Origin of the sequence: Haloarchaeobius litoreus (assembly GCF_024495425.1) — an archaeon.
In the GTDB taxonomy this organism is placed as follows: Archaea; Halobacteriota; Halobacteria; order Halobacteriales; family Natrialbaceae; genus Haloarchaeobius; species Haloarchaeobius litoreus.
On the sequence record NZ_JANHJR010000002.1, the window covers coordinates 661060 to 715768 of the forward strand.

The 54709-nt window shown below is 69.9% G+C and carries 60 protein-coding genes and 1 pseudogene (2 of these 61 running past the window's edge); 20 read left to right on the forward strand and 41 right to left on the reverse strand.

Annotation, left to right across the window (positions count from 1 at the left end; all coding sequences use genetic code 11):
- The 6 genes from NOW55_RS10110 to NOW55_RS10135 form a co-directional block, all read right to left on the reverse strand.
- Positions 1–568, reverse strand: the 5' portion of a protein-coding gene (locus tag NOW55_RS10110) for an aminotransferase class IV (protein WP_256399976.1). The gene continues 356 nt to the left of window position 1, outside the view; only the first 568 of its 924 coding nucleotides appear in the window; the start codon lies at positions 566–568; the stop codon falls past the left edge of the window.
- On the reverse strand, positions 553–1176 hold the full coding sequence (locus NOW55_RS10115) for an anthranilate synthase component II (RefSeq protein WP_256399977.1): 624 nt from the start codon (positions 1174–1176) through the stop codon (positions 553–555). The genes NOW55_RS10110 and NOW55_RS10115 overlap by 16 nt, the downstream gene beginning before the upstream one ends.
- Positions 1173–2711 carry an aminodeoxychorismate synthase, component I gene (gene pabB / locus NOW55_RS10120; protein ID WP_256399978.1) on the reverse strand — a complete coding sequence of 513 codons (1539 nt, stop codon included), beginning with the start codon at positions 2709–2711 and terminating at the stop codon, positions 1173–1175. Before pabB ends, NOW55_RS10115 begins: the two co-directional genes overlap by 4 nt.
- Positions 2712–2752: 41 nt before the next feature.
- Positions 2753–3214: a helix-hairpin-helix domain-containing protein gene (locus tag NOW55_RS10125; protein WP_256399979.1), complete on the reverse strand. Its 462-nt coding sequence runs from the start codon at positions 3212–3214 to the stop codon at positions 2753–2755.
- A gap of 26 nt (positions 3215–3240) precedes the next feature.
- Complete coding sequence (locus NOW55_RS10130) at positions 3241–4065, reverse strand: shikimate dehydrogenase (protein WP_256399980.1); 825 nt, start codon at positions 4063–4065, stop codon at positions 3241–3243.
- Between the two features lie 90 nt (positions 4066–4155).
- Positions 4156–4992, reverse strand: coding sequence for a universal stress protein (locus NOW55_RS10135; RefSeq protein WP_256399981.1), 837 nt, complete (start codon positions 4990–4992; stop codon positions 4156–4158).
- Between the two features lie 183 nt (positions 4993–5175).
- On the opposite strand from NOW55_RS10135, the gene NOW55_RS10140 reads away from it, so the two are divergent.
- The 5 genes from NOW55_RS10140 (at position 5176) to NOW55_RS10160 (ending at position 9882) form a co-directional block, all read left to right on the forward strand.
- The gene (locus tag NOW55_RS10140; protein WP_256399982.1) at positions 5176–6561 is read left to right on the forward strand and encodes a calcium:cation antiporter family protein; all 1386 of its coding nucleotides are present in this window, start codon (positions 5176–5178) and stop codon (positions 6559–6561) included.
- 44 nt (positions 6562–6605) lie between these two features.
- On the forward strand, positions 6606–7925 hold the full coding sequence (locus NOW55_RS10145; RefSeq protein WP_256399983.1) for a D-aminoacyl-tRNA deacylase: 1320 nt from the start codon (positions 6606–6608) through the stop codon (positions 7923–7925).
- 118 nt (positions 7926–8043) lie between these two features.
- Entirely contained in the window at positions 8044–9198 is a 1155-nt protein-coding gene (gene ftsZ, locus NOW55_RS10150; protein WP_256399984.1) for a cell division protein FtsZ, read from the forward strand.
- A 75-nt stretch (positions 9199–9273) separates the two neighbouring features.
- A complete protein-coding gene (locus tag NOW55_RS10155) occupies positions 9274–9441 on the forward strand; it encodes a protein translocase SEC61 complex subunit gamma (RefSeq protein ID WP_089731485.1) in 168 nt (55 codons plus the stop codon).
- A gap of 3 nt (positions 9442–9444) precedes the next feature.
- Positions 9445–9882: a transcription elongation factor Spt5 gene (locus NOW55_RS10160; protein WP_256298675.1), complete on the forward strand. Its 438-nt coding sequence runs from the start codon at positions 9445–9447 to the stop codon at positions 9880–9882.
- Between the two features lie 366 nt (positions 9883–10248).
- Here NOW55_RS10160 and NOW55_RS10165 read toward each other — a convergent pair whose 3' ends face one another.
- From NOW55_RS10165 to trpC, 8 genes are all read right to left on the reverse strand, one after another.
- Positions 10249–10551 carry a DUF7565 family protein gene (locus NOW55_RS10165; RefSeq protein ID WP_256399985.1) on the reverse strand — a complete coding sequence of 101 codons (303 nt, stop codon included), beginning with the start codon at positions 10549–10551 and terminating at the stop codon, positions 10249–10251.
- 31 nt (positions 10552–10582) lie between these two features.
- Positions 10583–11002 carry a 6,7-dimethyl-8-ribityllumazine synthase gene (gene ribH, locus NOW55_RS10170; RefSeq protein ID WP_256399986.1) on the reverse strand — a complete coding sequence of 140 codons (420 nt, stop codon included), beginning with the start codon at positions 11000–11002 and terminating at the stop codon, positions 10583–10585.
- Positions 11003–11080: 78 nt separating this feature from the next.
- Positions 11081–11584 (reverse strand): hypothetical protein, encoded by a 504-nt coding sequence (locus NOW55_RS10175; RefSeq protein ID WP_256399987.1) that lies wholly within the window; start codon positions 11582–11584, stop codon positions 11081–11083.
- Between the two features lie 40 nt (positions 11585–11624).
- Positions 11625–12194: a SprT family zinc-dependent metalloprotease gene (locus NOW55_RS10180; protein ID WP_256399988.1), complete on the reverse strand. Its 570-nt coding sequence runs from the start codon at positions 12192–12194 to the stop codon at positions 11625–11627.
- Positions 12195–12226: 32 nt separating this feature from the next.
- Positions 12227–13024, reverse strand: a complete 798-nt coding sequence (locus NOW55_RS10185) for a 2-amino-3,7-dideoxy-D-threo-hept-6-ulosonate synthase (RefSeq protein WP_256399989.1) — start codon at positions 13022–13024, stop codon at positions 12227–12229.
- A gap of 27 nt (positions 13025–13051) precedes the next feature.
- A complete protein-coding gene (gene trpA / locus NOW55_RS10190) occupies positions 13052–13876 on the reverse strand; it encodes a tryptophan synthase subunit alpha (RefSeq protein WP_256399990.1) in 825 nt (274 codons plus the stop codon).
- Positions 13873–15162, reverse strand: coding sequence for a tryptophan synthase subunit beta (trpB, locus tag NOW55_RS10195; protein WP_390292862.1), 1290 nt, complete (start codon positions 15160–15162; stop codon positions 13873–13875). Before trpB ends, trpA begins: the two co-directional genes overlap by 4 nt.
- A complete protein-coding gene (trpC, locus tag NOW55_RS10200; protein ID WP_256400406.1) occupies positions 15159–15911 on the reverse strand; it encodes an indole-3-glycerol phosphate synthase in 753 nt (250 codons plus the stop codon). The genes trpB and trpC overlap by 4 nt, the downstream gene beginning before the upstream one ends.
- 109 nt (positions 15912–16020) lie before the next feature.
- Here trpC and NOW55_RS10205 point away from each other — a divergent pair, with 109 nt between their 5' ends.
- Positions 16021–16500, forward strand: a complete 480-nt coding sequence (locus NOW55_RS10205) for an MGMT family protein (protein WP_256399991.1) — start codon at positions 16021–16023, stop codon at positions 16498–16500.
- 70 nt (positions 16501–16570) lie between these two features.
- Here NOW55_RS10205 and NOW55_RS10210 read toward each other — a convergent pair whose 3' ends face one another.
- Together NOW55_RS10210 and lonB are read right to left on the reverse strand one after the other, a co-directional pair.
- Positions 16571–17533, reverse strand: coding sequence for a CPBP family intramembrane glutamic endopeptidase (locus tag NOW55_RS10210; RefSeq protein ID WP_256399992.1), 963 nt, complete (start codon positions 17531–17533; stop codon positions 16571–16573).
- Positions 17534–17539: 6 nt separating this feature from the next.
- Positions 17540–19705 (reverse strand): ATP-dependent protease LonB, encoded by a 2166-nt coding sequence (lonB, locus tag NOW55_RS10215; RefSeq protein WP_256399993.1) that lies wholly within the window; start codon positions 19703–19705, stop codon positions 17540–17542.
- Positions 19706–19871: 166 nt separating this feature from the next.
- Here lonB and NOW55_RS10220 point away from each other — a divergent pair, with 166 nt between their 5' ends.
- The gene (locus NOW55_RS10220) at positions 19872–20390 is read left to right on the forward strand and encodes a nicotinamide-nucleotide adenylyltransferase (protein WP_256399994.1); all 519 of its coding nucleotides are present in this window, start codon (positions 19872–19874) and stop codon (positions 20388–20390) included.
- Positions 20391–20396: 6 nt separating this feature from the next.
- Here NOW55_RS10220 and NOW55_RS10225 read toward each other — a convergent pair whose 3' ends face one another.
- Positions 20397–20633, reverse strand: coding sequence for a hypothetical protein (locus NOW55_RS10225; RefSeq protein ID WP_256399995.1), 237 nt, complete (start codon positions 20631–20633; stop codon positions 20397–20399).
- A 63-nt stretch (positions 20634–20696) separates the two neighbouring features.
- Between NOW55_RS10225 and NOW55_RS10230 the strand changes: the two genes are divergently transcribed.
- Together NOW55_RS10230 and NOW55_RS10235 are read left to right on the forward strand one after the other, a co-directional pair.
- A complete protein-coding gene (locus NOW55_RS10230; protein WP_256399996.1) occupies positions 20697–21494 on the forward strand; it encodes an SAM hydrolase/SAM-dependent halogenase family protein in 798 nt (265 codons plus the stop codon).
- Entirely contained in the window at positions 21488–22099 is a 612-nt protein-coding gene (locus NOW55_RS10235; RefSeq protein WP_256399997.1) for a trimeric intracellular cation channel family protein, read from the forward strand. The genes NOW55_RS10230 and NOW55_RS10235 overlap by 7 nt, the downstream gene beginning before the upstream one ends.
- Before the next feature lie 78 nt (positions 22100–22177).
- Here NOW55_RS10235 and thsA read toward each other — a convergent pair whose 3' ends face one another.
- Positions 22178–23725, reverse strand: coding sequence for a thermosome subunit alpha (gene thsA, locus NOW55_RS10240; protein WP_368407762.1), 1548 nt, complete (start codon positions 23723–23725; stop codon positions 22178–22180).
- 427 nt (positions 23726–24152) lie between these two features.
- Between thsA and NOW55_RS10245 the strand changes: the two genes are divergently transcribed.
- A complete protein-coding gene (locus NOW55_RS10245) occupies positions 24153–24980 on the forward strand; it encodes an amidohydrolase family protein (RefSeq protein WP_256399998.1) in 828 nt (275 codons plus the stop codon).
- Positions 24981–24994: 14 nt separating this feature from the next.
- On the opposite strand, the gene NOW55_RS10250 is transcribed toward NOW55_RS10245, so the two are convergent.
- Positions 24995–25912 (reverse strand): glycosyltransferase family 2 protein, encoded by a 918-nt coding sequence (locus tag NOW55_RS10250; RefSeq protein WP_256399999.1) that lies wholly within the window; start codon positions 25910–25912, stop codon positions 24995–24997.
- A gap of 59 nt (positions 25913–25971) precedes the next feature.
- Positions 25972–26679, reverse strand: a complete 708-nt coding sequence (locus NOW55_RS10255) for a class I SAM-dependent methyltransferase (RefSeq protein WP_256400000.1) — start codon at positions 26677–26679, stop codon at positions 25972–25974.
- Positions 26680–26771: 92 nt separating this feature from the next.
- On the opposite strand from NOW55_RS10255, the gene NOW55_RS10260 reads away from it, so the two are divergent.
- On the forward strand, positions 26772–26915 hold the full coding sequence (locus tag NOW55_RS10260; protein ID WP_256400001.1) for a hypothetical protein: 144 nt from the start codon (positions 26772–26774) through the stop codon (positions 26913–26915).
- A gap of 37 nt (positions 26916–26952) precedes the next feature.
- On the opposite strand, the gene NOW55_RS10265 is transcribed toward NOW55_RS10260, so the two are convergent.
- The gene (locus tag NOW55_RS10265; protein WP_256400002.1) at positions 26953–27354 is read right to left on the reverse strand and encodes a PPOX class F420-dependent oxidoreductase; all 402 of its coding nucleotides are present in this window, start codon (positions 27352–27354) and stop codon (positions 26953–26955) included.
- Between the two features lie 135 nt (positions 27355–27489).
- Between NOW55_RS10265 and NOW55_RS10270 the strand changes: the two genes are divergently transcribed.
- Genes NOW55_RS10270 through NOW55_RS10285 form a run of 4 tightly spaced genes read left to right on the forward strand, consistent with a single transcriptional unit; the run spans position 27490 to position 29530 of the window.
- Positions 27490–27771, forward strand: coding sequence for a helix-turn-helix domain-containing protein (locus NOW55_RS10270; RefSeq protein WP_368407751.1), 282 nt, complete (start codon positions 27490–27492; stop codon positions 27769–27771).
- A gap of 40 nt (positions 27772–27811) precedes the next feature.
- Positions 27812–28594 (forward strand): MBL fold metallo-hydrolase, encoded by a 783-nt coding sequence (locus NOW55_RS10275; protein ID WP_368407752.1) that lies wholly within the window; start codon positions 27812–27814, stop codon positions 28592–28594.
- Between the two features lie 27 nt (positions 28595–28621).
- Positions 28622–28816, forward strand: coding sequence for a hypothetical protein (locus tag NOW55_RS10280; protein ID WP_256400003.1), 195 nt, complete (start codon positions 28622–28624; stop codon positions 28814–28816).
- Between the two features lie 51 nt (positions 28817–28867).
- Positions 28868–29530, forward strand: a complete 663-nt coding sequence (locus NOW55_RS10285; protein WP_256400004.1) for a YkgJ family cysteine cluster protein — start codon at positions 28868–28870, stop codon at positions 29528–29530.
- Here NOW55_RS10285 and NOW55_RS10290 read toward each other — a convergent pair.
- The 5 genes from NOW55_RS10290 to NOW55_RS10310 form a co-directional block, all read right to left on the reverse strand.
- The gene (locus NOW55_RS10290) at positions 29527–29928 is read right to left on the reverse strand and encodes a TRAM domain-containing protein (protein WP_256400005.1); all 402 of its coding nucleotides are present in this window, start codon (positions 29926–29928) and stop codon (positions 29527–29529) included. The genes NOW55_RS10285 and NOW55_RS10290 overlap by 4 nt on opposite strands.
- 111 nt (positions 29929–30039) lie before the next feature.
- Positions 30040–31761, reverse strand: a complete 1722-nt coding sequence (locus tag NOW55_RS10295; protein WP_256400006.1) for a radical SAM protein — start codon at positions 31759–31761, stop codon at positions 30040–30042.
- Positions 31762–31812: 51 nt separating this feature from the next.
- Positions 31813–32742, reverse strand: coding sequence for a DUF429 domain-containing protein (locus tag NOW55_RS10300; protein WP_256400007.1), 930 nt, complete (start codon positions 32740–32742; stop codon positions 31813–31815).
- Positions 32739–34775, reverse strand: a complete 2037-nt coding sequence (locus NOW55_RS10305; protein WP_256400008.1) for a hypothetical protein — start codon at positions 34773–34775, stop codon at positions 32739–32741. The genes NOW55_RS10300 and NOW55_RS10305 overlap by 4 nt, the downstream gene beginning before the upstream one ends.
- 81 nt (positions 34776–34856) lie before the next feature.
- Complete coding sequence (locus NOW55_RS10310) at positions 34857–36707, reverse strand: M61 metallopeptidase family protein (protein ID WP_256400009.1); 1851 nt, start codon at positions 36705–36707, stop codon at positions 34857–34859.
- Between the two features lie 79 nt (positions 36708–36786).
- Between NOW55_RS10310 and NOW55_RS10315 the strand changes: the two genes are divergently transcribed.
- The 4 genes from NOW55_RS10315 to NOW55_RS10330 are packed head-to-tail and all read left to right on the forward strand — an operon-like array spanning position 36787 to position 39312.
- A complete protein-coding gene (locus NOW55_RS10315) occupies positions 36787–36945 on the forward strand; it encodes a DUF7559 family protein (RefSeq protein ID WP_256400010.1) in 159 nt (52 codons plus the stop codon).
- Positions 36942–37454 carry an Hsp20/alpha crystallin family protein gene (locus NOW55_RS10320; RefSeq protein WP_256400011.1) on the forward strand — a complete coding sequence of 171 codons (513 nt, stop codon included), beginning with the start codon at positions 36942–36944 and terminating at the stop codon, positions 37452–37454. Before NOW55_RS10315 ends, NOW55_RS10320 begins: the two co-directional genes overlap by 4 nt.
- Positions 37455–37513: 59 nt before the next feature.
- The gene (locus tag NOW55_RS10325) at positions 37514–38380 is read left to right on the forward strand and encodes a hypothetical protein (protein ID WP_256400012.1); all 867 of its coding nucleotides are present in this window, start codon (positions 37514–37516) and stop codon (positions 38378–38380) included.
- A gap of 50 nt (positions 38381–38430) precedes the next feature.
- Positions 38431–39312, forward strand: coding sequence for a hypothetical protein (locus NOW55_RS10330; protein WP_256400013.1), 882 nt, complete (start codon positions 38431–38433; stop codon positions 39310–39312).
- Between the two features lie 8 nt (positions 39313–39320).
- On the opposite strand, the gene NOW55_RS10335 is transcribed toward NOW55_RS10330, so the two are convergent.
- From NOW55_RS10335 to NOW55_RS10375, 9 genes are all read right to left on the reverse strand, one after another.
- The gene (locus NOW55_RS10335; protein ID WP_256400014.1) at positions 39321–40487 is read right to left on the reverse strand and encodes an NAD(P)/FAD-dependent oxidoreductase; all 1167 of its coding nucleotides are present in this window, start codon (positions 40485–40487) and stop codon (positions 39321–39323) included.
- Positions 40484–41239, reverse strand: a complete 756-nt coding sequence (locus NOW55_RS10340; RefSeq protein ID WP_256400015.1) for a creatininase family protein — start codon at positions 41237–41239, stop codon at positions 40484–40486. The genes NOW55_RS10335 and NOW55_RS10340 overlap by 4 nt, the downstream gene beginning before the upstream one ends.
- A gap of 69 nt (positions 41240–41308) precedes the next feature.
- Positions 41309–41905 (reverse strand): RDD family protein, encoded by a 597-nt coding sequence (locus tag NOW55_RS10345; protein WP_256400016.1) that lies wholly within the window; start codon positions 41903–41905, stop codon positions 41309–41311.
- Between the two features lie 112 nt (positions 41906–42017).
- Complete coding sequence (locus NOW55_RS10350; protein WP_256400017.1) at positions 42018–42800, reverse strand: DUF7388 family protein; 783 nt, start codon at positions 42798–42800, stop codon at positions 42018–42020.
- A gap of 172 nt (positions 42801–42972) precedes the next feature.
- On the reverse strand, positions 42973–43143 hold the full coding sequence (locus tag NOW55_RS10355; RefSeq protein WP_256400018.1) for a hypothetical protein: 171 nt from the start codon (positions 43141–43143) through the stop codon (positions 42973–42975).
- 42 nt (positions 43144–43185) lie between these two features.
- Positions 43186–43761: an NUDIX hydrolase gene (locus NOW55_RS10360; RefSeq protein ID WP_256400019.1), complete on the reverse strand. Its 576-nt coding sequence runs from the start codon at positions 43759–43761 to the stop codon at positions 43186–43188.
- Positions 43762–43806: 45 nt separating this feature from the next.
- Complete coding sequence (locus NOW55_RS10365) at positions 43807–44268, reverse strand: DUF7109 family protein (RefSeq protein ID WP_256400020.1); 462 nt, start codon at positions 44266–44268, stop codon at positions 43807–43809.
- Between the two features lie 30 nt (positions 44269–44298).
- Entirely contained in the window at positions 44299–45396 is a 1098-nt protein-coding gene (locus tag NOW55_RS10370; protein WP_256400021.1) for a glycosyltransferase family protein, read from the reverse strand.
- Positions 45397–45497: 101 nt separating this feature from the next.
- On the reverse strand, positions 45498–46673 hold the full coding sequence (locus NOW55_RS10375) for an MFS transporter (RefSeq protein ID WP_256400410.1): 1176 nt from the start codon (positions 46671–46673) through the stop codon (positions 45498–45500).
- Positions 46674–46923: 250 nt separating this feature from the next.
- On the opposite strand from NOW55_RS10375, the gene NOW55_RS10380 reads away from it, so the two are divergent.
- The gene (locus NOW55_RS10380) at positions 46924–47091 is read left to right on the forward strand and encodes an HVO_0758 family zinc finger protein (protein WP_256298737.1); all 168 of its coding nucleotides are present in this window, start codon (positions 46924–46926) and stop codon (positions 47089–47091) included.
- Here the strand turns inward: NOW55_RS10380 and NOW55_RS10385 are convergent, their stop codons facing one another.
- The 6 genes and pseudogenes from NOW55_RS10385 to NOW55_RS10405 all read right to left on the reverse strand — a co-directional run.
- Positions 47092–48180, reverse strand: a complete 1089-nt coding sequence (locus NOW55_RS10385) for an aldo/keto reductase (RefSeq protein ID WP_256400022.1) — start codon at positions 48178–48180, stop codon at positions 47092–47094.
- 314 nt (positions 48181–48494) lie between these two features.
- Positions 48495–49661 carry a DHH family phosphoesterase gene (locus NOW55_RS10390; RefSeq protein ID WP_256400023.1) on the reverse strand — a complete coding sequence of 389 codons (1167 nt, stop codon included), beginning with the start codon at positions 49659–49661 and terminating at the stop codon, positions 48495–48497.
- A gap of 43 nt (positions 49662–49704) precedes the next feature.
- The gene (locus NOW55_RS10395; RefSeq protein WP_256400024.1) at positions 49705–50595 is read right to left on the reverse strand and encodes an SDR family oxidoreductase; all 891 of its coding nucleotides are present in this window, start codon (positions 50593–50595) and stop codon (positions 49705–49707) included.
- A gap of 69 nt (positions 50596–50664) precedes the next feature.
- Entirely contained in the window at positions 50665–51096 is a 432-nt protein-coding gene (locus tag NOW55_RS20780) for a DUF5791 family protein (RefSeq protein ID WP_368407763.1), read from the reverse strand.
- Between the two features lie 175 nt (positions 51097–51271).
- Positions 51272–54277, reverse strand: a pseudogene (locus tag NOW55_RS20950) (DUF7286 family protein); the annotation flags it as partial.
- Positions 54265–54709 carry the 3' end of a DUF7284 family protein gene (locus tag NOW55_RS10405; RefSeq protein ID WP_256400026.1) on the reverse strand. It continues 461 nt past the right edge of the window, so the window shows 445 of its 906 coding nt (coding positions 462–906); the start codon falls outside the window, past its right edge; its stop codon occupies positions 54265–54267. The pseudogene NOW55_RS20950 and the gene NOW55_RS10405, both read right to left, overlap by 13 nt.

Sequence of the window (54709 nt, forward strand, 5' to 3'; positions counted from 1 at the left end):
GGTTGCTCGCCGCTCCCTCCGCGACGAAGCCGTCGCCGTCCCGGAGCAGCGCCTCGTCCGACCCGTCGACGAGCTCGTTCCGGGCGAGGATGCCGTTGAGGTAGTTGTGGGTCTTCGCCCCCGGCGGGAGCGCGTTCGCCGCCGGTTTTCGCGTCTTCGTGGTCTGGACGACGGCGTGGTCGTCCCAGACAGGGGTGCTGCCGACACCGCCCCGCGGCAGTGGCTTCACGATGACGACCACCGTCGGGTCCACATCGGGTTGCGCCGTCAGGGTCCCGGGCTGGATGCCCCTGGTGATGGAGAGCTTGACGTAGGCGTCGGCGAGGTCGTTGGCGGCGTGCGTCTCGTCGATCCGCTCGCGGAGGTCGCCGTCGGCCAGCCCGTGGTCCAGCGAGAGCTCGTCGCAGGTCGCGGCCAGCCGGTCGAGGTGTGCGTCGAGCTCGAAGATGGAGCCACCGTAGGCCCGCATCGTCTCGAACGCGGCGTCGCCGTACTGGAAGCCGCGGTCGCGGACGTTCACGGTCGCCGATTCAGCCGGCACGAGGTCGCCGTCTACGTGGTACTGCATGTGTCGAGGAAGTTGGCAACGAGCTGTTTCCCGATCCGGAGCGAGAGCGCCTGCCCCGTCTCGCGTTCGGTCGCCTCGCCGGTGAGGATGCTCTCCGGGTGGAACTGCACGCCGATGTGGGGTCGCTCGCGGTGCCGGACCGCCATCAGCACGTCGCGTTCGTCGGCCGTGGCCGCCGTCTCGACCAGTGAGTCGGGCAGGTCGTCGCGCTCGACCGCGAGCGAGTGGTACCGCCCGACCCGGATGCGCTCCGGCAGGTCGGTGAAGATGCCGGCTCCGTCGTGCCGGACGATGGACGGCTTCCCGTGGACGACCTCGGGGGCGTTCACGACCGGTGCGCCGTTAGCGGAACAGAGCGCCTGATGGCCGAGACAGACGCCGAGCGTCGGATACGAGAGCTCCGCGAATATCGGGATGGAGACGCCCGCCTCGGCCGGCGTCCCCGGCCCCGGCGAGACGACGATACCGTCCGGGTCGAGGTCACGGATGTCGTGCACGTCGATGGCGTCGTTCCGGCGAACGACCACCTCGTCGGCGAGTTCGCCGACGTACTGGACGAGGTTGTACGCGAACGAGTCGTAGTTGTCGACGACGAGCACCGTCGTCATCGGTCCACCTCCTCGCCCATCGGCCGGCCCTCACTGTCCGATTGCTCCTCACCGGCGACGGCCATCGCGGCACGGTCGCCGAGCGCGTCGTCCACGGCGGTCACGAGCGCCCGTGCCTTGTCGAGCGTCTCGGCGTACTCGCGTTCCGGAACGGAGTCGTGGACGATGCCCGCGCCGACCCGCAGGTGGTACTCGTCGCCGTGGCGGACGAGCGTCCGGATGACGATGTTGAGCGTCGCGCGGCCGTCGAAGCCGAAGATGCCCATGCTGCCGGTGTACGGCCCGCGACGTGTCGACTCCAGTTCGTCGATGATGGCCATCGTCCGGGGCTTGGGCGCGCCAGTGATAGTGCCGCCGGGGAAGACCGCGGCGACGGTATCGGCGAGCGACGCGTCCGGTCGGAGTTCGCCGACGACGTTCGAGACGAGATGCATCACCTCGGCGTAGCGGTCGACGCGTCGGTACTCGGCCACGTCGACGCTGCCGTAGCGGCACACCTTCCCGAGGTCGTTCCGCTCGAGGTCGACCAGCATCGCGTGCTCGGCCCGCTCCTTCTCGTCGGCCGTGAGGTCGGCTTCGAGGTCCCCGTCCTCGTCGTCGGTCGCGCCGCGCGGTCTGGTGCCGGCGATGGGTTCCGTCCTGACGTCGTCGCCGTCGCGCTCCAGCAGTAGCTCCGGGCTCGCGCTGACGAGGTCGATGCCGGGGAACTCGATGAGTCCCGAGTACGGTGCCGGGTTCACCTCGCGGAGAGCGTCGTAGGCCGGGACCGGGTGGACCGCCGCTGGCGCGACGAGTCGCTGTGAGATGTTCGCCTGGAAGGTGTCGCCGTCGTGGACGTATCGCTGGACGGCCCTGACGCGGTCGGCGTAGACGTCCCGGCCGCAGTCGCTCTCGAAGGTCACGTCGTCCGCATCGACGGGCGGGTCCGGGAACGCGGGATCGCCGTCCGTCGCACGATGGGCGAGCTCGAGGGCTCGTTCGCGGCCGCACTCGAAGGCGTCGTCGGGGTCGTCGCCGACGCGGGGACACGCGGTGATTCGGAGTGTCGTCGCCGCGTCGTCGTCGAGTGGCTCGCGCCAGCTGGCCATCCGGTCGTAGACGCCGACCTGGAGCCGCGGGAGCCCCCGGTCGTCGGCTGCATCGCCGGGGAGTGACTCGAGTTCCCGGGCGATGTCGTATGAGAGCCAGCCGACGGCGCCACACGGGTACGGCACGTCGCAGCCGCCACGGACGAGTGACTCACCGTCGAGCAGGCCGTCGAGCGCGTCGAGCGACGGCGACGGGCCGTCGAGGGCGTGGGCGTCGGGGGCGGCGGTGAGCCGATCGACGGGGTCGACCGCGAAGTGGCCCCAGCCGGACTGGCCGCCGGTGGTCTCGAGGTAGGCGTCCCACTCGCCGATCCGTGCCCGCCGGTAGGCACCGAACGGATCCGCCACGGCGACGGTCACCTCGACGGGAACCCGCACGTCGGCGGGTGTGTCGGCGGCGGTCGCGACGAACGAATCACGGTTCGTCACGACGTGGGGTGTGGTCATGCGAGGAGGATAGCTGCGGGGGCCTAATCGTCTTCCGGTCCCTAGCTGCGGGCCTTCGCTCGCTTGACCCACTCCGTGACGCGGGTCTCCGAGATATCGGTCTCCGCGGCGACCGCTTCGGGGTCGGCCTCGGCGAGGTCTGCGATGGTCTCGATACCGACGGTTCCGAGTCGGTCGGCGTAGGCGGGACCGATGCCCTTGACCTCCTGCACGGGCTCGGACTCCTCCTCGTCGGCCGTTTCGGCTGTCTCGTCGGCAGCCTCGGCCGTCTGGTCAGTCGTCTCGGCCGTCTCGTCGGTTGTCTCGGCCGCCTCGTCGGTCGTCTCGGTCTCGTCGGTCGTGTGCTCCGTGGTCGAACCGCCGTCGTCACCCTCCGTCGCCGACCCGGCTGTGGCTCCGGCCCGCCGTTCCTTCTCGACCGTGACGCCGACGTCACGGGAGGACTCCGGCTGCGACCCGTCGTCGAGTCCGAAGAGCGACTTCAACTTCTTGAGCAGTGCCATTGGCGGTACGTAGCTGTCGGTGCCACTTAAACCCGATACCTGTCGTCTCGGAGGTGTGTCCGCAGCGCATCGTCCATGGCGGCAACGGGTGCCGGCCTCCCCGTCCACAGCTCGAACGCCTCCGCTCCCTGATACAGCAGCATCCACGCGCCGTCGACCGTCGTCGCGCCGGCTGCGGCGGCGTCGCGCAGGAGCCGTGTCTCGAGCGGTGCGTACACCGCGTCGAGGACGACGAGGTCGGCGTGGAGCGCGTCGCCGGGGACCGGCGTCTCGTCTTCCTCCATGCCGACGCTGGTCGCGTTCACGAGGACGGTCGCGTCGGCGAGGAGGCCGGGGAGGGCGTCGAGCCCGTGGCCCGTCGCGGCCGGGACGTCGCTCGCGAGGCCGACGGCCCGCTCCTCGGTCCGGTTCGCGATGGCGACGGTCGCGCCCGCGTCGGCGAGGCCGTGTGCGACGGCTCGGCCGGCACCACCAGCGCCGACGACGACGGCGTCGGCTCCGTCGAGGTCGGCGTCGCCCTCCGCTTCGAGTGCGCGGCGAGCCCCGGCCGCGTCGGTGTTGTGACCGGTCGGCCGGTCGCCGGTGAAGTCCACGGTGTTGACCGCACCGATGCGTCCGGCGAGGTCGTCGACCGCGACGAGTCCGTGGACGCGCTCCTTGTACGGGACGGTGACGTTCAGCCCGCTGACGCCGAGCGCCCGGGCACCCTCGACGGCAGCCGCGAGGTCGTCCGGCGCGGGCTCGAAGGTGACGTACCGGGCGTCGATGTCGTGGGCCGCGTACGCCGCCTCATGCATCGGTGGCGACAGCGAGTGGCCGACGGGGTTGCCGACGAGTCCGAACACCTGCATTGGTGTGTGCGAGGCGGTCGGCGGTGAAAAGTCGTCCGGGGACGGCAGCGTTCGCGTTCCGATGTCGCCGTGCACCGAACGCGGCCGGGGTCAGGGATGCACGACGAGCACGGGCTCGTCGATGGTCCGCAGGACGCGGTCGGTCGTACTCCCGAGCAGCTGACCGGCGAGGCTCGACTCGCCGCTGGAGCTCATGACGACGAGGTCGACGCCCTCGTCCTCGACGTACGCGACGATCGCCTCGCTCGGGGTGCCCGTCACGGCGGCGCGTTCGATGGCCAGGTCCTCCTCGGCGAGGTCGGCACAGTCGTCGGCGAGCGCGTCGACGCCCTCCCGCTCGGCATCGAGGAGGCGGTCGATGTACGCCTGGTCGACGCCGCCGGCGCTGAACGGGCCGGACTCGCGGACCACGTCGACGACCCCGAGGACGTGCAGCGTCGCACCGTACGTGCTCGCGAGGTCGGTCGCGGGTGCGCCGGCCGCGGCGGCGTCCTCGCTGCCGTCGGTCGGGAGGAGGACGTCGGTGTAGTCGTCGACCGGCCCGTCGCCGGACGGGACCGTCAGGACGTGCCGGTCGGTGCGGCGGAGCACGCGCTCGGTGGTGCCCCCGAGGAGTCGTTCGCGGAAGCCGGAGAGCCCGTGTCGACCCACCACGATGACGTCCGCGTCGACCTCGTCCGCGAAGGAGACGACCGACCGGGCGGGGCGGCCGGTCACGACGTGGGACTCGACCGTGACGCCGGCGTCCGCGCCGATGGCCTCGACGTCGGCGAGGACCTGCTCGGCATCGTCCTCGTCGAGTTCGTCGTGGGCCGCGACGACGGCGTCGACCGACGCCCCGTACGTCGCCGCCATCGCCACGCCCGCACGGGCCGCTCGTGTGGCACAGTCGCTTCCGTCGACCGCGATGAGAAGTCGCTCGAACATATCTCTGGCCGTGGATTCGAAGACTCGGTACAAAAGTGATGCGTCGCCGTCTCGCTGTTCGATGGTGCCGCCTCTCACTCGACACGAGACTCACGGTACGGGCCGCGATAACGGTTCTCGGGGGGCTGGCGGGGCGATGCGAAAGCACAACACTCACTTTCGGGGGACGGATACCCGCAGACGATGAGCAACAATCGCCTTCGCCACCCACTGACAGCCGTCGCCGGGGCACTCCTCATGACGGTCCCGTGGCTGCTACTCCACGGGTTCCGCATGAAGGGTGTCTTCAACCTCTGGCCGGGGCTGATACCGGGATTGAAAGCGACGGAGGAGACGGCGCTCGGCGAGCTGGGCCTGATAATCGTGGTGGCAGGAATCGCGATTCTCGGCGCCTCGTTCCTGCTCGCGTGGGCCGCGGAGACCGCAGAGGAGGACGTTCCGCGGGCGTTCGCGCTCGCCGTCCTCGCCATCCTGGCGGTCGCCCCCGAGTACGCTGTCGACGCGCTGTACGCGTGGGAGGCCGGTGCCAATCCAGGGTCCAACGCCGGGAATCTCGCGGTCGCGAACATGACCGGCGCGAACCGGATCCTCATCGGTCTCGGCTGGTCTGGTATCGCCCTCTTCACCGTCTACAAGGTCGCGAAGACGTCCGACCCCGCAGTCGAGGAGCACCGGGGCTTCCTCGCGGACCGCATCAGACTCGACCGCGACATCTCGACGGAGATCTTCTTCCTCTTCGTCGCGACCGTCTACGCCTTCTTCGTCCCGCTGAACGGCGGGATCGGTATCCTCGATACGATCTTCCTCGTCGGCCTGTACGTCGTCTACATCCTCTCGGCGCTGAACGCGCCACACACCGACGAGGAGCAGGTCGGTATCCCCGCCTACCTCCAGTCGTTCTCGAAGCTCCGGCGCGTCGCCACCGTCCTCGCCCTGTTCGTCTTCTCCGGCGTGGTCATCCTCGTCGCCGTCGAGCCGTTCGCGCACGGGCTGGAGTACTCGGGCACCAGCATCGGCATCTCCTCGTTCCTGATGATCCAGTGGGTCGCCCCGCTGGCGAGCGAGAGCCCGGAACTCATCGTCGTCGCCTACCTCGTCAACAAGGCGCGCTCGACGGCCGGGTTCAACGCGCTCATCTCCTCGAAGCTGAACCAGTGGACGCTGCTCATCGGGACGCTCGCCATCGTCTACAGCATCTCCTTCGGCTCCATCGCGACGCTCCAGTTCAACGCCGAACAGTCCGGCGAGATCTGGCTGACGGCCGCACAGAGCTACTTCGCGCTGACCATCCTGATGAGCTTCGACATCAGCATGCGCGAGGCTGTCGCGCTGCTCGTGCTGTTCGTCTCACAGGTCGTCATCGCGTTCGCCATCGACGCGGGCGTGCTCGGTCTCGACCTCCTGTTCACGCTACACGCCTTCACGGCACTCTACCTGGTCCTCGGGACCGCGCTCCTCATCTACCGGCGAGCGGCGCTGGTCGAACTCGTCGGCCTCACCCGTCAGCAGGTGTTCGGTGACGGCGTTCACGCCGAGCCCGACCCCGAGGTACAGCCGACCGAGGACTGAGCGGTTTCGACGCGTTTTAGCGGGCTTCGATGTGAGTACGAGTCGTGATAGCCATCGTCGTCAGCCGCGCGGACTCGGCCTCGGAGCACATCGGTGAGCACCTGCTCGACCTCGCCGACTGGGAGGCGACGGTCGACGACAGCCGCCCCGACGCCGACGGCGGTGGGACCGTCCACCGCACGGACGGGTTCGAGCGACGGACCTTCGACGAGCTGCACCTCCACCTGGACGGCGTCGCCGCGGCGTTCGACGACCCCGACCTGTTGCTGTTCGCGTCCCGACACTCGGGCGACACTGGGCCGCTGCTGACGGCGCATTTCACGGGGAACTTCGGCCCGGCGGAGTACGGTGGGGACGACGACGCGCTTGCGGCTGCGTGCCCGAACGCACAGGCCGACCTGCTGGCGGCGTTCGACCGGCACGCGCCCGACGGCTACGAGGTCGGCATGGAGTGCACGCACCACGGTCCGAGCGACGTCGGGGTCCCGTCGATGTTCGTCGAACTCGGTAGCAGCGAGGACGAGTGGGCCGACCCGGAGGGTGCCCGCGCCGTGGCACGGGCGATCCTCGACATCGAGGGCGTCTACCCGCACCGAGAGCGCACCGTCGTCGGCTTCGGCGGTGGCCACTACGTCCCGCGGTTCGAGCGCGTCGTCCGCGACACCGGCTGGGCGGTCGGGCACGTCGCCGGCGACTGGTCGCTCGACGCGATGGGCCACCCCGCGGAACATCGCGCCGTCATCGACCGCGCGTTCGCGGCAAGCGACGCGTCGCTCGCGCTCGTCGAGGGCGACCACCCCGCGCTCGTCGACACCATCGAGGAGCTGGGCTACCGCGTCGTGAGCGAGACCTGGCTCCGCGAGGTCGACGGGCGAGACCTGGACCGCGTCGCCGAACTGGAGGAGACCATCGCGAGCGTCGACGAGGGCCTCCGGTTCGGGGTCCACTTCGACGACGACGACTGGACGGTCCGCGACCTCCCTGTCGACCTCCTCGCGACGGCACAGGGCATCGACCGCGAGCGGACCTACGATGTCGTCGAAGCGCACGCGGTCGCCCTCGAGACGGAGAACGCCGGCAACCGGGTCGGCGACCGGGCGGCGTTCCCCCCGGGCGGGTTCGACGCACTCGTCGGCGAACTCTGTGACGTGCTGGCCGAGAAGTACGAGTCGGTCCGGTGTGAGGGCGACGTGGTCGTCGCCGTGGAGCGCGCCTTCGACCCTGCACTCGCCCACGAGGCGGGCGTTCCGGAGGGACCGAAGTTCGGCAAACTCGCCGGCGGGCACGCGGTCGAGGTCGAGGGCGAGACGGTCGACCCCGCGTCGGTCCGGACCGAGCGAACGGAGCGGTTCCACCTGGGATAATTTCACCGTGTGAGCTGGCCGGTTAATCGTTCGGTAGGTGGACCGCAACATTCGTCAGACGGTCGTCAGACACCAGGGGAAAGGTAATTAACCTGCATAATATAAAGGAGGGCTAAGGATGGATTCGATCGTTGAAGACGCTATCGACGAGGCCGAGGGGGAGGCCGAGACCCCCGACGAGGGTGGTCTCCCGGGAGCCACCCAGCAGGACGAACCGGCGCACCGAACGGGCAAGATGACCGACGACGAGCTGGAGGACGTACTCGAAGACCTCCAGACGAACATCACCGTCGTCGGCTGTGGCGGTGGCGGCGGCAACACCATCGACCGGATGCACGAGGAGGGCATCCACGGCGCGAAGCTCGTCGCCGCGAACACCGACGTCCAGCACCTCGTCGAGATCGAGTCCGACGAGAAGATACTGATGGGCGAGCAGAAGACCGGCGGGCGCGGCGCGGGCTCGCTCCCGCAGGTCGGCGAGGAGGCAGCCCTCGAATCCCAGGAGGAGATCTACGAGTCCATCGAGGGCTCGGACATGGTGTTCGTCACGGCCGGCCTCGGCGGCGGCACGGGCACCGGCTCCGCGCCGGTCGTCGCGAAGGCCGCCCGCGAGTCGGGCGCGCTCACCATCGCCATCGTCACGACGCCGTTCACCGCGGAGGGCGAGGTCCGCCGCACGAACGCGGAGGCCGGGCTCGAACGGCTCCGCGACGTGAGCGACACGGTCATCGTCGTCCCGAACGACCGGCTGCTCGACTCCGTCGGCAAGCTCCCCGTCCGGCAGGCGTTCAAGGTCTCCGACGAGGTGCTCATGCGTTCGGTGAAGGGCATCACCGAGCTCATCACGAAGCCCGGGCTCGTCAACCTCGACTTCGCCGACGTCCGCACCGTCATGGAGCGCGGTGGCGTCGCGATGATCGGTCTCGGCGAGTCCGACTCCGACGCCAAGTCCACCGACTCCGTGAAGGCCGCACTCCGGTCGCCGCTGCTCGACGTGGACATCTCCGGCGCGTCCTCCGCGCTGGTCAACGTCACCGGCGGCTCGGACATGAGCATCGAGGAGGCCGAGGGTGTCGTCGAGGAGATCTACGACCGCATCGACCCCGACGCCCGCATCATCTGGGGTACGTCCATCGACGAGACCCTCGACGGCAGCATGCGCACGATGATCGTCGTCACCGGCGTCGACTCCCCGCAGATCTACGGCCAGCCCGGCGACGACACCGCCGAGCCCGACCCCTCGACCCAGCAGGACATCGACTTCGTCGAGTAATCCCCCGTTCTCGCCGCTCACCGTCGGTTAGTTCGCATCAATAGATAGAAAAGCACGGATGCCGAAGCGACGGCCATGAACGTTCCAAAGGACCTCAACTCCTACGTGCGTGTGCTCAAGATGGCGAGCACACCCTCGCGCGAGGAGTTCTCACAGATCGCCAAAATCGCCGGTGCAGGGATTCTGCTCGTCGGCGTCATGGGTTTCATCATCGCACTCGTCATGGGGTTCCTCCCCGCCTGAACCATGCCCATCTACGCAGTCAAGACGACCGCGAGCCAGGAGCGAACGGTCGCCGATATGATCATGAACCGCGAGGAGGAGACCATCCACGCCGCGCTCGCGCCCGACTCACTGACGAGCTACGTGATGGTCGAGGCGGACGACTACAACATCATCGAGCGCGTGCTCGAGGACATCCCGCACGCCCGCAGCGTCATCCCCGGGGAGTCCGACATCACCGAGGTCGAGCACTTCCTCTCCCCGAAGCCTGACGTCGAGGGCATCGCGGAGGGCGACATCGTCGAGCTCATCGCCGGCCCGTTCAAGGGCGAGAAGGCGCAGGTCCAGCGCATCGACGAGGGGAAGGACCAGGTCACCGTCGAGCTGTACGAGGCGACGGTCCCGATCCCGGTCACGGTGCGCGGCGACCAGATCCGGGTGCTGGACAGCGAGGAGCGCTAGAGAGGCGTTCCTCGGGAAAGCTAACGGGGGATTGCGACCCGCGAGGACCGGTGACGCGGAGCGAACGCGCTCTTCGAGCCCCGGTTCGTTCGCCAGGAGCGCCCGCTGGCCGTCGGCAGAGAATGCGAGGTGGCCGTGCAGAAACCGGGAGGAGGGACAGCATGGTATCGTGGGAAGCACCGTTCCGGGTCGCTGGAAAGGGCACTGGAGTGTGGTAGCCCCCCTAAGTCGCGCCTCCCCCCAACCACGACTTAGGCATCAGAAGGGAACGGATGTGAGAACAAAGGCCGAACTCCCAACTGGTTAGGTATCGATGATGCGCCGACGGTGGTGCTGCTCGTCGGGGCGATCACGGAGAGGCCGTGGTCAGGACTGGACGGCCTCGCCGCCGAGGCGTTCGACGACCGTCTGGAGGTCCGCTTCCTCCTCGATGAGGTCCTTTATCTCCTCGCGTTCGCGCACCTCCTCGGAGCTGGCACCGTAGGCGCGGACGTACTCGGCTCGAGAGTGCTCGTTGAAGGCGTGGCGGATGGCGAGGTAGCCGTCGGGGACGACGACACCACAGACCTTGCACTCGCGGCGCTCGTGGTCGGTGCTCTGATGGACGACGAGGTCCTCGGGCGTGCCGAACCGCTCGCCGCAGCCGTCGATTCCGCATTCCCAGGGCATCGGTTGGCCGGACGTACGCGAGTCCGCTATTTTACTGTTGTCCCCTGGCCGGCAGCGCCTCCGTCAGGTCGACGGCGGCGTCGACTGCGCTCGCGCACTTCTCGATTCGGTCGCGGGCCTCCGGTGCGCTCATGTCGGGGCCGGCGACGCCGAAGGTGACGGGAGTGTCCCGACCGAGCCCCACGTCGGAGAGTCGGCGCGCGGCGGCGTGTGTCACGACCTGGTCGTGGTCCGTGTCGCCGGTGACGACGACACCGAGCACCGCAACAGCGTCGATTCGTTCCTGCCTGGCCAGCCGGTCGGCGGCGAGGGGCGCGTCGTAGACGCCGGGGACGTGGACCGTCTCGGCGACCTCTGCGTCGCGGTCCTCGATGAGTGTCCGCGCTTCGGCTTCTATCTCCGCCGCCAGCTCCTCGTAGAACTGCGCGACCACGAGTCCGAGTGCTGTCATTGCGTCTCGACGCTGCCGGCCGATACACAAGTTCGTTATCGTTCTCAGATTCGGCACGCAATCGTCGCCCGGGACGATTCAGGTGTCGTGGACGGTGGCGGAGACGTGGTCGGGCACTCCGGCACGCCGGTCGGTGATCCGCACCAACAGCGAGTGGATGGCGAGGTCGTCGCCGTACCCACCCGAGGGCTCCTCCACCCGCGCCACGATGTCGAGGCCGTCGTCGGTTCGTTCGATGCGGTCCAGTTCGAGCCACGTCGCGCTCTGTCTGCCGTACTGGACGACCACGAGGAACGACCTCTCGAAGTCGGTGTCGTCGAGGAGATCTGGCGGAAGATGACCCGAGGCGAGAGACCCCATTGCTTCGTCTCTCTCGGTGAACACTCGATGGGCCGTCTCCTTGTATCCGGGCGCTGCCCGGTCACGCGGTTCGAGCACGTCGTACACGACATGGGCTTCTCTCACCGACAGCTCCGCAGGAAGCGACGGCGAGTCGTCGAGGACCGTGCTGGCGCTGGAACAGCCGCCGAGGAGGGATGCGAGGCCGACACCGCCGCCCGCGAGGACCGTTCTGCGACGCATGTCCGGATGGTCGGGACCAGACACCTTGTCGCTTCTCCCGTCACCAGTCGTCGCCGAGTTCGGCCCGCACCTGCTCGTAGCCCGCGTCGTCCGCCCACGTTCGACCCGAGTCCGCGTGCTCGACGACGTACCGGTCGCCGCAGTCGCCACAGCGGTAGCGGCCGGGGTCGGTGACGGTCTTCGAGGCGCGGTAACGGCGGGCGCTCCAGTCGCAGTCGTCGTCCCGGCAGCGGAGCAGATAGCGCGGATCCGCGAACGGCTCGCAGTGACGGGGGGCGTCGACCGCGTCGGCCTGCTGCTTGAACCGGGGGCCGTGGCCCGACTCGCCGAAGCGCTGGAACTCCCAGGCGTGGACGAGTTCGTGGCGGACCGTGGCGGCGACCTCGGCCCAGCCGTGGGCCTGATAGGAGTGCCAGGAAAGGACGATGGTGACGCCGTGGTCGGGGTCGTACCGGCAGGCTCCGGCCCGGCGGCGGGCGTGCTTCGAGACGGTCCAGTCGACCGAATCGAGGTCCACGTCGATGTCGACCGTGCCGGCGTAGGTGCGTGCCCACGCGAGCAGGTCCTCGGGCGTGTCGGGGTCGGGCGCGCCGGTGCTGTCGCTGGCCACGGTGGACTCTCGAAGGACTGGTGCAAAAGCGTTCAGGCTTCGACGACGAAGCCACCGCGTTCGAGCGCCGCGTCGACGCTCGCGTCGTCGTGGACCACGGCGGAGACGGCGGCCGTGATGGCGGCGGGGTCCTCGTGCTGGAAGATGGAGCGACCCATGGAGACGCCGGCCGCGCCGCCGTCCATCGCGCCGCGGACCATCTCGACGGTCTCGCGGTCGCTGCCGCGGGCCCCGCCGGCGATGAGGACGGGGAGCCGGGTCGACTCGCAGACGTGCTCGAAGGACGCGCCGTCGCCGGAGTAGCCGGTCTTCACGAGGTCAGCGCCGAGCTCCTCGGCGAGGCGGACCGCGTGGCCGAGCGACTCGGGGTCGGTGCTGTCGACGCCGGGACCGCGGGCGTACGCCATCGCGAGAACGGGGATACCGAAGCGCGAGGCGGTGTCGGTGACACCCGCGAGGTCCTCGATCTGCTCGGGCTCGTGGTCGCTGCCGACGTTGATGTGGAAGGAGACGGCGTCGGCCCCGGCCCGGATGGCCTCCTCGACGGTGCCCGTGAGGCGCTTGTCGTTCGTGTCCGGGCCGATGGTCGTCGAGGCGTTGAGGTGGACGATGTAGCCCGCGTCGTTCCTGTGGTCGTGGACGCGCGGCGCGATGCCCTTCTGCGTGAGGACGGCGTCGGCACCGGCGCGCGTCACCGCGTCGATGGTCGATTCGATGTCCTTCAGTCCCTGTACCGCACCGAGTGTGATGCCGTGGTCCATCGGCACGACGAGGTGGTTCCCCCGTGTCCCGATGCGACCGAGGCGTGCGCGTGTTCCTGGTGTCGTCATTGGTTGTCAGTAGTTAGCATATCTCATTTATTGGCCTTCCGGTTTCGCCATATCTTCCGCGCCTGCCGTGACGCCCTCGCTGAGTTCGCGGGCCATCGCTTCGAGTCGATCCGGCACGTCGTCCCCGTCGGCGTCGCCGAACTCGGCGACGATGTCGACGAGCGCGCTCCCGACGATGACGCCGTCCGCACCGGCCTCGACGATGTGCCGCGCCTGGTCACCACTCGACACCCCGAAGCCGACCGCCTTAGGGATGTCGTACTGACTGACCTTCGCCAGCGACTCGGCGGTCTGGTCGCTCACGTCGGCCTTCGCCCCGGTGACGCCGAGGCGCGCCTGTACGTAGAGGTAGCCGGAGGACAGTTCGACCATGCGCTCGAGGCGCTCGCCCGCTGTCGTCGGCGCGACGATGAACACGAGGTCGAGCCCGTGCTCGTCGCAGGCCGCTCTGAGGGGGCCGGCCTCCTCGGCGGGCAGGTCCGGGATGACGAAGCCGGAGATGCCGACCTCGGCGGCGCGTGCGACGAACGACTCCGGTCCGTCGCTGTCGCCATACTGGTAGAGCAGGTTGTAGTAGGTCATGCAGACGACTGGCACGTCCACGTCGAGCGATTCCACGAAGTCGAGGTAGACCTCGGGCGTGACCCCCGCTTCCAGCGCGCGAACGACCGAGCCCTGGATGGTCGGTCCCTCCGCGATCGGCTCGGAGAACGGCAGCCCGAGTTCGAGCACGTCCGCGCCGCCGCGGACGAGCGCCTGCACGTACTCGCGGGTGCGCTCGACGCTCGGGTCGCCGACGCAGAGGTACGGCACGAACGCCGGCTCGTCGAAGGCGGCTTCGAGGTCGCTCATCGGCCCACCTCCGAGAACACGTCCATGCTCGGCGCGTTCGACAGCTCGCGCTTCTCCGTCTCCTCGATGACGGATTCGAGGTCCTTGTCGCCGCGCCCGGAGACGTTGACGACCGTCAGCTCGCCCAGCTGCTCGGGGTGCGCGTCGGCGAAGGCGACAGCGTGGGCCGACTCCAGCGCCGGGATGATGCCCTCCTCCTGGGAGAGCAGGTGGAACGCCTCCAGCGCCGCGTCGTCGTCGACGTTCACCGGGGTCACACGGTCGGTGTCGACGAGGTGGGCCAGCTCCGGTCCGACGCCGGCGTAGTCCAGCCCGGAGGAGACGCTGTGGCTCTCGACGACGTTGCCGTCCGAGTCCTGCAGCAGCTTCGTCCGCGCGCCGTGGAGAACACCGTCAGAACCGGTCGACAGGCTCGCCGAGTTCGGCGCGACGCCCGCGTCCTCGTCGACCGCGAGCGAGGAGCCGCCGGCTTCGACCGCGAAGAGGTCGACCGACTCGTCGCCGACGAACTCGTGGAACGCACCCATCGTGTTCGAGCCGCCGCCGGCGCAGGCGACGACCGAGTCCGGCAGTCGCCCGGCCTGCTCCTGCACCTGCTCGCGGGCCTCCTCGCTGATGACCGACTGGAAGGTGCGGACCATCTCGGGGAACGGATGCGGGCCGACGACGCTGCCGATGACGTAGTGGGTGTCCTCGACGTTCGTCGCCCAGTCGCGCATCGTCTCGTTGATGGCCTCCTTCAGCGTGCCGCGGCCGGCCGAGACGGGGTTCACCTCGCTGCCGTTCAGCCGCATCCGGAAGACGTTGGGGCGCTGGCGCTGGATGTCGCGGGTGCCCATGTACACCTCGCAGGGCACGTCGAGGTGTGCTGCCGCCATCGCCGTCGCGGTGCCGTGCTGTCCCGCGCCTGTCTCGGCGACGACCCGCTCCTTGCCCATGTACTTCGCGAGCAGCACCTGCCCGAGCGCGTTGTTCAGCTTGTGTGCGCCACCGTGGACCAGGTCCTCGCGCTTGAGGTACACCTCGGTTCCGAAGCGGTCGCTCAGGCGGTCTGCGCGCTGGAGCGGCGTCGGGCGACCCCCGAAGTCCCGGAGCCGCCGCCGGAACTCGTCCACGAAGCCGTCCTCGTTGCCCAGGACGTAGCGCTCGTAGGCGTCCTCCAGCTCCTGTACCGCGGGCATCAGCGCCTCGGGAACGTACTGGCCACCGTAGCGGCCGAACGTGCCGGGGCGGTCCTCGTCCGTCGTGTCGCCGTCCTCTCGTCGTGTCTCGTCGTTCAGGCTCACGCGTACACCAACTCCTCGGTCGACCTTCGGGGCTCGCCGGCCATAATCGCACTGCCGACCAGCAGGCCGTCGGCACCGGCCTCGCGCATCCGTCTGACGTCCGCGGGCGTCGAGATACCCGACTCCGCGACGAGCGTCACGTCATCTGGAGCCCGGGGCGCGACGCGCTCGAACGTCCCCAGGTCGACTGTCAGGCTGGCGAGGTCGCGGTTGTTCACGCCGACGAGGGTCGCGCCCGCGTCGAGTGCGGTCTCCAGTTCGGTCTCGCTGTGGACCTCGACGAGCGGCTCGAAGCCGCGCTCGCGTGCCGCTGTCACCATCTCGCCCACGTCGTCGACGAAGCGGGCGATGACCAGCGCGGCGTCGGCCTCGACGGCGTCGAGGTGGCCTGGCTCCAGCAGGAAGTCCTTGCGCAGCACCGGGACGTCGACGGCCTCGCGCACCCGTTCGAGGTTCTCGACGCTGCCGCCGAAGTGCTCGGGTTCGGTCAGCACCGAGAGCGCGGTCGCGCCGCCGTCGACCATCGCCCGCGCGAGGTCGACGGGGTCCTCGGTGTGCGTGCCCTCGGTCGTCGGGCTCGTCGGCTTCACCTCCGCGATGAGTGGTACCCGTCCATCCGCGTCGGCCGCCGCGAGCGCGTTCGAGAGTGACGCGCCGTCGACGCTGACCCGGTCGTCGGGCACCGGTCGTCGCGCCGCGGCGTCCAGAATGGAGCGGACGGCGGGCGCGAACTCCTCAGTGGCGTTCATCATCGTACATCAATGTGCTAATCTGTACATAAGACTTGCGTCATCGGTGGCCGCGACTCGATGGGTCCTCACGGGAAGCTTCAAGGCCATCACTGTCCTCGATTGCCCTATGGACGTTGCCGACGACGGCGTCGCCGGTATCTACGCGCGCCACTCGCCGTACCTCGAACGCGACGTACAGCTCGGAGTCGCGAGCGGGCGGGTGATCTCCGTCTCCTTCCCGCGGGAGGCGGACGCCGACGCCGGAGACGACCACCCCGTCCTCGACCGGGTCGGGGAGTACCTCGACGGGGTCAACCCCGTCGACTTCGACGACGTGGAGGTTGCGCTGACGCTGCCGACCGACCAGCGCGCCGTGCTGGAGACGCTCCGCGAGCAGGTGCCCTACGGCGAGGACGTCTCGGTCGCCCAGCTCGCCCGGTTGACGCCCAGCCTCGACGCCGAGGACGACGACGACCTCATCCTCGTGCGCACCGCGCTCGACGCGAACCCGGTGCCGCTCCTCGTTCCCGACCACCGCGTGCGCGACGGGCCGAGCGCCGCCGAACCGCACGTCGAGCAGAAGCTCCGGTCGATAGAGGGGCTCTAGTCGGCCGGAACGTCCGGCTTCCACAGCCCCGTTCGGTCACCCGGGAACCCCGCGGCGACGCAGTCGATTACTACCCCGCCCACTCAACGCCCAGTCCCTCGTGCACCCCGAACTCCAGCGCGTTCACGAGGTAGTGCGCGACGACGACCGTCACGAGACTCCCCGTCAGCACGAACGCGGCGGCCAGCACGAACCCCAGCGCGCCGGTGACGACGACGCCAGCCGGTCCCTGGAGGCCGTGGCCCGCCGCGAACAGCAGCGACGAACCAACCGCGAGCAGCCACGGCGAGACGCCGAAGCCGGCGGCGAGTACGCCGACCATCGCGGCGCGGAACAGCACCTCCTCGAACACCGCGACGAGCGGGAGGACGAGTCCGAGCAGGGCCGCCCACCCCGCCGCGCTCTCCGGTGCGAGGACCGACCGCAGCCGCTCGTCGTACTCGAAACCAGCGCCCTCGGCGACGGCCGCGCCGACCTCGTTGGCGACGTAGAGACCGACGCCGAGGCCGACGCCGGCGAGCACCGGGGCGGGACCGAACGCCGCTGGCGAGAGCCCCATCGCCGTCGCCGGGACCCCGGTTAGTACCGCGGCCCCGAGGATGGCGACGAGGAACAGGCCCTGCGTGATGGCGACGTTCGCGAGCAGCATCCCGGTCGTCATCGCCGCCAGCGGGTCCGTCTCGCGCTCGTCCAGCCACGGCGGGTAGTTCTCGGGCGGGCCGACGGCCGACAGGTCGTCGGTCGTCGACGAGTCGCCCTCGGCCGTCGGTTCGTCCCCGTCGAACTGGTCGGTGGCCGCTCCATCGTCGTCGACGCCGGTGTCATCGTCGGACTCGCCCGGCCGTTGGCGGTGCGGGGACGTCGCCGACGACCCGGTCACCGCCTGCGTCGTCGAGTACGAGAGCAGGAGCATCAGCCCGGTGACGAGCGCGAGCACGGCCGCGAAGGTGGTCGCGTCGAACGACGAGCCGACGGCTGTGGACTGGGAGAACGGGAGAAGGGGGCCGACGGCGAGTGCCGTCGGGCCGGACATCGGCAGTTACTGCGGGCTCGGGGAGCCGCCGGGGCCGATGTCGCGCTCCAGCGCGGAGCCCGTGATGGACTTCAGCCGGTCGACCAGCGAGTCCTTGTCGGGCTCGCCGGCCAGCGCCACGTCCAGCACCTCGCTGATGTGGCTGACCGGGATGATCTCGATCTGGTCCTTGTACTCGTCCTCGATCATCACGTCCTGCTCGTTCGCCTTCGGGATGATGACCCGGTCGAGCCCGGCCTTCGCAGCCGCCTCGATCTTGTGGGTCACGCCGCCGACGGGCAGCACGTCGCCCCGGACCGACAGCGAGCCGGTCATGGCGAGGTCCTGCGCGACGGGCATGTCCTCCAGCGCGCTGATGACGGCGGTCGCGACCGTGATGGACGCGGAGTCGCCGTCGACACCCTGCTGGCCCGCCTGCACGAACTGGATGTGGATGTCCTTCTCCGAGATGTCCTCGTCGGAGAACTTCTTGATGATGGCGGAGACGTTCTGCACCGCCTCCTCGGCCATCTCCTGGAGCTTCCCGGTGGCGATGACCTTCCCGGGCCCCTGCGAGGGGGCGACCTCGGCCATCACGGGGAGGACGATACCGGAGTCCTCGCCCATGACCGCGAGTCCGTTGACGCGGCCGATCACGTCGCCCTCGGAGACGGTCATCTCGTAGTCCTTGCGGCGCTCGATGTAGTTGTCCGCGAGCTGCTGTTCGATGCCACGCGAGCGGCGCTTCGCCTGGATGACGTCGTCGCGCGTGGTCTCGTCGCGGTCCTCGCCGCGGGCGATGTCGCCGGCGACGCGGACCAGTCCACCGAGGTTGCGGAGTTCGAGGGTGAGGTGGCCCTTCCGACCGGAGCGGCGCTTCGCCTCGAGGATGACCTCCTCGGCGGCGTCGCGGGTGAAGTGCGGGAGCCGCCCGTCGTTCTCGACCTCCTGGGCGATGAAGCGGGCGTACTTCCGGCGCATCTCCGGGGTGTCCTCGATGGTGTCGTCCATGTACACCTCGTAGCCGTAGCCCTTGATACGGCTGCGGAGCGCGGGGTGCATGTTCTCCATCGCGTCGAGGTTCCCGGCCGCGACCATGACGAAGTCACAGGGGACGGGCTCGGTCTGGACCATCGCGCCCGAGGAACGCTCGGACTGGCCGGTGATGCCGAACTCGCCCTCCTGGATGGCCGTCATCAGCTTCTGCTGGCTGCGGATGTCGAGCGTGTTGATCTCGTCGACGAACAGCACGCCCTTGTTGGCCTTGTGGATGGCACCGGGCTCGACACGGTCGTGGCTCGGCGTCTCCATGCCGCCGGACTGGAACGGGTCGTGGCGGACGTCGCCGAGCAGCGCGCCGGCGTGTGCGCCCGTCGCGTCCTCGAACGGCGCGGTCTGCTGTTCGGCGTTGTTCACGATGAGGTTCGGGATCATCGAGTCCGTCGAGCGACCGGAGTAGCGGAACGCGAGGTAGACGACACCGGCCGCGAGGATGCCGAGCAGGAGACTGCGGGTGACCACGGCGTAGACGAGGACGACGGCCATGATGATGAGCATCAGGAACGAGCGCATCTGGTTGCGCTTTCTGGCCTCGTCCTTGTACGCCTCGATGATCTGGTCGCCCTTGCCGGCGGGGACCGTGCGGACCTTCGGCTCGTTGCCGTCGTCCGGGTTGTGGTAGACGAGGATGTCCTGGAGGTCCTCCTTCGGGAGGAGCTGGGACATCGCCTTCGCGAGCATCGACTTCCCGGTCCCGGGCGAGCCGATCATCATCACGTGACGGCGCTGCTTGGCCGCCTTCTTGACGATGTCACGGGCGTCGTCCTGGCCGATGACCTGGTCGACGAGTCGGTCGGGGACCTCGATCTCGGACGTGGAGTCGACCTTCAGCCCGCCGAGGAGGTCGTCCTCGGTGATCTCCTCGTCGATCTCCGCTCCGAGGTCCACCTCGACGTCGCTGCCGAGACGGTCGATGTCGGGGCCCTCGTCGTCGATGGTGCCCTCGCCGGCGTCGCCCTCCTCGATGGTCGCGTCGTGGAGGCCGCCGTCGTCCGGGGACCCATCGTCCTCGGGGATCACCGGGTCGAACCCCTCGTCGGGGGCGGGGGTGTCGTCGCTTTCGGGCTCCCGCTCGTCGACAGTCTCCTCGACCGTCGGCGGGGGGCCGTCGTTGGGATCACTATCGTTACTCATGAAACGGGTTGCTACCTGAATTCTGGTGTTTTGTACTGATATACTTTCTCCCTTCTGAAGCCTGCGACGCACGACCGAAAACGGCAGACTCAGGTGTTGGAACGCCCTGATTCGCCGACGGAGGTGTCTCGCCATCCTTATAAACGAACGGGCCGACGGGTTCGCCATGACGCGGGGATTCTACATCGGCCGGTTCCAGCCGTACCACAACGGCCACCACAGCATGGTCGAGACCATCGCGGGGGAGGTCGACGAGCTCGTCCTCGGCATCGGGAGCGCGGGCGACTCCCACTCCGAGCACGACCCGTTCACCGCCGGCGAGCGCATCATGATGCTCACGAAGTCGCTCGTCGACTCCGACCTCGTCACCTACGCCGTCCCCATCGAGGACCTCGACCGGAACTCCGTCTGGGTGAGCCACGTCCAGAGCATGTGCCCCACCTTCGACGTGGCGTACTCGAACAACCCGCTCGTCATCCGACTGTTCGAGGAGGCCGGCATCGAGGTGCGCCAGTCCCCGATGTTCAACCGCGACGTGCTGGAGGGCACCGAGGTCCGCGACCGCATGGTCGACGGCGGCGACTGGGAGTCGCTGGTACCCGACCCCGCCGTGGAAGTCATCCGCGAGATCGACGGCGTCGAACGAATCCAGATGGTCGCGGATTCGGACACGAACGCGGAGTAGTCGCAGTCAGAGCAGGCCGAGCCGTTCGCTCGCGTCGCTGAAGTTGAGAACTCGTTCTTCGCTGGCCGTGTTCGAACCCTCCATTCGACAGCGTTCGTCGGTTCCCGGGTCGAACTCCCCGTCCCCGTCGACGTCGTCGTAGATTCCGGTTCGCACCCTGTGGGTGCCGTCGTACGTTCTGTCGAGTTCGAAGTCGACGTAGTCCGCGGCGATCCCGTGCGCCGCTGTCGACTCTGGTTGCACGGCGACCGGCGACCCGTCTCCGACACCACCACAGTTATTCTCCCGCGTCCGGCAGTACTGCCCATGATAACGCTCTCGTCGGACTTCGGCTCGCCGTACCCCGCGGCGATGCGCGGCGTCGTCCTCGACCGCTGCGACGCGCGGCTGGTCGACGTGAGCCACGAGTTCCCCCGGCACGACGTGCGGGCGACGGCGTTCTGGCTGTGCGAGACGCTGCCGTACTTCCCGCCGGCGGTCCACTGCGTCGTCGTCGACCCCGGCGTCGGCACCGACCGCGACGCCGTCGTCGTCCGGGTGGGCCGGCACGCGCTCGTCGCGCCGGACAACGGGGTCGTCCTCCCCGTGGCGCGGGCGCTCGCGGGCCTGGATCCCGGCGAACCGCTCGCCGACGCGACGCACCAGACGGTCGCGGCGTACGTCGTCGACGACGCCGACGCGGCCTCCAGCACGTTCCACGGCCGGGACGTGTTCGCGCCGACCGCGGCGCGGGTCCACGAGGTCGGCGTCGCCGCCGTCGGCGGGATGGAGGGCGTCGAGGCGACCGACGTGGCCGACCTCGTGGACTGCACGCTTCCTGCAGCGACCGTCGAGGGGGACCGTGCGGTCGGCGAGGTGCTCGTCGTCGACGACTTCGGCAACGCGGTGACGAACGTCCCCGGCGGCTTCCTCGCGGACGCCGACGCGGTGACGGTCAACGGCGAGCGCGTCCCCGTCGGCGAGACCTTCGCGGCGGTGCCCGAGGGCGAGCAGCTGGTCACGGTCGGGAGCCACGGCAACGTCGAGTGCGACGTGAACCGAGGCCGGGGCGACGAGGCGTTCGGGCTCGCGCCGGGCGACGGGGTGACCGTCGAGCGATGCTGACGCCCTTCGCGGCGATGAACGCCGTCGGCACGGTCGCGTTCGGCGTCGCCGGCGCGTCGAAGGGCGTCGACGCGGACCTCGACTACCTCGGCGTGACGGTGCTGGGCGTCGTGACCGCCCTCGGGGGCGGCATCACCCGCGACCTCCTCGTCGGGCGCGTCCCGTCGGCGCTGACGGCCGAGACGGACGTGCTCCTCGCGCTCGCTGGGGTCGGACTCGCCATCGCACTGGTCCGGGCCGAGCGCGGGCGCATCGCCGACTCGCCGCTGCTGACGATTCCGGACGCCGTCGGGCTGGCGGCGTTCACCGCCACCGGGGCCATCGTCGGCGTCGAGGCGGGCCTGTCGCCGTTCGGCGTCGTCGTCTGTGCGACCCTGACCGGGGTCGGCGGCGGGGCCATCCGGGACGTGCTCGCCCAGGAGGTGCCGTTCATCCTCCACGAGGACTTCTACGCGACGTGTGCCATCGCCGGCGGGACCGTGTTCTGGGCGCTCTGGACCGTGGACATCGCACCGCCGGGACCGACCGTCGCCTGCGTCGTCGTCGCGCTCGGGCTCCGGCTCGTCGGGATGCGCCGAGGCTGGTCGCTGCCGACGGTCAGGTGAGTCGGTCGGTAGAACTGTCGTCCGTCGGACGCGTACGGCTGTTCCGGACCGGCCTGCCGGGGCCGGTCGACCGCGTGGTCAGCTCGCGGCGATGACGTCGTCGATGCGGAGGATCATCGTCGCGGCCTCGGTTGCGGACTCGACGGCCTCGCGCTTCACGTCGGCGGGGTCGAGGATGCCGTAGGCGAGCGGGTCGTCCACGCGGCCGGTCTCACCTTCGCTGATGAGGCCGACGACGTCCCCGTCCTCGCGACGGGCGCGCAGCGAGACGAGCGCGTCGATGGGGTCCATGCCGGTGTTCTCGGCGAGCGTGCGCGGGATGATGTCGACCGCGTCGGCGAACGCCTCGACGGCGAGCTGCTTGCGGCCCTCGATGCCGGAGGCCGCGTCGCGGACTGCCGCCGCGATGGCGAGTTCGGTTGCCCCGGCACCGGGCAGCACCTCGCCGGACTCGACCGCGACGCTGACCACGTCGAGTGCGTCCTCGAGCGTGCGCTCCAGCTCGTCGACGACGTGCTCGGTGCCGCCGCGGACGAAGACGGTCACGGAGCTGGCGGCTGCACCGCCCTCGACGAAGGTGAGCTGGTCGTCGCCGACGCGGCGCACGTCGATGGCGTCGACGTGGCCGAAGTCGTCGGATTCGATGTCGTCCAGTGCGCCGACGCGGCGTGCGCCGGTCGCGGTGGCGATGGCGCGTGCGTCGCTGTTCGAGAGGCCTTCGAAGGCCAGCACGCCCTCCTCGGCGAGGAAGGATGCCACCCGGCCGTCGATGTCGTCGGTCGCGAAGACGACGTCGGCGTCGGCGTCGGCGATGGTCTTCGCGTACTTGCGGAGCTCGGACTCCTCGGCGTCCATCGCCGCGGTGAGCTGGTCGACGGACGTGACCTGGTACTCGGCGTCGATGTCGGCCGTGCGGACGTCGAGCTCGACGTCGAGGACGAGCACCGAGGCGTCGGTGACGTGCCTGGGCATCTCGTCGTGGACGGGCTCCTCGTCGACGATGATGCCCTCGACGAGCTCGGTCGCGTTCGAGGACGCGCCGACCTTCGTGAACACGCGCACGTCGTCGCGGTTCACGTGGCCGTCCTCGTCCTCGACGTGGCGGATCGCGGAGACAACGGTCTCGGCGAGCTGGTCGGCGGTCAGGCCGCCGGTCCCCTTGCCGGTCATGCTGGACTCGGCGACCTTGTGGAGGGTGTCGTCGTCGACCGTCGCGTCGAGCACCTGCTCGTCGATGGCCTCGCGGGCGATGCGTGCGGCCTCGTAGTAGCCCTCGACGATGGTCGTCGGGTGGACGTCGTTCTCAAGCAGGTCCTCCGCCTGCGCGAGGAGCTGGCCCGCGAGGACGGCTGCGGTCGTGGTCCCGTCGCCGACGGCCTCCTCCTGCGTCTCGGCGACCTCGACGAGCATCTGCGCGGCGGGGTGCTCGATGTCCATCTCGGTCAGGATGGTCGCGCCGTCGTTCGTGATGACCACGTCGCCCGTCGAGTCGACGAGCATCTTGTCCATACCGCGGGGTCCGAGCGTGGTCCGTACGGCCTCGGCGACCGCCTTGCCGGCGGTGATGTTCGAGGACTGGGCGTCCCGGCCGTGTGTGCGTTGTGAGTCCTCGGCCAGGATGAACATCGGTCGGTTGCCCATGCCTCGCTGTGCGAAATCTGCTGATGACATGCTCTGAAACCTCGGCATTAGATTGTTTCTTCTTCTATATAATATTTTTGTGTGGGCAGCACCGCTTGCTTGCGATTAGCACGAAGCTACCAGAACACGTACCCGAGTTCGGGTTGTGTGGGTACCCAGTCGGTACGCACCGTCCCTCCGGCGATGGGGTTTACGATTATTGTAAACTTTGGTGGCGATGCTGGCGGCGCAACCGGGTGGCGCGGAGCAACCGAGTGCCGCGCGGCTGGCGGGGCTGTGCGAGCACAGCGAGCACCGGAGGAGGCCCACGACCGTCGAACTGGCCGCGGCTGTAGCCGCATCAGCCATACCGTGCTAACGGCTCACACTCGGACCGGTATCAAGAAATACGAGGCGCTGTAACGGAGGGTAGATGCTGGAACTGGAGCATCGCTTTCGGGTGGTCGATGTCCACGTCCAGCTGCCAACAGACGAGTACGGCACGACGGGGGCTCACACGACGACGCCGGAGACGGTCGAGCGCGAGATGCGGCAGGCGGGCGTCGTGCGCGCGGTGACGTTCCCGGAGCCCCGGCCGGACGAGGGCTCGTACCTGACCGCGAACAACGCCGTGGCGCGCCACAGCGTCGACCGGCCGTTCCTCGCGTTCGCCCGGCTCGCGGGGCCGCGCGACCCTGGCGCGGGCGCGTCGAGCCGGCTGCGGAATCTGGCGGCGTCGCGCAAGGAGTACCACGCCACCCCGGAGGACGTCGAGCAGTACGCCTACGATGACCGGTTCCACGGGTTCGTGGTCGACCCGCTGCACGACGGGCTCCCGGACGACGCGGTCGTGGCGGAACTCGGCGAGGTCGGACTTCCGGTGCTGGTCCGGGCCGGGACCGCGTTCCCGCCGGATGCGGTCGAGCGGACGCTGCTCGGGCGCGGCTTCCCGGTCATCCTCGCGCACTTCGGCGGCTACCCGCTGGACCGCGAGGCGACCGAGCGGACGATCGAGCTGCTGGACAGCCACGACGACGTGTACGTCGACACGAGCTACGTGCGGTTCCGCGAGCCGATGGAGCGCGCGCTGCTGGAACATCCCGACAGGGTGCTGTTCGGGTCCGGTGCGCCCGCGGTCCACCCGAACGTGGGCGTGATGGAGCTGTTGACGCTCGACGTCTCGGAGGACAAGATGCGCCGTGCCTTCTCGAAGAACGCGGTCCGGGTGGTCGACGGGCTCGCGCCCGAGGCGATGGACTGAGGCGGGAGTCGTCGTCAGTCGGCCGTCCCGGCGATATCGTACCGACAGACAGCGCGGTCAGCGCGCGTGGAGACGCCGTTCGGATTTCTGCGGGGTGAACGGTCGGCCTTCCGCGCGGAGAGGCCGTCCTTCGCGCCGACGGCGAGGCCCTTCGCGACGGCGCGACCGCTCCCCAGCCACTCGGAGGGTGCCCGGTTCCCGGTGACGACGTCGCGCAGGGACGAGACGCCATCGCCGAGTGCGTCGGTGAGCGTTCGACGGGCCACTGTCGGGCGGACGCCGTAGTTCTTCACCATGCGGTAGGCGAGTGCCCGGTACTTCCACTCCCAGTCTTCCGGCTCGCGCCCGCCGTCGGTCTCGTACTCGCCGCGAACGCACATGTCGCTGCGCCAGTCCAGGTCGTAGCGCATGACCGCAATCCGGTGGGCGGCGTCGCGGGCACCGCCGGTCTGCAGGTACTCGTCGAAGCCGTCGAGTGCGGTGAGGGCACCGCGTCGGAACGCGGCGTTGTCGCCGTTGAAGTAGGCGACCGAGCGGCCGGCGATGGTTCGGCGCTCCTCGCTCTCGGTGGTCATGCCGGCGGGGACGGTCCGGTGGGTCGGGCCGGTGACGACGTCGGCACCCTCGTCCAGCGCCGCGACGAGCGCGTCGTGCCACGACTCCTCGACGGCGAGGTCGTAGCTGACGAACGCGACGACGTCACCGCTCGCCACCTCGAAGCCGGCGTTCCGGGCGACGTTGACGTTGCGTTCGCTGATCTCGACGAGGGTGTCGACGTCGTCCCGGGCCCTGACCATCCCGGTCGTCCCGTCGGAGGAGGGGCCGTTGACGACCACCACCTCGGCCGATGGGGCGACGCTCGAGAGCGCGTCGAGCGAGTTGTGGAGTCGGTCCCGACCGTTCAGGGTCGGAACGACCACCGAGAGGTCCATGTTCGACCCATACCGTAGCGATAGTTAAAAACAGGTATGACGGACCGTCAATCTGTCTTTCATTCTACCGTGGCGTTCCAGTACGAAACCGACGCGAGACGTTCGAGCCCCCGTACCCCGAGGATACTCGTGTCGGCGGAACGGAACGTCCGTGCGACGCTGCCGGGTATCTGCCGGTAGAAACCGTAGGGGAGCACGAAGTCGTGGTCCTCCTGGGCGAGTCCGAGGCCTGCGCTGTCGAGCAGCGACTCGACCTCGCCGCGGGAGTAGAGCCGCGACCCCATCGGCAGCGCCCAGTTGTAGATGCTCCGCGTCGAGAAGCGGTTGAACGTGTCGAAGAACACCTGGTCCTTCGAGACGCGCTGCATCTCGGCGAGGAACGACGCTGGGGTGTCGGCGAGATGGAAGAAGCGCATCGCCATCACGGCGTCGAAGTGGTCGTCGGGGAACGGGAGGCGCGCGGCGTCGCCACGCATGAACTCCAGGTGGTCCGCGACCCCGGCCGCGTGAGCCTTCTTCCGGCCCTGTTGTAGCATCTCGGCGGAGATGTCGAGGCCGACGATGTCGGCTCCACGTTCGGCCAGCATCACGGTGAACCGGCCGGTCCCGCAGGCGATCTCGAGCACGTCCTTCCCGTCGACCGGGCCGATGGCTTCGAGGACGGCGCGCTTCTCGCGGCGGTCGATGAGACGACCGCCGCCCGAGAACCGCTTCTCCTCGTACTCCTCGGCGACCTCGGCGGTCTGGTACCACTCCTGGCCCTTCACACTGTCCGTTGCTACTTCCTCGGTGGGATAAAACGATGTTGGAGTCGTCCGGCGACACAACTGTTTTGCGGAATGTGAACGTATCACAAGGCATGCCCACCTGTGCACACTGCGGCCAGTCGGTCCCGATCGACGAGCTCGTCAGGCACGAACACGAGACGCGCGTCGTCGTCCACTGCCCCGACTGCAACTGCGTGCTCGGCCAGTACCGCGACCCGAGCCTGCGCTCGCGGTGAGCGTCGAGCCGGCCGCGTCCGGGCTCGTCCGCCCGGCTCAGTTCGCGATGACCCGCTCCGGCCGGATGCGGATGACGACGCGCTCGCCCTGCTCCTCGCCGTGGTTCGGGTACTCGTCGAGGTCCATGTACCGCCCCGCGAGCTCGTCGGCGTGCTCGTTCGCACCCTCGGCCGACACCGATACCACCTCGCCCTGCACCGACAGATAGCGGTACGGGTCGTCGGGGTCGCTCATCTCGATGCCGACCCTCCGGTCCCTGCTCACGTTGCGCTCCTTCCGCCGGCCGCGAGCCGTGTTCACCAGCACGTGGTCCGACTCCGCGTCGTAGTCGACCCACACCGGCGTCACCTGCGGTGTACCGTCGGGCATCAGCGTCGCGAAGTGTGCGAACGTCTTCTTCTCGAACAGGTCCCGGTGGGAGGGCGGAATCTCGGCCATACCCCGGGTTCGCGTCCCCACCGGAAAAGCTGGGCTGGTATCGTCTGGCATGGTATATTAACACTTAATATTGTCTCAACAATACCAACCTACCTATAGCCAACCCTTAACACGTGGTTCCCGCTTTCCGTCTGTATGAGCATGAGTACCGCCGACGACCGTGCAGACGATGCCGAAGAACTCCTCTCCGACGCGGAGTACCGGGAGCGCCTCCGCGAGCTCCCCCCGAGCGCGAAGCTCGTCTCCAAGGTGCTGGAGACGGAGTCCCCGCTCTCGCAGGGGCAACTCGCCGAGGAGTCGCTCCTCCCCGACCGCACGGTCCGGTACGCGCTCAACCGGCTCGAGGAGGCCGGCCTCGTCAGCTCGCGCTACAGCTTCCAGGACGCCCGGAAGCAGGTCTACTTCCTCAACTGCTGAGTCGCGACCGCTTTTGTCGTTCGCGCCCGTTCAGCCACCCGTGAGCGACATCGCCACCATCCCGGTCGAGGTGCCGACACGTGCGCCCTCCGGCCGGACGAACACGTACCTCCTCGGCGACGACCCCGCCGTCCTCGTCGACCCCGCCGCCCGGAGCGACGAGCTCGACGCCGCCGTCGCCGAACGGTCTGTCGGTCACGTCGTCGTCACCCACACCCACCCGGACCACGTCGGCGCTGTGGGTGAGTACGCCGCCGAGACCGGCGCGACGGTGTGGGCACGCCACGGCCGCACGGAGCGCTTCGTCGAGGCGACCGGCGTCACGCCCGACGGGACGCTCCGCGACGGGGACACGCTCCCGAAGACCGACGTGACCGCCGTCGAGACGCCCGGCCACGCACCCGACCACCTCGCCTTCGAGACCGACGCGGGCCTCGTCTGTGGCGACCTCGCGGTCGCCGAGGGCAGCGTCGTCGTCGGGTGGCCCGAGGGCGACCTCCGCGCGTACCTCGGGAGCCTCCGCCGGGTGTACGCCCACGACCCCGACCAGCTCTTTCCGGGCCACGGGCCCGCCGTCGACGACCCGCGGGCGACCTGCGAGCGGCTCATCCGTCACCGGCTCGACCGCGAGGCGCGCGTGCTGGCGGCCGTCGAGAACGGAGCGACCCGTATCGGTGACGTCCTCGACGCCGCGTACGACAAGGACCTGACCGGCGTCCGCGACCTCGCGCTCCGGACCGTCGAGTGCCACCTCCGGAAGCTCGCCGTTGAGGGACGGATCCGGTGGGACGGGCGCAGGGTCGACAGCGGCGGCCCCGACTGATCTATCCCCGCCAGGAGTCCCAGGTTCGTGTCCGAACCGACGTTGCTCGCCACGGTCCTCTTCGTCGCCGCCGTTGCGGCGGGCGGGGGCTACTACGACGCGACGAAGAACAGCACCCACAGAGCCATCGTCTGGGCCGGTATCACCTTCCTGTCTGCCCCCATCGGAATCATCCGCTACAGGCGGAACGACATCCACAGCACCGACGCCGGCGGCTACTGACCGCCGAGCGCAAGCGTTTCCCGCGTGCGGTGCCCACCTCTCGACGACCGAATGGACTCCCTCGAATCGGAACTCGACCGCGCCCGCGACCTCGCCGTCGGCGACCTCGCCGACGCCATCGAGCGCATCGGCTTCGAGTGCACCCGCTGCGGGGCCTGCTGCACCGCCGAGGCCGACGACCCGCACACCGCGACGGTGTTCCCCGACGAGGTCCGCGACCTGCAGGACGCCACCGACTACGACTTCCGCGACGTGGCCCGACCGATGCCCTACGGCCTCACCGAGACAGACGATGGCGGCGTCGAGGGCGAGACGTTCGAGTGGGCCCTCCAGACCGACTCCTGTGGCGACTGCACGTTCTACGCCGAGGACGACGACGGCGTCGGGGCGTGTACGGTCCACGACGACCGGCCGCTCGTCTGTCAGACCTACCCGTTCAGCGTCGCGCTCGCCGGCACCAGCCAGCCCATGGGCGAGGCCGTCGACGAGCACGGGGTGGTGCGCGCCCACGAGTGCGAGGGGCTCGGACGGGACATCTCGCGCGAGGACGCGGAGGCGCTGGCGGCGACGCTCAAGGAACGGGCGGTTCGAGAGCTGGAGGAAGCTATCGGGGTCAGAGATGCGTACGAGCCCACCCGTCCCGAACCGGGCTCGGTGGTCGTCCACGACAGCGAGGGTGCGAAACGGCCGGACGGGTCGGCGTACGAGCGCTAGAAGGTGTCTTCGATTATCTCGCCGACGGCGAAGTTGGACTTGACCTCGGTGACCTCTATCTTCACGCGCTCGCCGACCTCCGCACCTGGGACGATGATGACGTAGCCACGCTCGACGCGGGCGATGCCGTCGCCCTGCTTGCCGATGTCCTCGATCTCGACGTAGCGCGTCTCGCCGATCTCGACCGGCGGCTGGGGCTCCGAGGGTGCCGTATCGCGGCTCTCGGTCTCCTCCGTGGTCTCCTCTCGTTCTCGCTCGATGAGCGCGACCCGGTACGTCTCGCCGGGTTCCACCGACCCGGTGTCCACCTCCTGTCTCGGTACCTCGACGACGTAGGAACCGTCCTCGACCTCGACCTCCGCGCTGAACAGACACAGTAGCTTATCAGATATCTCCACAGTGAACCTCCACCAGAGTACTGGAACGGGTGGGTATTAGAATTACCGTTGCGTCGTGGAATCAAACGGCACGCACCGGACCCGACCGGCGTCGGAGCCGACGGTCGGCCCTCAGTCCGCGCCGGACCCCGACGAACTGCCGGCGTACTTCCACAGGTCCACGTCGGCCGACACCTCTTCAGTGGAGGTGTACGGGCGGTTGACGACGATGTCGCCCGCCGTCCCCTTGCCGATGCCGGGGATGGCGGTCAGCTCCTTCATCGACGCCTCGTTGAAGTCCAGCGGGTACGGCACGCCGGTCACGGACCGGTAGCCGTGGCCCACGACGGCCACGTCGATGGTGCGGCCGAGTTCGCGCTCGCCCGGCAGCCCGACGAGCAGGGGGTAGGTACCGAGCTGCCGCCCGAACGTCGTGCCGTCCTCGTGGTACTCCAGGTGGACGTCCGGGAGCACCGTGCCGGGCGGGGCGAGGCGCTGCAGCATCGGGTTGTCTATCTCCTCGCGCACCTGCGTCTTGTACCGCTTGAACAGCGACTTGTGCTCGTGGGCGATGTGTGCGCCCTCGCTGTTCATCTCCGTCCCCGCGAACGTCATCACCTGCCGGATGTTCACCCGGCGGAGCATCAGCCCCGCGTCGTACACGCGCTGGAGGAACTGTTGGTTCAGCTCGTACGTCTCCTCGCGCTCGTCCTTCAGCCCGTGCAGGAGGTTGATTCCGGGGAGGAGCTTGGGGAGCCGCCGCGGCGCGTCGGGGCCGGTCGACGGGCCGGTGCCGGGCTCGTCGCCCGGTCGCCAGCCGCCCTCCTCGTTGACGATGCGGACAGCCTGGAAGCACTCCTCGGCGGTGACGTTGAGGTTGTTCGCCTCCTGCACGACGGGGTCCGCGGATTCGAGCCCGAACGCGGCCGTGTCGCCCGGCGTGTTGTGCTTCGCGATGACGCGGATGCCCTCGCGGGACAGCTCCGGCCACTCGACGACCGTGATGGGGTTCATGTTGTCGAGGTGGAGCGTCCCCAGGTCGGGGGCGACCTCGCGGATCCCCCCGTAGAGCTCCCGCAGCGCGTCGGGGTTCGGCTTCTCGCCGTCGCCGCCGTAGGCGAGGATGTCGGCCTGCCGGCCCAGCCGGAAGTGCCGCGCGCCGCGGTCGTACAGCTCCCCGACCTCGCTCACGACGGAGTTGGGCGAGCGGAACGACGGGTCGCCGTACAGCGGCTCCGTGCAGAACGAGCACCGGTACGGACAGCCCCGCGAGGTCTCCATCTCGCAGATGAGGTACTCGGGGTGGTTCGGGTGCTGCTCGACGACGAACGCGCCCTTCGACGCCCAGCGGTCGATCTCCCGGTTGTCCCGCATCCGGTTGTCGAACCCCTCCAGCCCGCTCTCGACGAGGTCGTACGCCGCCGCCTCCACGTCGCCCTTCGCCACGAAGTCGTAGTCCAGGTCGTCGCGCTCGGTCTCCGTCGCGCCGGCGTTCTCGTCGCCGACGCCGAACTTCACCGGGCCGCCCATCAGCGTCGTCCCGTCGGCGGTCCACGCGATCTCGCGCACCTCGTCCGGCTCGGCGGGCTTCCCGCCGACGTACTTCCCGGGAACGGTCATCCCGCCCAGGTAGCAGACGAGGTCGGCGTCGGCGACGTCCGCCCACAGCATCCGGTCGTCGCGCAGCTCGTCGATGGTGTGGTACGTGATGCGCTCCGCGGGGACCCCGGCGTCCACGAGCGCCCCGGCGGTGTACCGGGGGTACGTCGAGATATAGGGCGGCACCCCGAAATGTGCCGGTTCGTCGACGTAGCCGTCGACGATGGTCACGTCGAGCGTGGCGGGGTCGGTCATGGAGCGAGGTTTCGTCTCGACGGGGAAGAAGTTGACTACACGCGGTCGGGCTCAGACGTAGATGTAGCCCTCACGGTGGTCGTAGTGGTCCTCGTCGGGCTCGAGGGCTTCGGCGGAGCGGGTCGCCCCGTAGGTTGCGACCGCCGCGACGACGGCGTCGAGGGCGTCGCCGCCGGTGTCCCCCGCTGCGTCGTCCCTGATGGATTCGGTGATTTCGACCGCGGGTTCTCCCTGTTGCAGTCCCTGGAGGTTCCGCTCTCGTCTGCGCCGTTCGGTCTCCTCGCCACCCTTGTACCCACTCCGGTAGAGTCCGAGGCGACCCAGCGTGCCGGCAGGGTAGGCTTCCAGAACGATCGGCCCGTTGGCGGAGTCGGTGTCGTCTCCCGTCTCCATCGGTGCGAACGTCACCGCGTCGCGAATCTCGGAGAGGACTGATACGATGCCGTGGTATGTGATGTACTTCCCGACGATGCCGTACGGCGGCTGTGCGCCGACGGTCGCGTCCGTCTCGCGCTTGCAGTGGACGCAGTCGGCCTCGTCGTTCTCCCGGGCTCGCTGACTGCCCCATGCGCTCAGCGACCGAGGGTCGTCGACCTCGTCGTGGTCCCACTCGTCGGGGAGTGGGAGCCCGTCGGGGAATCTCTCGACGAATGCGCTCCAGTTCTCGAACTCGGCCCCGAGGACCGCCGTCGGCAGACCGAACGGGAAGTCGAGCCCGACCGCGGCGTCGGTTCCGACCCGGTACTCGTCACCGTCGTCGGCCACCCACGGCTTCTCGCCGGAGAGGAACTCGACCAGAGCAGACAGGGCCTCGTCGCGGCCTGTCGGACCGCCGTCGAACGCGGACGCGACCGTCTCGCAATCGTTCACGTGCACCCCGTCGCTGTCGACGGTTCCGCGAGCCAGCCACGTCTTCCTCCCGGCGTCCCGTTTGCCGGCACCGAAGTCCACCCCGTACACCGTCGACGCGAGCCCGGTCATCGTCCACGCCGCCGGAACGCGACCACACACGCGACGAGCGCGACCAGCGTGCCACCCACGCCGAAGCCGGGCGTCGGACCACCACTGCCGTCGGCCGTCGCCGTGGCCATGCCCAGGGTCGGTGTCGCGGTCTCGGCGACCAGCGGGTCGGTTCCCGCTTCGAGTTCGGTCGCGTCGTCGACGCCGTCGCCGTCGGTGTCCGCGGCGGTCGGGTCGGTGCCGTGCTGGTTCACCTCGGTGCCGTCGTCGAGGCCATCGCCGTCCGTATCGACGACGGTCGGGTCGGTGCCATGCTGGTTCACTTCGCTGCCGTCGTCGAGGCCGTCGCCGTCGGTGTCCGCTTCACGCGGGTCGGTCGCGCCGTCGAACTCCGCTCCGTCCGAGAGTCCGTCGTCGTCCGTGTCCACGGCGGTCGGGTCGGTGTCCGACTCGTGGGCCTCGGTTTCGTCGGTGAGGCCGTCCCCGTCGGTATCGGCGGCGGTCGGGTCCGAGCCGATGCGCGCCTCGGCCCTGTCGCTGAGTCCGTCGTCGTCCGTGTCGGCGAGCGTGGGGTCCGAGCGTCCCGCCAGTTCCTCGTCGTCGGTGAGGCCGTCACCGTCGGTGTCGGCGGCGGTCGGGTCCGTCCCGAGCGTCTCGACCTCGCGCTCGTCGGCGAGGCCGTCCTCGTCGCTGTCGCTGGAGAACGGGTCCGTCCGGGCGGCGCGCTCCTCGGCGTCCGTCAAGCCGTCGTCGTCGGAGTCCATCGTGGTCGGGGCCGGTGTCGTGAACAGGTCGGGCTCCCGGGGAACCGTCGGGACCGCGCTCGTCAGGACGTACTCGTCGAGCCAGCTCCCGAGGTCTGCCCCGCCGACGAGCTGGACGTACGAGCGGAACGTCTCGTAGTCGACCCGCTCCGGTTGGCTGTTCATGAGGTAGAACACGTCGGCGAGCGAGTACCGGTCGTCGGACCGTTCGCGGATCTCGGCGTCGAGTGCGGCGAGCACCCGAGCCCCCTTCGTGTAGCCGACGCCCTCGTCGTGGCTCTCGGCCAGCACGCGATCGGCGTCCCGGTCGAGGGAGACCGAACTGTGGAACGCGGAGAAGCCGGTGGCACCCCGTCGGTAGGTGAGCAGGGCGGCGTAGTACTCGGCGCTGGCCTCGGTGAACCAGCTCGTCTCGGGCGTGGTGGTGTAGCGCTGTTGGACGTGGACGTACTCGTGCACCCAGGTGTTGCCCGGGTCGTCGACCGTCGAGCCGCGCGACGCCCAGAAGTCGCTCCCATCGGGGTGGAGGCCGCCACCGCGGATCGGTTCCGGTGCGGCGAACGCGTGGACGGTTCCCGTCTCCCCACCGACGTCCAGTGTCCGCATCGCGTGGGTGATGCTGCCCGTTATCCGTGCTGGCTCGGCGGCGAGCTCGGCGTCGTCCGGGACGACGAGCGTCACCGTCCGGCCGTCGACGCTCGCGTTGTAGTGTTCGTACGGGCCAGCGAACGCGACGGTGTCGCCGACGGCGAAGTCCGGCGCGAGGGTCGTCCGCGTCCGGAACCGGTCGCCGTGCTCCCACATCTCGTGCCAGCTCTGTGTCTCGGTGCTGTAGTACCGGACCGTGGCGAAGTACTCGAACAGTGCCCAGTCCGCCGTCTCGACGAAGTCCAGATCGCCGAACTGCTCGCTCGTCTCGTTGGTCGGCATCTCGACGGTGATGCTCGGCTCGGGCGTCTCCCCGTCCCACCGGTAGAGCGTCTCCGCGCCGTAGCCCTGGACGATGCCGGAGCGGTCGACGACGGTCGGCTCGCCGTGGGTGTTGATACGAAGACGACCCAGGTCCCGCCCGAGTTCGAACGTGAGCGTGACCCTGACCGTACCTCTGTCCGTCGGCGTACGGTCGACGGCGACCGAGGCGATGACACCGACCTGCTCGTCGTCGGGCGCTGGCGATTCGGCTGCGAGGTGGTTCGTGCTCCCGGTTCGGTCAGTGGGGACGGCGGCCACTGGCACGGAGAGTGTCGCGACGATGACGAGGACTGCGGCGACCAACCGTGTTCCTTCCATTGATTCAATCTTCCACAAACAGGAGAAAAACGTTCCGGCCGACTCCCCCTGGCACTTCGATGGTGGGGCTGCTGGTTCGCATCAGGAGCGACGACGGGAGCGCATCACCAGGACCACACAGCCGCCGAGCGCGACCACTCCCCCAGCTACGCCGAACCCCGGCGACCCACCCGACGCCGTGGCAGACGTACCCGTCGCCATCCCGGGGGTGCCGGTCGGCGCAGTCGTCGCCACCGTGGTCGGGGTCGGTTCCGCGGTCCTCGTCTCGGGCTCCTCCCCGGTCGGGTCCATGCCCTGCGCGACGGCCTCCCCGTCAGAGATGCCATCGCCGTCCGTGTCGGGGTCGGTCGGGTCGGTGTCCGACTCGTGGACCTCGGTGCCGTCGTCCAGCCCGTCGTCGTCGCTGTCCACGTCGGTCGGGTCAGCGCCGCGGTCGACCTCGGCCGCGTCTGGGAGTCCGTCGCCGTCGGTGTCGGGGTCGTTCGGGTCGGAGCCGACGGTCCGGACCTCGCGGCTGTCGTTCAGGCCGTCGTCGTCGGTGTCGACGGCGAACATGTTGCTCCCGGCGCGTTTCTCCTCGGCGTCGGTCAGACCGTCGCCGTCGGCGTCGCGCTCGGGCCGCGTCGGGGAGTCGTACAGCGAAGCGTTGTCGGGGATCTCCGGAACTGACTCGGTGCGGGCGTACTCGTCGAGCCACTCGCCCGCGCTCTCGCCCCCGGCGGCGACGACGTACTCGCGGAGGTCGTAGTACGTGACGCCGCCGCGGTGGCTGTTCACGAGGTAGAACACGTCGGCGAGGCTGTAGTTGCCGCCGGAGCCCCGTCGGATCTGGGCGTCCAGCCCGGCGAGCACGCGGCTGCCCTTCGAGTACGGCGCGTAGTCCGAGGTCCAGTGGATGTCGTTCACGAGGACCGAGTCGGCGTCACGGTCGGTCGAGACGGCGTCGTGGAACGCGTCGAAGTCGATGCGGCCCTCGCGGTAGGTCAGGAGGGCGGCGTAGTACTCGGCGCTGGCCTCCGTGAACCAGCGCATCTCTGAGTTCGGGGCGAACCGCTGGCGCGTGTGGAGGTACTCGTGGACCCAGACATTGTCCGCGGTCTCGGCCTGCATGTCCTCGTGGACCCAGAGGTCGGTCGGGCCGGCCTGGATGCCGCCGCGGCGGATGGGGTCGGGCGCGACGAACAGCCGGATGTCACGCTCACTCCCGGCCACGTAGAGCTCGTCCATCGCGAACGACACCGACTCGAAGACGGTCGCCTGTCCCTCCGCCACGGTCGCCGCGTCGGGCACGACGAGCGTGAGATTCCGCCCGTCGGCAGTGTGCTCGTACCGCTCGTACCCGCCGAGGAACGCCATCTGGGTGCCGAACACCGCGTCCTCCTCGACCCGGGACTCGGTCGTGAACAGGCCGTCGCGCTCCCAGCTGCGGTGCCAGCTGTCGGTCGCGTCGCTGTAGTAGCCGGCGCTGACGCCGTACTGGACGAGCGCCCAGCCGTCGCCCTCGGCGAAATCGTAGCCGCCGAAGCGGTCGTTCTGCCGGTCGCTCGGCACCCGGACGGTGATGGACGGGCGTTCCGTCTCCTCGTCCCAGCGGTAGTCCCAGGCGATGTTGGGGGCGTCGACGATGCCGTCGCGCGAGACGACGGTCGCACCCTCGACCGTGCTCACGCCCAGCGTGCTGACGTCCGAGCCGACCGCGAACGACGTGGTGACGCGGACCGTGTCGGGGTGGTCCGGTGTCAGGTCGACGTCGACGGCTCGCGTGACGCCGATGCTGCCGTTCCCCGGTGTCGGCGTGACCGTCGTAGCGGTCGCATCGACGGCCGTGGCGGCGTGGTCTCCACCGACTGCCCCGACAGCACCGGCCGGAACTGCGCTCAGGACGAGGAGCGTGACGAGGGCCAGTGCGGCGGTCCGCGGCGTCGTCTGCATTGTATTCGTCTTCGGGCAGCGGGAGAAAAGGGTTCCGCCCTCCGAAAACGGTTTTCCCCTGACGGCCCAAGGGTCGGCTATGCCCGCGACGATGGAGGTCAGGTGTACGGATGCGGACTGCGAGCTCGACATGTTCGAGCTGCACTACACCTACGACATGCCGGACGACGTGACCGTCGAGGACTTCGCCTGCCCGTACTGTGGAACCACCGCCGGTCTGGAGGAGATCGAGCTATGAGAATCCGCGAGTTCGGCCGTTCGGTCAGCAACAGCGTGCTGCGCCAGATCGGTCGGGCGTCCTCCCAGGTGCAGGAGAACCGCCCGCTCCCGACGGACCTGCTGGAGAGCGACGACGCCTACCTCGCCGTGTTCGACGCGCCGGGGGCGACCCACGCCGACGTGCAGGTGCGCTACGACGACGGCGCGGTGAAGGTCCGCATCGACCGCTTCCGGGAGTTCCACGAGGGCTTCGACATGCGCATCCCCGGCCGTGGCATGGCGCTCGACGGCCACGTCCGGCTGCCGACAGACGCGCTGGTCGACGCCGAGTCCGCCACCGCGACGCTCCGCAAGAACGGCACGCTGGAGGTCGAAGTCCCGAAGGCAGTCACCGCGGAGGACGAGGGCGACGTCGGCGGCGACACCGACACCGTGACCATCGCCGAGCCGGGCGACGGTGACGACGACACCGACGACGCGAGTACGGACGCCGACGCGAGCGCCGACGCTGCCGCCGACGAGTCGTGACCCCCGCCGGCGACGACGTTCCCGGTGGTCGGTCGTTTCTGCAGACGAGACGGACCGCGATGCGACGAGCAGCCGGCACCGCGCTCCTCGGTGGCGTCGCCTCGCTCGCCGGTTGCTTCGGTGGCACGGGCGGCGGCTCGTGGGACACCGGCCGCGAGGGCGACCTCCAGCCGTGGCTCTACGACCCCGCGAGCCATCGGTCGGACGTGACGGACTACGTCGTCGGCTACTGGGAGCCCGCGACGTTCGCGGCCAGCCGGGACTCACTCGGCGAGAGCGCGAGTCGGGTCCAGCGCTACCACGCCGCCGCGCCTGAGGACGTCGAGTTCACGGTCGAACTCGGCGGCGCGAGCGCCGCCGGTGGGCTCCCGTACGTGCTCGTCTCGCAGGGCTCGTTCGACGCCGCGACGGTCCGGGAGAGCCTCACGAGCGGGTTCGGGCGCGTCGGCAGCGTCGACGACCGACCGGTCTACGGCGACGGGACGGACGCCTTCGCGGTCGTCGCGGACGGCGAGTTCGTGTTCGTCCGCGGCCTCTCGTGGGCCGACGCCGAGTCGTACGTCGCCGGCTCACGCTCGTTCGCCGGCGACGACGACCGCCTCGTCAACTTCTTCGACACCGTCGGGGTCGGTGCGAACGCGGGGTTCCGGCTCAGCACCGACGATTCGGGGACGCCGACGCTGCACGGCCACGCCTACCGCATCGACGGCGGGACGACGGACGCCCGGGCGCTCCGGGTCCCCGGCGTCGACGACGCCCGCGGCGAGGAACTCGAATCGTATCTCGAACAGGTCCGGTCGTCGGTCGATCGGCTCCGCTCGGCATCGGCCGAGTACGACGACGAGCGCGTGCTGCTGGACCTCGAGTTCGCAACCGCGCAGGCACCCTTCGGCGTCGACCCGCTGTCGAACTTCGGGCTTCGGTGAGGAGAGGGCCACCGGAACGGTTTTGAACCTGTCGGGGTATGGACAGAACGATGCAGCGACGGCAGTTCCTGCGACTCACGGGTGCGACCGCGACGGGCGGGCTGGCGACGGCGCTCGCCGGCTGTTCGACCACCGGCGAGTGGGGGACAGAGGGGGAGAACCCCATCGAACCGTGGCTGTACGACCCCGCGTCGTACGGCGGCGGCGAGGAGTCGCGGCTCGCGGTCGAGTACTGGGAACCCGCGACGTTCGAGCGCAACCGGACCTACCTCGACCGGGAGGTGCGGGAACGCCTGCAGCCACTCCACTTCGGCGACCCCTGGGCCGTCGACCACACGATGCAGATCGTGGGAGACGCGGCGAACGCATCGCTCCCGGACGTGGTCGTCGCACGGGGGTCGTTCGGGACCGACGCCGTCCGGTCTGCCTTCGTCCGCGAGCGAGAGCGTGTCGGCGTGCACGAGGGGCGGGCGCTGTACCGGACCGGCGGGGAGCGGTTCGTGGCCGTCGACCACGGCGACCTCCTGTTCGTCCGGAACCTCGACCGGCAGGGGGCCGAGGCGTACATCGGGGCGGACGACCGGACGTTCGCGAGCAGGGACCCCGTGCTGGGGACGTTCTTCGAGACGGTGGGACTGGGCGCACACACCAGTGTGGAACTCCAGCCCGGCGGTGCCGACGGGCCGGCACTGGTCGGGTACAGCTACCGGATCGACGGCCCGAAGACCCGGGCTCGGTCGATTCGGCTGCCGGCAGTACCCGAGCGGTCGGTCGACGAGGTCGAACGGTTCGTTGCCCGGGCGGAGCGCGAGGAAGACGCGGTGTTCGAGGCGTCGGTCACCGCCGCCGCCGCGTACACGCTGGTCGACCTGACGTTGCGGACGGAGGCCGTCCCGTTCGGCGGCGACCCGACGAACGGTCTCGGCTCCTGACGCCGGTGCTACTCCTCGACGACCATCCCCTCGACCACCTCGAACGCCTCGTCACCGTCGAATCTGGTGGGGGCGAACGGTGCGATGCCCTCGTCGCCCAGCATCTCGGCTGCCACCGCCTCCCCCAGCGCCGGTGCGCGCATGAAGCCGTGGCCCTGGAACCCGGTCGCGACGTAGAGCCCGTCATGGAGTTCGCCGAGCAGCGGGTCGCGGTCCGGCGTCGCGGTGCAGAGCCCGGCCCAGGCGCGCTCGACCGCTGGTTCCCGCCCGGTGCGCTCCGCTACGGCGTTGACCGCGCTCTCGACGAACCAGTCGTCGGCCGCGCGTCGCCAGTCGTCCGGGTCGGCCTCGCGCTCCTCCGTGCCGTCGCCGACGAGCAGGCCGTCGGGGTGCGGGCGGAGGTAGACGCCGGCGGTCGCGTCGTAGCAGACCGGCACGTCGCGGTCGAAGCCGGCGGTCAGCGCCTGCACGCGGTAGGGCTTCATCGCCAGGGCGACGCCGGCGTCGGCGAGCAGTCGCTTCGTGTGCGCGCCGGCGGCGACGAGCACGGCGTCGAACGCCTGCCGTTCGCCGTCGTCGTGGACGACCGCTGGCCCGTCGTCGCCCCCGTCGGTCGTCACCCGGACCGGCGTCGCCTCCCGCACCGTCGCACCCGCTTCAACGGCCAGCGACGCGAGCAGCGGCGGGTACGTCGCCGGGTCGACCACGCCGGCGTCGCGGGCGACCGCCGCGACGGCCACGTCGTCGTGTCTGAGTGTCGGGAACTCGTCGGCGAGGTCGTCCGCGTCGAGCAGGGCCACCTCTCGGCCGTTGGCGCGCATCCGGGGGACCTGCTCGCGGATGGCGTCAGCGCGGCGGTCGTCGCCCTCGCGGGCGAGCCAGACGTACGGCGTCTCGTCGAACCAGAACCGTCCGTGCCCGTCGAACGCCCGGAACCGCTCCATCGCGCGCCCCGCGACCCGGGCGTCGACGTCCTCCGCGAAGGCGTCGTAGCAGATGCCGGCGGCGCGGCCGCTGCTGCCGCCAGCGATTTTGCCGGCTTCGAACAGCGTCACGTCGACGCCGTGGCGTGCGAGGTCGTAGGCGGCCGTCGCGCCGACCGCGCCGCCGCCGACGACGGCGACGGTGTCGAGCGCGTCGGCGACGGTGAGTTGCCTGTCCGCCCGAACCGTCATCGGTGCGCCTCCGGCAGCAGCGCCTCGAACGGCTGTCCGACGAGCCAGTCGACGAGTGCGTCGAGTTCGTCGGTGGCCTGCTCGAACAGGCGCTCGCCGGCTTCGGCGGAGCCGCGGGTCGGCTCGCCGACCGCGCCCGAATCGGAGAAGTCGGCGGTGTCGAAGCCGATACTCGCTCCGTGGACGGACTTCCCCCACGAGTCGGCCGCGCCCGCCTCGGCCTCCGCCAGGCGCTCCTCGCGGACGAGGTCGGGGGCGACGTGGGCGACCATGCTCGTCTCAAGCTCGTCCGCGTGACCGATGCCGGCCTCGCCGAACAGCTCCTCGTCCAGCCCGTCGAGGTTCGACCACCACGCCCACGGTGCGGCGAAGGCGACCTCCTCCTGCCGGAGTCGTCGGGCTGCGCGGGTGATTGCGTCCGTGTTCCCGCCGTGGCCGTTGACGACGACGGCCTTCCGAATCCCGTGGCTCGCGACGCTCGCGAGCGTGTCCGCCACGTAGTCCTCGAACGTTCCGGGGTGGGTCCAGAGCGTCCCGTCGAACTGGCGGTGGTGCTCGCTCACGCCCACGGGCAGCGTGGGCAGGACGAGGGTGTCGTCGCGGTCGGCGACGGCGTCGGCTGTCGCCTCGGCGGCCATGAAGTCGGTCCCGAGCGGCAGCGCTGGCCCGTGCTGTTCGACGCTCCCGACGGGGAGGACGGCGACCTCGGGGGCGTCACCGAGGCTGGCTGTCGTCTGATGTGCGAGTCGCATAGCCGGGAGTGCGCCCGGCGCTCAAAAACTGTTTCCGTCCGGTGCCGCGACCGGTCGACAGTCGCCGGCTCAGGCGTCTGCGGGCCGGGTCGATCCGTCCGGCGTCCCAGCGACATCCTCCGTGACGAGGGTCTCCACGACGAACGTGCCGGCGGCCTTGTCGCCGATGCGCTGGCCCTCGCCGAGGACGAACATCGCAGCGAGTTCGACGAACAGCCAGGCGGCCATCATCCCGACCGCGATCGGGAACCCGAGGATCGGGACGATGATGCTCGAGATGGCCATGAACGGCAGCGGCGCGAGCAGAACCACGTTCCGGATGAGCGCCTGCCTCGTCGAGATCGACGACCCGTCCAGCGTGACGACCGTGACGTCGAGCAGGTTCATGCCGAGGGTCTGCCCCGACCGGGTCTGGAACAGCACGAAGTACGCCAGCAGCACCGCCGCGATGAGGCCCCACTGGACGAACGAGAGCAGGATGCTGAGGATTCCGGCACCGTCGGCCGCGGCACCGCCGGAGGCCGCTCCACCGAGGAGCAAGACGGACCTGAGTATCCAGAACACGAACCAGATGATCGCCGACAAGATCGCCAGTACCACCCAGTCGATGCCGAACGCCATCAGACGGTTCGGTATCGCTTCCTCTGCCTTCGCTGGAATCTCCATAGCAGGTAGACCAGCTTACATGTATTTATCGATTTTGGTGCTGGTTGAAACAAACACGAAGGGTGTCCTGTACTCCGTCGCCCCGAGGAAACGGCTCCGTCGCTCGTGCCTATCAGCCAGAGAACTCGTCCAGGCCGCGGGCGGGGTAGCCGACGACGTAGTCGGCACCGAGTTCGTGGAGTTCGGCGACCCGGTCGCGCACCGTCGCGGCGTCGCCGACGAGCGCGAAGTCGCGGCTCGCCTTCAGCAGCACCTCGCGGGCGCGACCCGTCGCCGCGGAATCCGTCGCGCAGTCGTCGGGGAGCGCGCGGGCGACGCTGGCACGCCGGCCGACGAAGTCGCCGACGGCGTCGAGGATAGCGTCGTCGTCGCTCGCGAGCACGGTGGGCGCGTAGACCGCGATCTCGCCGTCGTAGCCCGCCGCACGGAGCGACTTCAGGTCGCGGTCGGTCGACCGCGAGAGCAGGTCGAACTGCGTACCGCCCGCGGCGAGCGCGACGCGCTCGACGCCCTCGGTGCCGACCCAGGCGTCGTTCGCGACCTTCCGGGCGGCCCCGAGGCGGGGCGCGATGGCGCGGCCCGCCTCGCACTCGGTCAGGTACGCGCCGTGACCCGCGACGAGAACGCGGCCGACGTCGTCGGGCAGCTCGCGCGCCAGCGAGTCGTCGCCGAGGGGGTCGAACCCGTCGGCGCGCACGGGCGTCGTCATCCTGACCGTCGTCTCGTCTGCGAGCTCGCGCAGGACGCTCGCGCCGGGCAGGTGTTCGCGACCCTCGTAGTCGACCACGAGCAGTTCGGCGTCGAGGTGGACGGCGTCGGCGACGTCGACCTCGGCGGGCTTGAGTGCGATACCGTCGAGCCCGGTACGGGCGACGGTCGCGCCGCTGGTCAACATCGGCGACCACCTCGGACGACGGCGATACGGCTCAGGAGAAGTAGGCTATCGGTCGAATGGAACGCGACCCATCGTCTTGTGGACCATGTACTCGTCTCCATGTCTCGATGCGGGATAAACGTGTCGGAGGCCGCGAAGCCCTGCCGGGTGGCGGGACGGCGGCGACGGTGGCTCAGCTTGGCGACCACCGACAGCAGTTCCCCGTCGTCAGCCCCTCGTCGTCGACGTAGCTGGTGAGGCAGGCGTAGTTGCAGAACGCTCGCTCCTCGCCCTCGCCCTCCCGGACGTAGACCGGGTCGTGGTGCTCGACGGGGCTGTCGCAGTACTCACACGGGGTCGTCATGGGTGGCGGTACGACCGCCGAGGCCAAGAGCGGACCGGCTGCTCACACCCGTCGGTCGATGCGCTCCGGCGCGCGCCAGTCCGTCGTCAGTTCGAGCAGCTGGACGAGGATGCGGGCGGTCGCCCCCCAGACGGTGTAGCCGTCGACGGTGAAGTAGTGGATGACGATGTCGCCGTAGTACGGGTGGTCCCGGCGTTCGTACCGGTAGTTCTCGGCGTCGGTCAGCGCGTCGACGGCGAGCATGGCGACCTCGGCGACCTCGCGCTCGTCGGGGTGGTACTCGCGGTCGGGCACGTAGCCGACGAACGGGGTGACCGCGTACTCGGTGATCGTGCGGATGTCGTCGAGCCGGCCGACGAGTTCGACCTCCTCGGGGAGCAGCCCGATCTCCTCGTAGGCCTCGCGCAGTGCGGTCTCCTCGATGTCGGCGTCGTCGGGCTCGTAGCCGCCGCCGGGGAAGCTCATCTGCCCGGCGTGCTTGCCGAGGTCCTCGGAGCGCTTGGTGAAGATGAGGAACAGCCGGTCGTCGCGCTCGACGACCGGGATGAGAACGCCGGCGTCCCGCGGCTCGTCGTCGACGGAACGGGGCGTGAACTCGGCGACACGACGCAGGTCCATCGCCAGCGGCTACGGCCCGCGGCCCTAAAGCGTTCACTCTCTCGTTCAGAGCCGCGCATCGAGCCGACTCCGGACGTCCGTACAGTCGACGGGAGCCCACGCCTCGAGGTCGTAGCTCACGTCGAGCAGTTCGTGGGCGCGCTCCTCGTTCCCGCCCGCGAGCGCCGCCGTGGCCTCGTCGGTCAGCCGGTCGTGGACCTGTTCACCGAGGGCCGCGCGGTCGACGTGCCTGGGCTCGACGTCCATGATGTGCGGGAGGTCCTCGCCGTGTGGCGGCTCCTCTGGGAACGCCCGGGGGCCGGCGACGTACAGCGTGCGGTCGCCGCCGTCGTAGGCGACGAGGTGGTAGGCGTCGATGGCGTCGTCCACCCAGGTTGCGACCGACTCGGCGTCGACGTCCGCGCCGGCCCGGAAGGCGACCTCCTCGACGGCCTGTTCCAGCTCCGCGCGGGTCAGGCCACCGAAGGTGTCCACCACGCCGGCGAGTTCGTCCTCACTCAGACGCATGGTGGGTGCCACGGGCGTCGGGGTAAAGACTCATTCGACCAACTCGTCGCTGGCGGCGCGGGCGGCCGCGGCCACGTCCGCCGGCTCAAACGCCACGTCGGTCCAGGCGGGGAGCCGGGTGTCGGTCCGGGGTGGGCGGACCGAGCCGGCGTAGGCTGCGACCTGCTCGCGCTCGCCGGCGATATCGTAGTCGAGGCCGTTGAACCGCGCGTCGGCGGCGTACTGTCGGACGAGCGTGGCGGCGGTCTCGCGGTAGCGGTCGGGGAGCGTCTCGAAGTCCGGTTCGAGTCCGTGGTCGGCGAACGCGTTGAACAGCGCCTGCCCGACCTGGTCGGCCATGTCCGAGAGGCCCGTCGGCCCCGACACCGAGCGGTGGTCGTGCTCGTGCTTACCGAGGTCGACCTGTGCGGTGCCGGTGAAGCCGGCGTACTCGTAGGCGTCCGAGAGCATCCCGACCTCCAGCCCGAAGGCGCGCTGGGCGCGCACGTTGCGGGCGAGGTCGGCGGTCATCGCGAACTCGCCGGCGAGGGCGTAGCGGAACGCGTCGAGGTAGTCGAGGAACGGGTGGTCGTGAGCGTCGTCGAGCGCGCGCACCAGCGGCGTGAAGAACAGCCGGAACAGCCGGCCGTAGAGCTGGTTGTTCTCGACGCGGGCGTAGTAGCCCTTCGAGAACTCGAACTCGCCGGCGACGGGCGCGAGCAGCCGCGGGACGTGGCGCTCGGAGTAGGTCTTCGCGTCGGCGTCGTGGACGACGACGTAGTCGGCGGTCTCGGCGGCGACGCCGAGGGCGAGCCAGACGTCCCGACCCTTGCCGAAGCCGTTGTCGAGTCCGTGGCCCGCCAGCAGCTCCGTCACGCGGTCGGCAGCGCACCACAGCAGCTCCACGTCGAGGTCGAACGAGTCGAGCCACGCGTGGAAGTCGGGCACGCGCTCGGCCGGCGCGCGCAACGGCACGACGACCGCGGCGGGGTCGACATCGGCCAGCGTCGTCAGCACGCGCTCGGCGGCGAGCCCGGCGTACTCCCGTTCGGTCATCGGGACGACGACGGCCGCGCGGTCGGTCGGCGCGTCCGGCGTCGGGTCGGTGAGGTCGTGCAGCGTGGCGACCCGCTCCTGGACGTACTCCATCACACGACGGTCGGGGCCACAGTCCTAAAACGGCCCCGACTGGGGAACGGGTTACCGTCGCCCGGGCCGGGTCCGGCTCCGGTCGTGACCCCGTGCCGAACTCACGACTCCGCGCCCGACGGGAGCCGGTCGAGCAGGAACAGCCCGACGAGCCCGGCCAGCACCACCACGAGCACCGCCGCGAACCCGCGGAACGCGGCGTCGTACCCGATGCCGGCGTCGACGAGCAGCCCGACCGCGACGCTCCCGGTCGCCTGCACGAGCATCATCGACCCGGAGTAGAGCGCGTACGCCGACGCCCGGTTCTCGTCGGGGAGCGAGTCCAGCATGAACGTGTCCATCGCGGGGAACGTGCTGTGGACGATGTAGCCGAGGACGAGCGTCACGCCCACGAGCGGGAGGAATCCGCCGACGACCGTCAGTCCGAGCAGCGAGGCGATGAAGCCGCCGAGCAGCGCGAGCAGCAGCGGGACGTGGGACACCCTGTCGGCGAGGTCGCCGGTGAGCAGGAACGCCGGCACGCCCGCGAGGAACACGAGCGTCAGCAGCGTGCGCCCCTGCGCCGCCGACAGGTCCTTCGTGACGGTCATGTACCGCACGTAGAAGTTGAACACGCCGTTCCAGACGAACCCCGTCGCGCCGAGGATGGCGAGGCCGGTGAGGATGATCTTCCACTGGCGACGCAGCGCCGAGAGCAGGTCGCGGTCCTCTGTGCCAGCCGCCGGCATCGTCGTCCGGCGCGCGACGACGTAGAACGCGGCCGTCGTGACCGCCGTCACCGCCGCGGTGGCGACGAAGACGACCCGCCAGGCCTCGGTCTGCCCGAGCAGCGGCACCGCCCAGCTGTCCCGGATGAGCACCAGCCCGACGAACGACGGCGCGGCGACCGCCGCGAGCTGGCTCGACATCCCGTGGACGCCGATGGCGCGGCCGACCCGCCGGGGGAACAGCTCGCTGACGAGCGGGTTCGCGGCGATGAAGTACGCGCCACTGGCCAGGCCCATGCAGAGCGCGCCGACGTACACCATCGTCAGCGAGGTCGCAGCGGCGGTGAACGCGGCCGACGCGGTCAGCACGAGCCCGGTCCAGCCGACGACCCGGTGACGCGGCACCCGCGTCAGTACGTAGCCCGTCGGGATGCGCGGGAGGGCGCTGCCGACCCACGCGAGCGTCGCGATGAGCCCGACCGCGCCCTCGGTGGTGATACCGAACTGCAGGCGGAACGGGTCCAGCAGCGGCGCGAAGACGACCCGCGCGAAGTTCACGAGGAACACCATCGTACAGAGCGACCCGAACACGCCGAGCCGGCCATCTCGGCGGCGCTCGGACTCGCTCTGTGGCTGTTCCGTCACGCTCCCTGTTACTCCGGGGCCGCGTTCAAAGCTTTCGAACCGAAACAGAATTGCCGGTCGGTCGGCCGCGACCCACCAGCCCGGACGGCATGGCCCGCACTACCCCTGTTCCTGCCAGCGATGTGGTGCGATAACACCCGGGTCTTTTTCCCGTCCCCCCTCGTAGCCTCGGCACATGAAATCGGTCAGGAAGGCGCTCAGGGACGGCACGCTGGAGAAGGACACGTACGAGCGACTGAACTGCGCCGAGTGCGGGAAGACGCTCAAGACGAAGAACGACCCCGACGAGATCGGGACGGTACGGGTCTGTCCTGACTGCGGCGGCGAGTGGAAGGAGATTTAGTCACTCGAACGTCGCGTCGAACGCGTCCGCACCCAGCGGCTCGAACCGTCCCGCGTCGACGTTCTCGGCGACGTGCTCGGTTCGACTCGCGCCGACCAGCGAGCAGGTCACCCCCGGTGCCGACCGAGCGAAGTTTATCGCGCGCTGTACCGTCGTCTCGCCAGCGACGCGTGCGTCCACGTCCTCGGGGAGCCCGTCGGCGAGGTCGCCCTGCAGGATGGAGGCGCTCGTGAACACGTCCAGGTCGGCCTCGTGGGCCAGTCGGAGCGTGCTCACCGGGCCGTCGGCCGACGGCTGTGCCTCGACGGTGAACGCGTCCGCCATGTGGACGTTGAACGGGAGCTGTATCGCCCGGAAGTGCGTCGCCGCGTTGCCCGCCGCCTTCGCCGCCGCCCGCGCCCGGCCGACGACCTCCGCCAGCGAGAGGTAGGCGTCGTGGTCTTCGGGCACCCGGAAACACTCCCACGTCGCCACCCCGTAGTGGTCGATGTCGCCCGCCGCCGCCCGCTCCTCCAGCCGCTCGAACGCCGCCTCCAGCCGGTCGTACACCGTCTCGCGGTCGTGCTCGGCGAGCTGCGTCTCCGGGTTGTGGACGTAATAGAGGTCGATGGTGTCGAGGTCCAGATTCGCGAGCGACCGGTCCAGCTGGTCGTCGAGGAATCCCGGGGCCATGCAGTGACTTCCGCGGACGAGCTCGTCGCGATCGACGATGCCCGTGTCGACGTACTCCGACTGGACGTACGCACCCGGGTTCTCCGGCCGCGCGCCGTCGAACGGCACGAACCCGCCCTTCGTCGAGACGAGCACGGCGTCGCGGTCCACGTCCGAGTCGGCGAGTGCCCGCCCGACCACGCGCTCCGAGCGCTGACACCGGTAGTTGATGGCCGTGTCGACGACGTTCACGCCCGTCGCCAGCGCCTCGGTGATGGCGTCGTAGTAGCGCTCGTCCACCTCGTCCGTCGGGTCGCCGAGGTACGTCCCGACGCCGATGCTGGAGACCAGGCCGTCGCCGAACCGGCGGTAGAACGTCCGCGCGAACGCGTCGTGGAACTCGTCGCGGTACGCCCACGACGCAGTGCTTGTGACCATGGCTGGCTGTAGTTGGCTGGTCGTGAAAAGGAGCGCGTTCGATTTCCGATGGCGGTTCGATTGTCGTTGGGAGTCTCAGGGGTCGTGGGAGCATCTGGCGCTGTGAACCGTCAGAAAGCCCCGAACGTCTCGACGGCTGCACCTCGCTGCGGTCCTCGTACCTGCGGTCCTTGCGTCGGTTCGCCTGTCGAGACGCCCGCCCCTTTCAGTCCCGCCGCGACCGCACCGCGCCTCACGCCTCCCCAGCCGACTGTGCGAGCACGCTCGCCAGTGGTGGGACGTGAAATCTCGTCGCTCTGCCGAAAACCAGCCAGCTATCCTCTCGCGCCGGCCAGCGCGTCGAACAGCCGCTTCTTGAAGTCGTCGCGGGAGACGCCGTCGGAGGGGCCGAGGCCCTCCATGTGCTCCTTCGAGAGCTGCCCGCCGCCCATGCGGGCGTGGCCGCCGGCGTCGGCCATCGGGATATCGGCGACGACCGAGCGCAGCGCCTCGCCCATGTGGATGCGGTCGTCGCGGGACCGGCCGGACATGTGGACGGTGCCGTCCTGCTCGCCGAAGACGACGACCGCGCTGACGCCTTCGAGGTGCATCAGTTCGTCGGCGGCCTGCGGGATGGCATCGACGTTCGGGATGGCCCCGAGGTCGCAGACGGCGAAGGGGCCGTCGACGTCCTTCTCGACGATGGCCTTCGCCTTCGTCTTGAGCACCTCGTCGGGGACCTGTGGGTTGGCGATGCGGTCGAGCAGGTCCTCGTTGACGACCGGGTAGAGGTACGCGCTGGCGTCGAACTCGGCGGCCGAACAGCCCTTCGTCAGGTCGCTCGTGTCCGAGAGGATACCGTAGACGAGCCCGGTGGCGGTCTTGGAGTCGAGTGCGAGCCCCTCCTCGCCGTTGCCGTTGCCGTGGTTCGCGTCGAGATCCTCGAAGTACTCCGCGAAGATGGTCGCACACGCGCCGTAGTCGGTCCGGATGTCGGTGTGTTCGGTGCCCGTCCCGTTGCCCGGATGATGATCGACGACCGCGTACGGCTCGATGCCCTGCGCGCCCTGGAAGCCACGGGCGGTGTTGTGGTCTACGAGGACGACCGTGTCGGAGGCGAGGTCCCCGGCGGTCTCGATCTGGTCGAGGTCGAGGTCGAGGACGGTACGGAACGCGCGGTTCTCCTGGTGGCGGATCTCGCCCGGATACTGGAGATGGGCCTCTGCCCCCGCGTGTTTACAGAGGTCGGCGGCCGCCATCCCGGCGGCCATCGCGTCCGGATCCGGGTTCGGATGTAGCAGAATCGTCACCTCGTCGACCCCCCGGATCGCGCGGACGAACCGCTCACCAGGCGACCGACGAAGTCGTTGGACGCCGACCAGTCCCGCTCCGGCCCCCACTACCACCGCGAGCAGCACACCGGCAGCCATCACCGGATCGTTGGTGGCTGCGTCGACGGCGTTGGCGGCTCGAATGGCGGCCGGGGTGACAGCAAACCCCATACTCCACGTCTCACATCGGACGAGTAAGAAGGTTCCCACTCGCTCATTCCGCCCGATACTCGTCGACAGCGGCGCGGTACCCGGCCCGGAACGTGGGATATCGGAGCTCGTAGCCCAGGTCGCGGAGGCGGTCGTTCGCACAGCGTTTCGACGTGCGGATGCGGCGCTTGGCCGCGTCGGAGAGCGCTGAATCGTCGAGTCGCTCCGCCTTCGTCTGCTTCGGTGGCTCCGACACGCCGCACTGCTCGGCGAGCCAGTCCGCGAAATCCCACTTCGAGACGGGTTCGTCGTCGACGACCTGTACGACCTCGCCGCGTGCGAGGTTCTCCTCCAGCAGGAACCGGACCGAGCCGGCCGCGTCGTCCCGGTGGACCATGTTGAGGTAGCCCTCGGTGACAGGCCCGGAGAGGTAGCGCCCCAGTCGGTAGCGGTCGGGGCCGTAGAGCCCGGCGAAGCGCGCCACGGTGCCGTCGATACCGTGTGTCTCCCCTGCGCCGAGCGCCACCTCCTCGGCCTCGACCAGCACCTCGGTCTTCGGCGTCGTCGGGTCGAGCGGCGTCGACTCGTCGACCCAGTCGCCGTCGTGGTCGCCGTGGACGCCCGTGCTGGAGGTGTAGACGAGTCGGGCGGGCGGCGACTCTCGGGCTGCAAAGTGGTCGAGGACGGTCCGTAGCCCGTCGACGTAGATTCTTCGCGCGGCATCGGCACCGCGCCCGCCGGTGCTCGCGGCGAAGACGAGGGCGTCCGCGTCGGGGACGGCCGCGAGGCTCTCGGCGTCGGTGATGTCGGCCTCGACCGACTCGAACCCGGCCGCCTCGATGGCCGCCAGTCCGTCGGCGGAGCGTCTGACACCGACGACGTCGTGTCCCGCCTCGGTCAACTGCCGTCCCAGTTCGATACCGACGTAGCCACAGCCGAGAATCGCGACGCGCATGGCTGTCGGTTGGGCCGGCGAGCTGTTAGGGGATTCGGTGTCGCGCACTACAGTCCGTAGCCAGCCCGGCTACGGCTGGTGCGTCGCGATGACGTGCTGGATGTAGACGAACTCCCGGAACGTCATCGGGGCGCGGCGTTCGATCTTCTGCTGGACCTCCGTCGCCTCCAGGTTCAGCGGCAGCTCGGCCGTCACCGCGTCGATGTCGAGCACGCCCGTGGTCATCCCGAGCAGGAGGTGCTCGCAGGCCATCTCGTGGACCGTGTCGGCGTCGGCGACACCGTCGGCAAGTGCCTGGATCGCTGCGGCCTGCTTCAGGGTCAACTCGTCGGAGATCTCCTCGCTCGCGACGGACTCGACGAGCTCTCGGTCGATGCCGGTCTCCTCGACGACGGCGTCCACGCCGTGGGCCTCGACGATGGCGGCGAGGTCGGCGGCGTACTCGGATTCCAGCTCGGGTGGGGACTGCCCCGACACGTCGGTCCGGTGTTCGTGGAACATGGTGGTCCGTTCGGCCCGGCGTGTACAAGTCAGTGCTGCAATCGGACGCGTTCTCGGCTCCCGTCGCCGGGACGGTCCCGGTCGACGCCGGCCAGCGTTCGGGGCCGGTGCACGGCCAGCCAGCGGTGTGTTCGTCTGCGACTCCGTTCCTGTCCCCGACGCCCTGCCTGCCCGGCGGCACCGCGATGACGACGGCGACGCTGTTCTCGAAGGACACGCGGTCGGCGTACCCGACACGTTCCGGGTCCCCGTCACCGTCGACGTCGAACCCGACCGGGGCACCGTCACGGCTGTAGACGAAGCCGCCCGGTTCCCCTGGGGTTCCTCGGTCGGCTCGCACGGCGAAGCGTGGGTACGTCCCGCGCACGTCGACGACCCAGACGTTCGTCGTGACGACCCAGGAGTACAGCGGCACCAGCGGAGCGCCGGCGAACGTGGGTGGTACCTCCTCGTCGCTGCTGCCGTTCAGGTACCCCTCGACGCCGTTCTGGAGCGCCGAGTGCGCCCCGGCGGCCACGAGACTGCGCTGTCGCTCGCGGAGGAAGCTGCTCGCGTCCCCGACCGGGGGCTGCGGGAGCCGCGCGGCCTCGGACTGCCTCGCGTCCCGGAGTGCGGTCGCCGCCCGGACCCGTAGCTCGTCGCGCTGTCGGGCGGTCGGGGTGTCGTCACCGTCGGCAGCCAGCCGGCTCGCCCCTTCCTGGGCGATGCGTGGCGCCAGCGACCCGTTCACGACCGCCTGCGCACGGCCTGCCTCCACCGGGTACCGCTCGAACGCGGCAGCGACGGCGGCGTCGGCCCCGGGATAGGTGAGCGCCGTGGTGGCCGCGAGCTCGACAGCCACCTGTTCGCGGACGCTCGCCAGCGACTCGCCGACGGCGTCCCGGAGCTGGGCCCGCCGCTGGCGGGCGCTGGCGTTCTCGGCGACGCGGCCGGCGTACTCCATCGCTGCCAGTGCCGGGGCCCCCGTCGCGAGCGCGACCCGGTCGCCGCTGGCCCCCTCGTCGACCTGTCGTGTCACGGTCCTGCCCGCCTCGCTGTACGGCACGGCGAACAGGTTCAGGTTTCGTGCAGTCAGCGGTGCGAACCCGTCCCCACGTACCGCCCGGAGCCGGTCGGTGTCCAACTCGCTCGTGACGAGGTACGACGGAGCGGCCGCGACTTCGAACGAGACCGGCCCCACCGGGCCATCGCTGCCGAACGTGGGAGCTCCCGGCCGGCTCGCGTTCGCGCTCGCGTCCATCGTCGCGTCTGCTTCGGCGAGCGAGTGGCCGTGGTTCGAGAGCACCTCGTCCATCCCGTCCCTGCTCCGGTCGGTCGCCCCGGCGCGTGACTCGAGTTCGCCGAGCAACTGGTCGATGTACGCGGCCCGAGCGGCGGTCCGGAGTCGGTCCGCGACGCTGGGGTACGGGTCGCCTGCCGAGACGAGCGCGTGCCGGTCGGCGGCGATGTCGTCGGCCAGCGACGCGGCCGGTGTCGCCGACGTCACGAGGGCTCCCCGCGTCGTCGTCACGGAGCGGTTCCGCGTCCGGTCGCGGAGCGTGGCGGCGGCCAGATACGCCGTGTCCGCGGCGTCGTCTGGAGGCGTCCCGAAGACCACCGTCGGCGACTCGTCGAGCCGCCCCGTCGCGGCGGCGGTGGCCACCGCGTCCGGCCCGCCGCGGTTGTCGACGACCGAGCGGACGTGCTGACGCACGTCGGACGGTGTCTCGCCACCGAGCACGCCACCGGGCTGGAACGCCCCCGCGACGCGGCCGTCGGGACCCGGTGCGAGCGTGGCGGGCGTCGCGTCGACCGCGACCCCGACCCGGTAGCTCCGGTTCGCGGTCCGCTCGACCTCGGTTCGGTTCGCGCCCCGGACCCAGACCGTGGTCGTCGTCTCGGTGACGGTGACGACGCGCTCGTAGGTCAGGAATCGCGTCGCGCCCGACGGTCGTGACGGGACCGGTGCGGAGCCGCTGGTCACGCTGATCGCCCGGGTGGTGTGGCTCCCGCGTCGCTCCCAGCCAGCCCCCGGTGGCACCGCGGGGGGCGACGTGGTCGCACCGACCTGTCTCGTCGTCGCGTGGACCCGGACCGCCGCGCTGTAGGTCCGTCGGACGAGCCGTTCGACGGTCGGGCCATCCTCGTCGTCGAGCAGCCGGCGGAAGGCGTCGGTCGCGCTCTCGTTCACGCCGACCGTCACCGGGTCCTCGTGCGTCGTCGATGGCGTGCCCGTCTCCGGCACCGCCGGGGCTGCCGGGTCGGCGTTGGCGAACGACCCGTCCAGATCACCCAGGACGAGGTTCGTCCACTGGCCCGGACTGATGCCGGTCTCGCCCGGTGTCTGGTCGAGGGCCTCCTGAGCCAGCAGTCGGGCACGAGCCCGTCCGAGCGCACGGCGGCCCGCATCGTCGCTCGCACCGAAGACGCCGCGCTGGGTCGCCAGCGCGGCCTCGTTCGCCGACAGCGAGACGTGGCGGTTTCCGAGGACGTTGTCGACGGGGAGCCCGCCGAACTGCGCGTAGCCGCGCGCCCACGTCCAGGCGTACAGCCGCGAGGCGAACTGCTGGCCCAGTCCGGCCCCATCGGTCGGCCCGCGGTTGAGTCGTCGCTCGTACTCGGTCACCCGGTCGTGGGCGATCAGGACGGGGGTCACACTCGTGAACCGGACCGTCTCGGTCCGTCGGTCGACGGCACGGTCGTGCCGCCAGAGCGTCACCGAGACGTTCGAGATGGCAACCGAAACAGTCCCGTTCCCCGTCCGGGCGAGCGAGACGCGCTCGATGGCTGCCCGCGCGTCGGCGGGCCCGTCGACGGCGGGGAGGTCGGCGGTCGCCCGTGAGTCACCGGCACGGGCGTCGACGCTGGCGAGTGCGCGGCGGGCCTGCCGGTGCACCCGGAGTTCGAGCGCGTCGCGGAACGGTCGCGACTCGTTGAGCACCCGGCCGTACGTCGTGTTCGCCGGGGAGACGACCGGGTCTGTGGCTGCGTTCTGCGCCGCACGCTGGACCGCCGCGCGGAGCGCCGTCGTCACCGCGGCGTCGGCGCGCTCCATCGCGGCGTCACCATCGGCTTCGGCCCCGCCAGGTGGGCGCGTGGTGAGCGTCGCCACGAGCGTGGCGCTGCTTACGAGCAACAGGACGCCGAGGATGGCGAACGGGACCCGTGCCCGGTCGTCGTCGGCGACTCTCACACGGACCACGTCCTGACGGTGACCGTCGCGGTCTCGACAGAGACCAGCTCAGCGGCCGCGGCGGGGTCGTCGGTTCTCGCACCGAGGTCGCTGGCGTACCGTGCGGCGAGCGCCTCGACGAGGATACTGTTGGCCCGCCTGACCGACCCGTCGGCGACGGCCCCGTCGAGTCCGACGCCGAGTGCGGCGGCGGTTCGGCGATACCGACCGGCCGTTCGTCGGTCCAGCGGCGGCCCACCGGCGAGCGCGAGACGCGTCGGCTCCGGCGGGAACAGGCCGGCGACCGTCGTGCTCGCGGCTCGCCGGGCGACGGCTGCGACGGTCTGTGGCTCCCCGTCGCCCTGCGCGCTTGTCGTCGCCCCGTCGGCCACGGGCACGCGGAGCGTCGCCGTGTGGACGTCGATTTCCGGCGGTGGCTCGGTGCCGACGACCACACGCCCC

Coding starts and splice junctions, on each gene's coding strand:
- NOW55_RS10115 (WP_256399977.1), bottom strand. CDS start 1,176: ATGACGACGGTGCTCGTCGTCGACAACTACGACTCGTTCGCGTACAAC.
- pabB (WP_256399978.1), bottom strand. CDS start 2,711: ATGACCACACCCCACGTCGTGACGAACCGTGATTCGTTCGTCGCGACC.
- NOW55_RS10125 (WP_256399979.1), bottom strand. CDS start 3,214: ATGGCACTGCTCAAGAAGTTGAAGTCGCTCTTCGGACTCGACGACGGG.
- NOW55_RS10130 (WP_256399980.1), bottom strand. CDS start 4,065: ATGCAGGTGTTCGGACTCGTCGGCAACCCCGTCGGCCACTCGCTGTCG.
- NOW55_RS10135 (WP_256399981.1), bottom strand. CDS start 4,992: ATGTTCGAGCGACTTCTCATCGCGGTCGACGGAAGCGACTGTGCCACA.
- NOW55_RS10140 (WP_256399982.1), top strand. CDS start 5,176: ATGAGCAACAATCGCCTTCGCCACCCACTGACAGCCGTCGCCGGGGCA.
- ftsZ (WP_256399984.1), top strand. CDS start 8,044: ATGGATTCGATCGTTGAAGACGCTATCGACGAGGCCGAGGGGGAGGCC.
- NOW55_RS10155 (WP_089731485.1), top strand. CDS start 9,274: ATGAACGTTCCAAAGGACCTCAACTCCTACGTGCGTGTGCTCAAGATG.
- NOW55_RS10160 (WP_256298675.1), top strand. CDS start 9,445: ATGCCCATCTACGCAGTCAAGACGACCGCGAGCCAGGAGCGAACGGTC.
- NOW55_RS10165 (WP_256399985.1), bottom strand. CDS start 10,551: ATGCCCTGGGAATGCGGAATCGACGGCTGCGGCGAGCGGTTCGGCACG.
- ribH (WP_256399986.1), bottom strand. CDS start 11,002: ATGACAGCACTCGGACTCGTGGTCGCGCAGTTCTACGAGGAGCTGGCG.
- NOW55_RS10175 (WP_256399987.1), bottom strand. CDS start 11,584: ATGCGTCGCAGAACGGTCCTCGCGGGCGGCGGTGTCGGCCTCGCATCC.
- NOW55_RS10185 (WP_256399989.1), bottom strand. CDS start 13,024: ATGACGACACCAGGAACACGCGCACGCCTCGGTCGCATCGGGACACGG.
- trpA (WP_256399990.1), bottom strand. CDS start 13,876: ATGAGCGACCTCGAAGCCGCCTTCGACGAGCCGGCGTTCGTGCCGTAC.
- trpC (WP_256400406.1), bottom strand. CDS start 15,911: ATGAACGCCACTGAGGAGTTCGCGCCCGCCGTCCGCTCCATTCTGGAC.
- NOW55_RS10205 (WP_256399991.1), top strand. CDS start 16,021: ATGGACGTTGCCGACGACGGCGTCGCCGGTATCTACGCGCGCCACTCG.
- NOW55_RS10210 (WP_256399992.1), bottom strand. CDS start 17,533: ATGTCCGGCCCGACGGCACTCGCCGTCGGCCCCCTTCTCCCGTTCTCC.
- lonB (WP_256399993.1), bottom strand. CDS start 19,705: ATGAGTAACGATAGTGATCCCAACGACGGCCCCCCGCCGACGGTCGAG.
- NOW55_RS10220 (WP_256399994.1), top strand. CDS start 19,872: ATGACGCGGGGATTCTACATCGGCCGGTTCCAGCCGTACCACAACGGC.
- NOW55_RS10230 (WP_256399996.1), top strand. CDS start 20,697: ATGATAACGCTCTCGTCGGACTTCGGCTCGCCGTACCCCGCGGCGATG.
- NOW55_RS10235 (WP_256399997.1), top strand. CDS start 21,488: ATGCTGACGCCCTTCGCGGCGATGAACGCCGTCGGCACGGTCGCGTTC.
- thsA (WP_368407762.1), bottom strand. CDS start 23,725: ATGTTCATCCTGGCCGAGGACTCACAACGCACACACGGCCGGGACGCC.
- NOW55_RS10245 (WP_256399998.1), top strand. CDS start 24,153: ATGCTGGAACTGGAGCATCGCTTTCGGGTGGTCGATGTCCACGTCCAG.
- NOW55_RS10250 (WP_256399999.1), bottom strand. CDS start 25,912: ATGGACCTCTCGGTGGTCGTTCCGACCCTGAACGGTCGGGACCGACTC.
- NOW55_RS10260 (WP_256400001.1), top strand. CDS start 26,772: ATGCCCACCTGTGCACACTGCGGCCAGTCGGTCCCGATCGACGAGCTC.
- NOW55_RS10265 (WP_256400002.1), bottom strand. CDS start 27,354: ATGGCCGAGATTCCGCCCTCCCACCGGGACCTGTTCGAGAAGAAGACG.
- NOW55_RS10270 (WP_368407751.1), top strand. CDS start 27,490: ATGAGCATGAGTACCGCCGACGACCGTGCAGACGATGCCGAAGAACTC.
- NOW55_RS10285 (WP_256400004.1), top strand. CDS start 28,868: ATGGACTCCCTCGAATCGGAACTCGACCGCGCCCGCGACCTCGCCGTC.
- NOW55_RS10295 (WP_256400006.1), bottom strand. CDS start 31,761: ATGACCGACCCCGCCACGCTCGACGTGACCATCGTCGACGGCTACGTC.
- NOW55_RS10300 (WP_256400007.1), bottom strand. CDS start 32,742: ATGACCGGGCTCGCGTCGACGGTGTACGGGGTGGACTTCGGTGCCGGC.
- NOW55_RS10305 (WP_256400008.1), bottom strand. CDS start 34,775: ATGGAAGGAACACGGTTGGTCGCCGCAGTCCTCGTCATCGTCGCGACA.
- NOW55_RS10310 (WP_256400009.1), bottom strand. CDS start 36,707: ATGCAGACGACGCCGCGGACCGCCGCACTGGCCCTCGTCACGCTCCTC.
- NOW55_RS10315 (WP_256400010.1), top strand. CDS start 36,787: ATGCCCGCGACGATGGAGGTCAGGTGTACGGATGCGGACTGCGAGCTC.
- NOW55_RS10320 (WP_256400011.1), top strand. CDS start 36,942: ATGAGAATCCGCGAGTTCGGCCGTTCGGTCAGCAACAGCGTGCTGCGC.
- NOW55_RS10325 (WP_256400012.1), top strand. CDS start 37,514: ATGCGACGAGCAGCCGGCACCGCGCTCCTCGGTGGCGTCGCCTCGCTC.
- NOW55_RS10330 (WP_256400013.1), top strand. CDS start 38,431: ATGCAGCGACGGCAGTTCCTGCGACTCACGGGTGCGACCGCGACGGGC.
- NOW55_RS10335 (WP_256400014.1), bottom strand. CDS start 40,487: ATGACGGTTCGGGCGGACAGGCAACTCACCGTCGCCGACGCGCTCGAC.
- NOW55_RS10340 (WP_256400015.1), bottom strand. CDS start 41,239: ATGCGACTCGCACATCAGACGACAGCCAGCCTCGGTGACGCCCCCGAG.
- NOW55_RS10345 (WP_256400016.1), bottom strand. CDS start 41,905: ATGGAGATTCCAGCGAAGGCAGAGGAAGCGATACCGAACCGTCTGATG.
- NOW55_RS10350 (WP_256400017.1), bottom strand. CDS start 42,800: ATGTTGACCAGCGGCGCGACCGTCGCCCGTACCGGGCTCGACGGTATC.
- NOW55_RS10355 (WP_256400018.1), bottom strand. CDS start 43,143: ATGACGACCCCGTGTGAGTACTGCGACAGCCCCGTCGAGCACCACGAC.
- NOW55_RS10360 (WP_256400019.1), bottom strand. CDS start 43,761: ATGGACCTGCGTCGTGTCGCCGAGTTCACGCCCCGTTCCGTCGACGAC.
- NOW55_RS10365 (WP_256400020.1), bottom strand. CDS start 44,268: ATGCGTCTGAGTGAGGACGAACTCGCCGGCGTGGTGGACACCTTCGGT.
- NOW55_RS10370 (WP_256400021.1), bottom strand. CDS start 45,396: ATGGAGTACGTCCAGGAGCGGGTCGCCACGCTGCACGACCTCACCGAC.
- NOW55_RS10375 (WP_256400410.1), bottom strand. CDS start 46,673: ATGGTGTTCCTCGTGAACTTCGCGCGGGTCGTCTTCGCGCCGCTGCTG.
- NOW55_RS10380 (WP_256298737.1), top strand. CDS start 46,924: ATGAAATCGGTCAGGAAGGCGCTCAGGGACGGCACGCTGGAGAAGGAC.
- NOW55_RS10385 (WP_256400022.1), bottom strand. CDS start 48,180: ATGGTCACAAGCACTGCGTCGTGGGCGTACCGCGACGAGTTCCACGAC.
- NOW55_RS10390 (WP_256400023.1), bottom strand. CDS start 49,661: ATGGGGTTTGCTGTCACCCCGGCCGCCATTCGAGCCGCCAACGCCGTC.
- NOW55_RS10395 (WP_256400024.1), bottom strand. CDS start 50,595: ATGCGCGTCGCGATTCTCGGCTGTGGCTACGTCGGTATCGAACTGGGA.
- NOW55_RS20780 (WP_368407763.1), bottom strand. CDS start 51,096: ATGTTCCACGAACACCGGACCGACGTGTCGGGGCAGTCCCCACCCGAG.